Raw genomic sequence first — 57,023 nt, 5'->3', positions numbered from 1 at the left:
CCGGCCCGGACACCGCGGACAGCCTGCTCCGCTGGTCCCAAGGCCTCACCGGGCGCGGCGCCTGCGGACTCCTGGACGCCGCCGCGGGGATCGCGGGCAGCCTGCTGCGCGCCTTCCCCGGACACGTCCGCTCCCATCTCGCCGCTTCCTGCCCGGTGTGCGCGGCCGCCGCACCCGCGGACGGTCGCCACCGCCTCACGGTGGCCGTGCCGGAGGTCGCCTCCCCGCTCACCGCCGCCGCCCCGGGCAACCCCGTGCCCGTGCTGAAAGGAACATCATGAAACTCCTGCTGGACTCCACCCGCTGCCAGGGCTACGGGCTGTGCCAGGAACCCGCCCCCGAGCTGGTCGAACTCGACGAATGGGGCTACGCGAACGTCATCGCCGTCGTCGTCCCGGCCGGCACCGAGGACGCCGCCCGCGCCTGCGCCGAGAGCTGCCCCAACTCCGCCCTCCGCGTGGAGGGATGACATGGGACGTGACCTGACCGCCCTCTTCGACCCCCGCTCGGTCGCCGTCGTCGGTGCCAGCGACGACCCGGCGAAGTACGGCCACGCGGTGGCCGCCCAGGCGCTGCGCGCCCCCGACCGGCGGCCCGTGCACCTGGTCAACCGGCGCGGCGGCACCGTTCTCGGCCGTGCCGCGGCCACCTCCTTGACGGCCGTCGGCGAACCCGTCGACCTGGTGGTGATCTCCGTACCCGGCAGCGGGTTCGAGACCGCCGTCGACGAGGCCCTGGCCTGCGGGGCGAAGGCGATCGTCGCCATCACCGCGGGCTTCGCCGAGGCCGGCCGCGCAGGCCTGGCCCGGCAGCGTGCGGTCGCCGACCGGGTACGGGCCGCCGGAGCCGTCCTCGTCGGCCCCAACTGCCTGGGCATCGCGGACAACACCACCGAGCTCTACCTCGCCTCGGACCGCTTCGCCCCCGGCGGGGTCGCCCTGCTCAGCCAGAGCGGCAACCTCGCCCTCGAACTCCAGCTCCGCGGTGAGCCGCACGGCCTGGGCTTCTCCCGCTTCGTCTCCCTCGGCAACCAGGCCGACGTCACCCTCGTCGACCTCGTCGAGGACTGTGCCCGCCACGAGGCCACTTCGGCCATCGCCGTGTACGCCGAGGACTTCGGTGACGGCCGGGCCTTCGCGGCGGCCGCCGCCGCGGCGGGCAAGCCGGTGGTCCTGCTCACGGCCGGCCGGGGCACCGCCTCCGCCCGCAGCGCCCAGTCCCACACCGGGGCGCTCACCACCTCGGCCGACGTGGTGGCCGCCGCCTGCCGCGACGCGCGGGTCGAACTCGTCCGTACGCCGCGGGAGATGACGGTCGTGCTGGCCGGACTGGGCGCGGGGGTGCGTACGCGGGGCCGCCGTACCGCCGTCTTCACCGACGGCGGCGGCCACGGCGCGATCGCCGCCGACGCGACCGAGGACGCCGGGCTCGAGGTACCGGAGCTCGGCGGACCCACGCAGGACCGACTGCGGACCGTGCTGTGGGAGCAGTCCTCGGTCGCCAACCCTGTCGACCTGGCGGGGATGGGCGAACAACGGCCCCTCTCCTACGCCGACACGGTCGGGGCACTGCTGGCCGCCGACGAGGTCGACGCCGTCCTGATGACGGGCTACTTCGGCGGTTACGCCGCCGCCGAGGGCGGTCTGGGCGGCGGCCCGGCAGGTGGGTCCGTACTGGCGGAGGGCGAGGCCCGGGCCGCCAAGGAGATCGTCGCGCACCTCGCGTCCGCGGCTGCGAAGCCGCTGGTCGTGCAGTCGATGTACCCCGGATCGCCGAGCTGCCGGGTGCTGGCCGAGGCCGGGGTGCCGGTGTTCGACGCCACCGAGGACGCCGCCCGGGCGCTCGCGGCGATGACCGGGCGGCGGAATCCGGTGGACGCCGCCGGTGTGCCCCCGCTGCCGAGCGTGGCCGCTCCGCTGGCGGACCCGGGCTACCACGGGGTGCGGGCACTGCTCGACGCCGCCGGGGTGCCGTTCCCGGCGGCGCGCGAGATCACGGACGAGGCCGGGCTGCTGGCAGCGGCCGCGGAGTTCGACGGCCCGTACGTGCTCAAGGCCCTGCACGTGCTGCACAAGTCCGACGCCGGCGGGGTGGCGCTGCGCCTGGCCGACCGGGACGCGCTGCTCGCCGCGTACCGGGAGATGCGTGCCCGGCTCGGCGCGCCCGCCTACTCGGTCGAGGCGATGGCCGACCTCACGGACGGCATCGAGTTGATCGTGGGCGTGAACCAGGACCCGCGGTTCGGGCCGATCGCCCTGGTCGGGCTCGGCGGCGTCCTCACCGAGTCGCTCCGCGACGTCGCCTTCGCGCTCGCGCCCGTACCGGCGGAGCGGGCCGAGGCACTGCTGCGGGGCTTGCGCAGCGCCGCGCTGCTGGACGGCGTACGCGGCCGGCCGGCCGTCGACGTGGCCGCGGCGGCGGCCGTCGTCGAGCGCATCACCACCGTCGCCGCGGCGCACCCGGAGATCGCCGAACTGGAGGTCAACCCCCTGCTGGTGCGCCCGGACGGCGCACTCGCCCTGGACGCGCGGGCCGTCCTGCGCTGACCGCTCCACCCCCACCCCCTGTGCTCTGGAGGACTGACTTCACATGGACTTCCGCTACACACCCGAGCAGGCCGATCTCAAGGCCCGTGCCGCCGCCTACGCGCGGCTCCTGATGACCTACGAGGACCGGTCCGAGGAGGCCGGTGGCCCGCTGCCCGTCGAAACGGTCCGTGAACTGACCCGCGCCGCCGTCGACGCCGGTGTCTACGCGATCAACATGCCCGCGGAATGGGGCGGGGCCGGGCTGTCGTTGCTGGATCAGGTCATCGTCGAGGAGGAGTTCGGCAAGGTCACCAACTGCCTGTGGGACATCCCGTGGCGGCCCGCGAACGTGCTGGCCTACGGGACCGAGGCGCAGCGGGAGAAGTATCTGCTGCCGGTGATCCGGGGCGAGCGGTTCGATGCCTTCGCGGTGACCGAGCCCGGTGCCGGTTCCGATCCCGGTTCGGGGACGAGTACCGCGACCCGTACCGCCGGCGGCTGGTTGTTGAACGGCGAGAAGTGGTTCGTGACCTGTGGGGACATCGCGGACTTCCTGCTGGTGCAGGCGGATGCGGGGCCCGAGCGGGCGGCGACGCTGTTCTTCGTGGACAAGCAGGCGCCCGGGGTCGAGATGACGCGGGTCCCGCGGTTCATGCACTCCGCGGTGAACGGGCACCCCGAGTTCACCTTCACCGACGTGTTCGTCCCCGACGAGGACGTGCTCGGTGGTGTCGGCAACGGCTACGAGCTGACCAAGGAGTGGTTCACGGACGAGCGGCTGATGATCGCCGCCCGGACGGTCGGGGCCGCCGAGCGGGCCCTGGAACTCGCCCGGGACTGGGCGATCGAGCGCCGCCAGTTCGGCTCCCCCATCGCCGACTTCCAGCTGATCCAGGGCATGCTCGCCGACTGCGCCGTGGACATCGCGGTCAACCGGGCCTACACCCACCAGGTCGCCTGGGAGGCCGACCGGCCGGAGACCGACCGCAAGACGCTGCACGCGAAGGCCTCGACGGCGAAGCTCGCGGCGAGCGAGGCGGCGGGCCGGGTCATCGACCGGTGCGTGCAGATCTTCGGCGGGCGCGGCTACGACCGTACGTACCCCGTCGAGCGCATGTACCGCGAGCTGCGCGTCGACCGGATCTGGGAGGGCACCTCCGAGATCCAGCGCCTGATCATCGCCAACGAGCTGATCAAGCGCGGCACCCGGGCGCTCGCCCTGCCCACCTCCTCCTCCACCCCGACCTCCACCCCCACCTCCGCCCCCACCTCCTGACGACCGCTCCCCCACCACGACCCAGAGGACAGACACACATGGACTTCCGCCTCACCGCCCGTCAGGAAGAGCTCCGGAGCGCGGCGCGCGCGCTCACCGACTTCATCGAGAAGTACGAGCTCGACTGCGAGGAGAACAACGGGCTGCCGCCGCAGGCCCACATCGAGATCCGCGACGCCGTCCTCGACAGCGGGCTGCAGGCCGTCAACATGCCGAAGGAGTGGGGCGGCGCCGGCCTCACCATCCTGGAGCAGGTCACGGTCCAGGCGGAGCTCGGCCGGCTCACCGGGGCCTTGTGGGACATGGTGTGGCGCCCGGCCAACGCTCTGTCCTACTGCACGCCCGAGCAGCGCGAGCGCTACCTCGTCCCGGTGATCCGGGGGCAGCGCCGTGACTGCTACGCGGTGACCGAGCCCGAGGCCGGCTCCGACCCGCAGAACCTGCGGACCACGGCGACGCGGACCGCGGGCGGCTGGGTGCTGAACGGCGAGAAGTGGTTCGTGACCGTCGGCGACCACGCCGACTTCATGATCGTGCTGGCGGCCGCCGGAGAGGAGCGCGCGCCGACCCTCTTCCTCGTCGACAAGGACACCACGGGCATCGAGATGACCCGCGTGCCGCGCTGGATGCACACCTTCGTCTACGAGCACCCCGAGTTCACCTTCACCGAGGTGTTCGTGCCCGACGACGCGGTGCTCGGTGAAGTGGGCCAGGGCTACGACATCACGCGCTCCTGGTTCACCGAGGAGCGGCTGATGATCGCCGCGCGGACGATCGGGGCGGCGGAGCGGGCCCTGGAACTCGCCCGGGACTGGGCGGTCGAGCGCCGCCAGTTCGGCTCCCCCATCGCCGACTTCCAGCTGATCCAGGGCATGCTCGCCGACAGCGCCGTGGACATCGCCGTCAACCGCGCCTACACCCACCAGGTGGCCTGGGAGGTCGACGAGGGCGTCCTGGACCGCAAGACGCTGCACGCGAAGGCGGCCATCGCCAAGCTGGCGGCGAGCGAGGCGTCGGGCCGTGTCGTGGACCGGTGCCTGCAGATCTTCGGGGGGCGCGGCTACGACCGCTCGTACCCGGTGGAACGCCTCTACCGGGAGCTGCGCGTCGACCGGATCTGGGAGGGCACCTCCGAGATCCAGCGCCTGATCATCGCGGGCGAACTGGTCAAGCGCGGTACGGGCGTGCTGCGGATGCCGTCCGCGTGATGACGGTCGGGGACGGCCCGGGCCGGCGGTCCGGGCCGTCCCCCGCACCCAGCGCGGCGGTATCAGCAGGGGCCCTGTGAGCGTCAGAAGCATCAGAGGAGGGAGGACCGATCGATGACCGATGTCGAACGGGTCGGGATCGTGGGCTGCGGACTGATGGGGTCCGGTATCGCCGAGGTCTGTGCCCGGGCCGGGCGGGACGTCGTGGTGCTGGAGACGGCCCCTCCGGCCGCGGCCGGAGGCCTGGAGCGGATCACCCGCTCCCTGGACCGCGCGGCGGCGTCCGGGAAACTGACGGCCGCCGAACGGGACGCCGCCGTCGCCCGGATCGCGGTGACCACGGACGTGGCGCGCCTCGCGGACCGGGACCTCGTGGTCGAGGCGGTGGCGGAGGAAGAGCGTGCGAAGCTGGAGGTCTTCGCCCTGCTCGACCGGGTGGTGGAGCGGCGGGACGCGGTCCTCGCGACGAACACCTCCTCGATCCCCGTCATCAGGCTGGCGGCGGCCGTCTCGCGGCCGGAGCAGGTCATCGGCCTGCACTTCTTCAACCCCGTACCGGTCCTTCCGCTGGTCGAGCTGGTGCCCTCGCTGCTCACCGGTGACGAGACCGTCCGGCGGGCGCACGCCTTCGCCTCCGAGGTGCTGGGCAAAGAGGTCGTCCGCGCCCGCGACCGGGCGGGGTTCGTCGTGAACGCGCTCCTGGTGCCGTACCTGCTGGCCGCCGTGCGCATGGCCGAGTACGGGGCCGCGTCGCCCGAGGACATCGACCGGGGCATGACCTTGGGCTGCGCGCACCCGCTGGGACCGCTCGCCCTGGCCGATCTGATCGGCCTGGACACGGTGCAGGCCATCGCGCGGTCGATGTACGCGGAGTACCGGGAGCCGCTGTACGCCCCACCGCCGCTGCTGGCCCGGATGGTCGACGCGGGCCGCCTGGGCCGCAAGACGGGCCGGGGCTTCCACACGTACGGCGACCACGGGAGCGGTGCGATGCGCGAGGATGGTGGTGTGGTGGCCACGGCAACCGGGCCCACCCGCCCGGTCCACGGGCGCCGACACGGGGAGCAGCCGACGTGACCAAGGCCGAGCGCGCACTCGAGACGCGTGAGCGCATCCTTATCGCCGCGTGCGAAGTCATCGCCGACATCGGCTTCGAGAACGTCAGTATGCGCAAGGTCGCCGAGCACGCCGGTGTGTCGAAGGCCCTGTTGCACTACCACTTCGACACGCGGGAGAAGCTCTTCGCCGAGGCGATGACGCACTCCTTCGCCCAGACCGGTACGGACACCGAGGGCGTTCCCGACTCGGTGTCCTCGGCGGTGGTCCTGGCCCGCATCCTGCGGAGCATGCTGCCGACGGACGCGGAACTGCGCCAGGACTGGAAGCTCTGGCAGGAGTTGTGGGTGCGGGCCCAGCGCGACACGGCGGCCCGGCACTTGGCCGTCGACCTGTACGACCAGCTGCACGCCTGGGTCGGCGGGGCCGTGGAACGGGGCATCCGCTCGGGGGAGTTCGCCGCGTGCGACGTCGCCGCGCTCGCCACTCTTGTGCTGGCCCTGTGCGACGGCCTCGGTATCCGGCTGATGCTGGACGACCCCCGGGTGGATCTCGCGACGGCCCGGGCGACGATCTGGCGGGCCATCGCCCCCACCCTGGGCATCGATCCGCAGTTCCCGCAGGTGTGACCGGTGTGTTCGGTGTGTCCGGTTCGGGTCAGCCCGGACCGTGCACGGTCTGGACGTTGCCGAGCGGGTCGACGGTGAGGGCGACGCGCTCGATCTTGTTCGCCATGGCCAGCACGATCCAGACGACCCCCCACAGCAGGCAGGTGAAGATGGTCAGGATCGCGTGCAGGAGGTGGTTGACGTTCCCGCCGCGTACGAGCACGGCCTGGGTCGGGGAGCGTGATTCGACGCGCCAGCCGAGGACGACGTACTGGTTCACCGTCCAGTCGAGGATCGCGGTGCGCCGCGCGTCGTCGAGCGGCTCGCCCGGGGGTGCGTAGAACAGTTCCGGGGGCGGTTCCGGGACGGGCCCCCAGCCCTTCGGTTCGTCGGACTTGGCCATCGGTCCAGCCTCCCCACGCGTCGGGGCCGCCGGCGGGCGGCGCCGGGCGGGACGCCTTCGGTACCGTCCCGCACATCCAGAGTGCGCCGGACGGTCGGGTCCAGCATGGCGAGCCCACCTGACCAAGTCTTTCGCCGATGTGCGGGCGGGTTCGACCTCGACGTTCCGGGCGTTGTCAGTGGCTCGCCCTACAGTGCGAACCATCCCATTCAAGGGTTGAGGCGGGCTGCCTCGCTGCATGATCCCGCCCCACCGGACCCCCTCGGGGGACAGCGACCGGTGGGGTGGCGCGCGGCCCCGCCGACCAGGCGGGAGCCGCCCGGCCGGGCTCGGGCCCGGCAGGGGCGATGTGGAACGAGAGCGGGCGGCCGGGCGCAGCCCAGAGGTGGCTGATTCAGCGGATCTGGTCGGCTGCCCAGGCGGCCCACTCGCGGCGCATCGCGTTGAAGCGGAGGCCGTACTCGAGGGCGATCTTGCCGTTCACCGACAGCGGGTCGTCGCCCCAGTCGATGGAGTCGGTCAGCCGGCGCAGGTCCTCGTGCTCGCGCTCCGACATCTCCATGAGCTCCGTGAGGTAGCCGCGCGCCTGGTCGGGGGTGATCACGTTCAGGAAGAAGACCCGCAGGAGGATGTCGCTGCGGGTGTTGCGCTGAGGCTTGGTCTCGGTCAGCCAGTGGCGTAGTTCCGTCAGCCCTTCGCCGGTGAGGGTGTACTCCTTGCGGCCGCGCGGGCCCTGCGCCGAGACGTTGATCAACTCGGCTTCGGCGAGCTTGGACAGTTCTGTGTACATCTGGCTCTGCGTGGCGGGCCAGACGTTGGCCAGCGAGGTCTCGAAGCGCTTCAGCAGGTCGTAGCCGCTGGCCGGGCGTTCGGAGAGGAGTCCGAGAAGGGCGTGTCGAAGGCTCATACCCCCACCCTACATTCCACTCTTGACATGTCGAGAGTGGAGGTTCTAGTTTCGACATGTCAGAACTGGAATCTCACCGGGGGCCCCGATGTCATACGTCCGCACTTTTCTTCCGTGGATCGTCTTCGCGGTGCTCCCGTCCGCCCAATGGCAGTGGGGCGCGCTCGCCGCTCTGCTGGCGGCGGTGGCGGTGACCGTCCAGCAGCGCCGGGCCGGGGCCGGATTCGACGCGTTGATCATGGAAATCGGCTCGGCGGTCTTCTTCGCGGGGTTGGCGGCCATCGCCTACGCCGATCCCCACTCGGCCGTGCACGCCTACTCGGGGGCCCTCTCCTCGGCCACCCTGGCCCTCATCGCCGGGGCCTCGCTGCTCGTGCGCAAACCGTTCACGCTGGGCATCGCCAAGCGCACCACCCCGCGCGAGGTCTGGAGCCTCAAGCCTTTCGTCCGCATCAACGTGGTCATCACCGCCTCGTGGACCGCCGCCTTCGCCGTGACGGCGGGCGCACTCGCGGCCCTCGCCCACGCCGGGCACGGGCACTCGACGGGGGCGACGCTCGTCCAGGTCGCGGGGTTCGCCGTCCCGATGCTCTTCACCGTCCGCTACGTGGCCGCCGCCCGGGCCGAAGCCGAAGCCGGTACCCGGTGAGCACCCCCTGCACCTCCCCGGGCAGATCCCGGAAGGGCCCGAGCGGCCGGCCCGGCTCTTCGCCGACCGCGGCTGCGACTTCGACACTGATCCGGCCTGGGCAAGATCCACTGAGCGGTCGGGCGCACCTCGGTACGCCTGACTCCAGAGGCTTCAGTGGAGCGGGTGGACCCGTAGATGCCGATCAGGCGGGGCCATGCTCAGCCCGTTCTCGTCGAGAGCGTTGAAGACGGTCACCCGACCCGTCTCGAAGACGAAGCTGACGTCGACGTTGCCCTGAGCCAGATCCCTGCCTGTCCATTCGAGCAGTTCGACCCCTTTGAGAGACAGGCCCTTCAGATCCGGAAGCCCGGGAAGAGGCTCGGAACGCCACTGCAGGTCGAAGTCGGGCCACCGGACAGGGTCACCGGGGTCGATCGTGTTCCACGTGAGGGAAAGATCGTCGAACTTCTGATGATTGATCTCGACCTGCTCGCCCTCGAAGTCGAACAAGACCGGGCAGTCACAGAACCACTCGTCGGCCTGACGGTCCCAGACCATCCAGACTCTCGTCAGAGTCCGGCCGGCAAGACCGCGGAGGCGATGCGCATGCTCCCGCACGACGTCACTACGGCGGTTCAGCCACAACGGCTGGTAGCCCGCGATGCCAAAATCGAACATTGCGTCATCCTGTCAGGGCTGCCTCCCGGCAGCTCGACGCAGCCCAAGCGACAGGCGACGGACCACTTCTCAAAGATTCCGGCCGGTCGACGGGGTGGTCGGCCGGCCGGAATCCGGGCTACAGACCCGACCTGGTCCAGAACTGACGCGGCGCGAAACCATCGCGCCGCAGCCAGTGCTCCGTATAGACGATCCGCTCGGCCTCGACCACGACGACAGGTCCCGACGGGGGCTCGTCGAGTGAACGCGAGCGCTCGACGTGGTCGGACTGCCGGCGGAACGCCGGCCGGTAGTGCGCGAAATCGGGGTCTTCCTCCGACAGTACGCGGGCTCGCCCGAAGAGCTGCGCCCCTCGGCTACTGGCCCGGCCGACCAGCGGTGCGAAGATCCCCACCGACACCCGGGGGTCCGCGGCCAGGTTCCTCATCTTCGGCGACCCCGGGGCGGTGCTGAACGTCACCGCGAAGTCGAGGTGGAAGTACCGCACCGGCGTCGCGAGCACGCACATGTTCTTGGCCTCCACTCCCCGAGGCAGCCACGGCGTCGGCATCCGCGTCAGAACTCGTCGGCATCTGCTCAGTCGTCGAGGCTCATCGTTCGGGCTCGCGCGGGTGGGACGGAAGGGACGGTGGTGGTCAGGGATCGGCCGGGACATGCAGGAGGTGGGCGGACGGTACCGCCACCGGGGGCCCCGGGGCCGGGGAATCGGTGAATCGGGGGCGGCGCCCCGGACCGGTCGGCAGGATGGGCCCATGGACCGTGGGGACATGAGGCCGAGCGGGTCGCGGCGGGTGGTGGTGCGGGTGCCGGTGGAACCGGTGGAGGCCGCGCAGGAGGCCGACGCGGTCGACGCCGTGGCGCGTGCGAGCGATGTGGTGGTGCGCGGCCCGCTGTTCGGGGTGGCGGCGCAGTCCCCCGAAGACGGGCCGCGGTGGCGGGTGGTGCTCGAGGTGACGTCCGGCTGCCCGCAGCAGGCTCGGGACGGGCTGAACTCGCGGCTGTGGTTCCAGGCGAAGGACGAGGCGCGGGACCGGGCCGAGCGGCGCGAGCTGCTGGCGGCGGTCGCCCGGCTGGAGCGCGAGCGCGTCGACGAACTCCTGGTGTCCGGAACCCGGTACCGGGTGGTGCGCGCCGAGGAGTACGCCGCCTCGGGCCCGGGCGGCATCGAGGCGCCCCGCCCGACGGATCCGGAGCCCCCGGTCCCCGACTGGGACCGGGCCGTCCGGGAGCCGGGGATCGATGACGCTCTGGTCATGGATCCCGACGCGCCGGTCACTCCGACGCAGGCGTTCGAACAGCTGGCCCTGCGCGAGCTGTGCTACACGGGCGGACGGTTCCCCGAGGAGGTGCGCGACGACTCGCGGCGGGCCCTGGACACCCATCCGGACGTGCTGGTGATGCCGCCGACGTTCAGCGTCGTGGAGCGGACCACGGACGGCTGGCGACCGGTCAGCGGACCGCACGCGACCCCGCACGCCGCCCGCAAGTCGCTGGACTTCGCCCTGACGTGGATGTGGCCGCGGATGCGGGGGCACATCCCCGAGGACGCCGATCCGCGCACCGACGCCCGTACGGGGACGGCCGCGGGCGCCGCCGACTCCGCCGACGTGCGTGCCGCGAAGCTGGCGGCGTACGCCGGGGCCGCCGATACGCTCCGGGTCGGACGCGTCAACCGGCTGGAGTTCCAGGACACCGTGTACCAGATCGTCCGGACGCGCCGTCTGTTGCGCTGGGGGCCCGACGGCCCGGAGGGCCCGCGGCCGTCCGACGTCAACAGCCAGGAGCCCGCGCGGATCCATCTCACGCTCGACGAGGACGGGCGCGTCCTTCCCGACGACCGACCGTGACCCGGCTCGGTCCTTCCCGGGGAAGTCGGCTTCCGCCGGGCGTTTCGACGTGCGCGACCGTCCTCCATGGGAAACGGTGGACCCGCCCCGCTCGCGACCCGCTGCGCGACCCGTTGTGCGACCCGCTGATGCCCGACCGAGGGAGACACCCATGAACTGGACGCTCGAAGTCGTCCCCGTCCCTGTCACCGACATGGATCGCGCGAAGAGTTTCTACGCCGACCAGGTCGGCTTCGGCGTCGACCTCGACGACGAGGTCTCCCCGGGCGTGCGCATCATCCAGATGACCCCGCCCGGTTCCCGGTGTTCCATCGCCATGCTCCAGGGGATGCCCGAGGTGCCCGGGGGTCGGGTCATGGAGCCCGGCAGACTGCACGGCCTGCAGTTGTGCGTCACGGACATCGAGGCGGCCCGGGAGGAGCTGGTGGCTCGGGGCGTGGACGTGTCGCCCGTACGGAACGTGGGCGAATCGGGCTGGCAGGAGGGCAAGGGCGGGACCTGGAACTCCTTCATGACCTTCGACGACCCGGACGGCAACAGTTGGGTCGTCCAGGAGGCCCCCTCGGAGCTGTCCGAGCGCTGACCGGGTCGGCGCCGAAGGCGCCCGGGTACCCCGCGGGGGCGGGCAGATGTACCAAGCCGGCCCCCTGCGGGGTGGAATCCCGGCGCGTACGGCCCGGGCGCCCGCACGCAAGGCCAGTACATTCCCCATTTAATCCGGTTAATCCGGTTCGTTCGATCTTGGGGATGCGCCTTGCGTCGTACCGCTGTCGCTCTGACCCTGCTGACCGCCCTGTCCTGCGGTTCCTTCGTGGGCTCGCAGGCCGTCTCGGCCGCGAGCGCGTCCGCGGGCAGCGGCGGTGGCACCGGCCGGGGCACCAACATCCTGGTCGTCGGCATCGACAGCCGCGCCGGGCTCTCCGCGGCCGAGAAGCGGCGGCTCCATGTGGGCGGCAAGGGGTGCAACTGCACCGACGTGATGATGCTCGTCCACCTGTCCCAGAACCGGCGGCGCGCGAGCATCGTCTCCATCCCCCGCGATTCCTACGTCGAGTACGCGGGCACCACCGCCACCGCCCCGGCCCGCAGCGGCAAGATCAACGGTGCCTACGCGGCCGGCGGTGGCCCGCTCACCGTGGCCACCGTGGAGAAGGCCACCGGACTCCACATCGACCACTACCTGGAGACCGGTTTCACGGGCTTCGAGCGGACCGTCGACAACCTCGGCGGCGCCACCGTGTGCACCGACAAGCCGCTCAAGGACGAGAATTCCGGGCTCGACATCGGCGCCGGCCGCCACCTCACCGACGGGAACCGGGCGCTGCGCTACGTCCGGGCCCGGCACGTCAACCTCCGGCCCGGCGACCTGGGCCGGGTCCGCCGCCAGCAGCGGCTGGTCGACGACCTGCTGGCCCGGCTCACCGCCGAGGGCGCCCTGGCCGGCCCCATCAGCACGGCTCGGACCGTCCGCGCCCTGCTGAAGACCGTACGCACCGACGAGCGCACCGGCCTGGACGATCTGGTCCGCATCGGCTGGGCGCTCGGTCGCCTCCGCGCGGACCGGACGGAGTTCGCGACCGTCCCCATCCGGCTCTTCGACCATCGCGTCCCCGGTGTGGGTTCCACCCTGGTGTGGGACGAGGCCCGCTCCGCGGCTCTGTGGGCGGCGCTCGGCGCGGACCGCCCGATCACGGGCGACACCCGGATCCAGCCGGTCGCGAAGAATCCGGCCCCGACCGACCCGGCCCGGTTCTCCGTCCGCGTGGACGACGCCGACGTCGCCGCCGCCCTGCGCGGCAACGGGTTCGTCGTCACCGACACCTCGGCGACCGCGCCGCCGGAGCGCCCCGCCGGCCCGCCGGTCATCCGCTACGCCACCGGCCAGGAGGAGAACGCGGCAACCGTCGCCGCGGCGCTGCCCGGCGCCCGCCTGCAGGCCGACCCGGAGCTCGACGGGGTCGTCGAGGTCACCGTCGGCGCACGGCCCGTCCAGGTCCAGGCCGTCACCTTCGACCGCAACGTGGCCGACGGCGCCCCCGTGACCGGTGACCGCCTCCGCTGCGCCGAGGCTCCGGCCGCGGCCGGAGCCTCCCGGCCGGGGAGCGCCGTGGAGCCGTCCGGGCGACGATGAGAGATGCGGACCACGCACAGTCACGAGGCCGTTCCCGAGGAGCGGGTGCACGATGCATGAGGAGATGCCGCTCGACGACCTGATCAGCAGCGCCGCCCAGGACGCCGGAGGCTGGCTGGGCGCCCTGCCGGTCGCGCTCGTGGCCACCAGCGGCGACGGGATGATCGTGCGCTGGAACCACGGCGCGCAGCAGCTCCTCGGCTACGCGCCGCCCGAGGTGCTGGGGCGGCACATCTCCGACCTCCTCCATCCGGGAGCCGATCGCAGCCTGGGCCGATCCTTGTGGGAGACGGCCGCCACCGGGCGCGGGGTCATGGGTACGGTCACCGCCTGGCACAGCAAGGGGCACCCGCTGGAGCTGGAGATCTGGGCCTGCCCGGTCCCCGACCGCCGCCACGGCGCCTCGGCGGTGCTGGTGTTCGCCGCGGACGCGCACGCGGCCCGCCGTATCCGCGGTTCCTCGGCGGTCTGGGACGGGCTGTTCGCCCGCTCGCCGGTCGGGATCGGGGTCCTCGACACGCAGCTGCGGTTCCTCCAGGTCAATCCGGCACTCGAAACGATGAACGGGCTCGCGGAGTCCGCGCATGTGGGGCGTCGGCTGGCCGAGTTGCTGCCCGAGGTGAACGCCGACGAGATGGAGGAGGCGATGCGCCAGGTCCTGGACACGGGTGAGCCGGTCCTCGACCGGCGCCGTACCGGCAGGACCCCGGCCGACCCGGATCACGACCATGTGTGGTCGTGCTCGTACGTGCGCGTCGAGGACCCCGGCGGTCGGCCGATCGGTGTGATCGCCTCGCTCCTCGACATCACCAGGCAGCAGCGTGACCACACCGAGGCCGAGGCGGGCCGGCGCCGCCTGGCCCTGCTCAGCGAGGCGAGTTCGCGTATCGGCGCCAGCCTCGACCTGGAGCGCACGGCGCAGGAGCTCGCCGACCTCGCCGTCCCGCACCTGGCGAGCGCCGTCACGGTCGACGTCCTGGACTCCCTCGCCCGTGGCATCGAGCCGGGCACGGGGCTGGCCGGGGGCGTGGCCCTGCGCCGGCTGGGCAAGGCACCGCTGACCGGATCCGCCGTCACCCAGATGCTGGCGCCTTTGGGTCGGACCCTGATCTTCCCGGCGACCGCCCCCTACACCCAGGCTCTGGCGGCCCGTCAGTCGTTCCTGATCGCCCAGCTCGACGAACGGAGCGTCGCCCCCGCGGCCCGGCACTCCCCCAAGCCGGACCAACTCCTGGAGCTGGGCGTGCACTCGTTCATGATGACCCCGCTCATCGCCCGCGACATGGTGCTCGGCGTCGCCACCTTCTACCGCACCGGACGCACCGGCCCCTTCGGTTCGGACGACGTCACCCTCGCCACCGAGTTGGCGGCCCGCGCCGCCATCAGCATCGACAACGCGCGCCTGTACCACCACGAGCACGAGACCGCGGTCGTCCTCCAGCGCAGCATGCTCCCCCAGCATGTCACTCCGCCGCCGGGGATCGAGATCGCCCACCGCTACCTGCCGGCCAGCGATGTCAACGAGGTCGGTGGTGACTGGTACGACGTCCTGCCGCTCAGCGGCGGCCGGGCCGCGCTCCTCATCGGCGACGTCATGGGCCACGGCATCGCGGCCGCCGCCGTGATGGGACGGCTCTCCGCGACCGTCCGCGCCCTCGGCCGCCTCGACATGCCTCCCACCGCCCTGCTGCACCAGCTCGAAGCCACGCTCGCCGACCTGTCGGACCCGATGCTCGCGACGTTCCTCTACGTGGTCTGCGATCCCGCCACCGGGCGTTGCTCGGTCACGCGCGCCGGACATCCACCCCCGGCCGTGGTCCAGCCCGACGGCACCGTCTACCTCGTCAAGACCCCGCCGGGCGTCCCGCTCGGCGTCGGCGGCATCTCCTTCACCACCACCGACATCGCCGTGCCGCCCGGCAGTACGCTCGTCCTCTACACCGACGGCCTCATCGAGGCGCGCAGGCGCGACATCGACGAACGTCTGAGCGAGCTCACCGGATTGCTCACCGAGCCCCAGCAATCGCTCGACCACCTCTGCGACTCCCTCATCGCCCATCTGGTGCCCGCCTCCGCCGACGACGACATCGCGCTCCTGGCGGCTCGTATCGGCGTACCCGACCACCCACCGCCCGGGTGATTCGGGCCATCGATCGTCCGGCTCTGTCACCGCGCACGTCCGTCCCCGTACAGTCCGTGATGTCGCAGCGACCCTCGGGCACCGTCCCGACAGCCGGACAGGAGATGAGCCGTGTCCATCGACGCCAGGAGCGAGCCGCCCGCCGCGCGGAGGTCCGGGACGGGGCGGCCGCTCCCGGAGGCCGACGCCGGCTGCGCGGAGCGGTGGCGGGCTCACCAGGGTGACCTGGTCGACCTGTTGACGCAGGTACGGGAACGGCTCGGCGGGGTCGCCGCGTTCCGAGTCGGGCCGCGACCCACCGTGCTGGTCACCGAGCCCGAGGCCGTGCGACACGTCCTCGCCCTGCACCCCGACCGGTACGTCAAGCGCTCCCACCGCGCCCGCCTGCTCATCGGCGACGGGGTGCTCGCCGCGACCGGCGAGGCCTGGAAGACCCAACGCAAGCTGCTGCAGTCGCAGTTCACCGGGAAGGGGATGCGCCGTTACGAGGAGCGGATCGTCGGGGCGGCCCGGACCACGGCCGCCCGATGGGCCGACCACGCGCGCACCGGGCGGACCTTCGACCTCGGCGAGGAGATGCGCCGCTTCGCCCTCGACACCATCTGGCGGGCGCTCACCGGGCACCCGCTCGACGACGCCACGGCACACGAACTGACGGCCGTGGCCTCGGTGGTGGCCGCGCTGCCGAGTCTGCCCGCCGACCAGGTGGACGCCCGGGACGCCGTCGCCGACGACCTGGCCAGGATCGACGAGGTCGCCCGACGCGCGGTGGCCGCGGCCCGCGACGGCTCTCCCGGCCCCGACGGGCCGGGGCTGCTCCAAGTGCTGGTCGACGCGTCGGCGGAGCGCCCCGAGTACACGGACCGGGTGGTGCGCGACGAGCTCGTCACCTTGCTGGTCGCCGGGCACGAAACCACCGCGACCACGCTGACCTGGCTGTACCTGCTCCTCGACCGCCACCCCGAGGCCCGTGAGGAGGCGCTGGCGGCAGGTCGTGAGGGCTCACCGGAGCGACGCGAAGCCCTCCAGGCGCTGGTCGGCGAGACGCTCCGGCTCTACCCGTCGGCGTGGATCCTGCCCCGGCACGCCCCCGAGGCCGATGTCCTGGCGGGCTACCACGTCGAGGCGGGCACGGATCTGCTGGTCTGCCCCTACCTCACGCACCGGGATCCCGAACTGTGGCCGGATCCCGAGCACTTCGACCCCCGACGCTTCACCGTCGCGGGCGGCCGTCCCACCCGGCCCGGCGCCTACCTGCCGTTCGGCATCGGCCCCCGAGCCTGTCTCGGCCAGCAGTTCGCCCTGCGGGAGTCGGTCGCCCTCCTCGAACTCCTGCTGCCCGCCCACGTCCCGTTCTTCCGGTCGGTGCCCAGCCGGGCGGCGTACAGCATCACCGTGCGCCCCGACGGCCCGACGCCCGTCACACTCACCCGCTGAGGGGTCGGCGAGAGTCGCCGCCGCGGGCCGTGCGCACACCACCTCCGCGACCGCTGCCCTCACGAGCGGATCGGCCCCGAGGAGGCACGGCGGATCGCGTCCAGGGTGTGGGACACGTCCCCGTCGGTCGTCGACCAGTTGCTCACCGAGATGCGCATGACGCGGCGGCCGTGCCAGGTGGAGCCGCTGATCCAGGACGCGCCCTCGTCGAGGAGGCGGGCCAGCACCCGGTCGGTGCGTTCGTCGTCGCCGAACTCGGCGCAGACCTGGGTGAAGACCACGTCGTTGAGGACGGTCGCGCCGTCGATGGCCTCGATGCCGGTGGCGAAGGCGCGGGCGTGCCGGCACAGCCGGTCGACGAGGTCGGCCACGCCTTGACGGCCCAGGGAGCGGAGGGCGGCCCAGACGGTGAAGGCGCGTCCTCGGCGGGAGAGCTCGGGGACCTTGTCGATCGGGTCGCCGTGTTCGTGCTGGATGAGGTAGTCGCCCTGCAGACCCATCGCCGACCGGAGTGCGGCGGCGTCCCGGACGAGGGCGAGGCCGCAGTCGTAGGGGACGTTCAGGGTCTTGTGGGCGTCCGTGGCCCAGGAGTCCGCCTGGGCGCAGCCTGCGGTGAGGTGGGCGTGGGTCGGGGAGACGGCCGCCCACAGGCCGAAGGCGCCGTCCACGTGCACCCACGCGCCGGCCTCGCGGGCGGCGCGGATCGTCTCGGGGAAGGGGTCGAAGGCACCGGAGTGGATGTCACCGGCCTGCAGGACGACGATCGTGGGGACGGGGACGGGGACGGGGACGGCACCGCGTACGGGGCCGGGGGCCGCCAGGGTGCGGCGTAGCGCCTCGGGGTCCATGCGTCCTTGCGCGTCCGCCTCGACGAGTTCGGGCCGGCCGAGTCCGAGGTAGCGCAGGGCCAGGTCGATGGCCATGTGGCGGTCCTGACCCGTGATGACGCGCACGGGCGGTCCGCCGGCGAGTCCGTCGTGGGCCACGCTCCATCCGGCCCGCCGCAGCACCGTGTCGCGCCCGGCGGCGAGGCAGGTGAAGTTCGCCATGGTGGCACCGGTGGTGAAGCCGACGGCGCTGTCGGGCGGGAGGCCGAGCAGGTCGATCAGCCAGGCGCCGGCGATCTCCTCCGCCGCCGTGTACGCGGGCGTGACCGCGCGCATCACGCAGTTCTGGTCCCAGGCGCTGACGAGCCAGTCGGCCGCGAGCGCGGCCGGTTCGGTGCCGCCGACCACGAACCCGTAGAAGCGACCGCTGGGGAAGGCGGTGAGCCCCGGCTCGCAGGCCGTGGCCATCAGGTCGACGACGTCGGCGGGTGTGCTCGGCGCGTCGGGCAGCTCGGCGCCGAGCGCGCGCACGATCTCGTCGACCGTGGCGCGGGCGGGAACCGGGCGGTCGGACAGGCTGGCCAGCCAGCGGACGGCATGACCGTGCGCCTGTCGGAGCGCCGCCTCGCGCTCGTCCATACCTCGGACTATGGGACAGACCCCGCCCGCCCGCAAGCGGCGGGCAGGAGGGCAGGAGGACTCCGCGTCAGTGGATGACGCTGAAACTGCGCCAGGGCAGGCTCACGGGGGCCGTGACGTTGGAGAGGGTGGTGGCCACGTAGATCCCGTCGGCCTTGTCGGTCTTCTGGCAGTCCGGGGTCCGGTACAGCACGACATCGACGAGGGTGTTGTTCTCGACGTGCGTGGCGCCCTTCGGGATGCCGATCTTGTGGCAACCGACGACCAGCGTGTTGGAGTAGCTCAGCTCGACCGGCGAGTCGTGCCCGCGGAAGGTCAGCATGCCGACGGTGCTCCGGCCCAGGCCCGAGCAGGCGCTTGCCGTCAGCAGCAGTGCTGCGACGCCCACGATGGTGCTGATACGTCGGCTGTGGGGCATGGGCTCGGTCCTCGTCTGTGCGGTGGTGACGGTCCTTGTCCACAGCCTGACCCGGTGGGGCGCGGCCGTCCTCCGTTGCTCGGCCGACCGGATGACCGGCCGACCGGATGGCGGCGACGGCCCGCCGGCCTACAGGCTCAGTGCGTCCTCCGCGTTGTTCATCCAGGCGGTCACGGAGTTCTTGGTGGGCGAGACGTACAGCCCCGGGGTGGATGCCTTCAGCGGTGTCTGCGTCAGGTCGGACTCGGTGCTCATGGTCAGCGCGATCGAGTTGACGGTCTTGCCCTTGCCGTCATTGGCACCGCCCATGAGCCCGGCGTATGCCGACTGGCCCGGCTCCAGCCGCAGCGCGTCCTCGATGCCGGGGGCCGCGCCGCGCTCCGTGGCCTGGCCGTCCAGATCGCCGAAGGTGACGATCGGGTGCCCGAGCGCCCGGCACGCCTTGGTGCCCTTGTTGGTGATCTTCAGCAGGTAGCTGCTGGTCGTGGGCTCGGCCAGGCTCGCGGTGAACGTCACGTCGAACGTGCTGCAGGGGAAGACGTCGTAGTCGGGGTCGGTCGAGCCCGGCTTCGGCGGCTTCGTGGGGGTCGCGGTCTTCTTCGGCGCGCCGGACTTCGACGGCGTCGCGCTCGGGGCCGGGGTCGCGGTCGCGCTCCCGCCGGGGCTCGTGGTCGGGCTCGCGCTCGGTGTCCCGGGCCCGCCCGCCGCGCCGTCGTCGGTGGGTCCACAGGCCGTCAGGGCCAGTGCGGATACTGCGGCGAGAGCGACGGCTGCCTTGCGTACGGTGCTCATGATGGTGGTCCCCCCTGGGGAATGCGCGTGGAACGCGCCGGGCTGGGCCGGGCTGGCTGAGCACCAGCGTCCCGTAGAAGCTTCACAGCTTGGTGACGGTGTGTCGTCGGATCGACCACGGTTGCCGACCCGCCGGGGACCACGGGACAGCCCTTAGCATCTGGGTCCATGGGGACATCGGAAGGGAACGGCCGTGCGGGCGCGTGGCGGGTCACGGTACGGGCGCGGGGGCGCAGGCCCGGTCTGCCGCCGGACGGTCAGGACCGTCCCGGCCGACCGCTCGCCCGTCGGCAGGATCTACGGATCCACGGCACCGCCGGGAAGATCAGCTGCGTGGACGACTCGGGCCGTACCCACTGGACCTCACCCTGTTCCGGCGTTCCCAACGCCGCGCACATCTCCGGCGGGCGGGTCCTCGTCACGACGGACTCGCTCGCGTACACGCCGTGGGGCCATCTCGGCCCGGCCGTGCTTCTCGATCTGGCGGACGGCAGCCGGATCGCCGAACTGCGCGGCGCACGCGGCGCGGCGCTGGGCGGTGGCCGGTTCGTGCTCGGTCTGGAGGGCTACGACGTCTTCGACACGTGGGCCTACGACCGCGACGGCACCCTGTACGACTCCTGGCGCAGCTACGGTCATTACGTGGTCGGGACCGGCATCCGCGTCGTCGAGACCGACCGCAACATCCCCACCGGGAGCCGGGTCGTGCGGCTGCTGCCCGGTGGCAACGTCGAGCGCGGACCGGCGCTCACCGACCCGCAGGCCCCGGAGCCGCTCGTCCTCGCGGACGGCACCATCCTGGTGCTCGACGCCGGGGTGTTGCGCGCCGTGGGCCGCCGGTTGGAGGAGCAGGTCCTCGCCGAGCTGCAGGCCATCGCCCCCGAGGAGGCGTGGCGTCACCACGGCGCGCTCCACCGCTCCGGTGACGACATCACCGTGACCATCACCGAACAGCACCCCGACCGGCCCGGCAAGCACACCCACCGGACCTGGACGCTGACCCTCCACCCGGGCGGTTGAACCGGCGCGGGTCCGGTTGCCGAGATGCCGGTGGGGACAGGCCGTCAGTTCGCCACGACGGTCAGTACGGCCGAGACGACCGTGACCGCGGACGCGGCCACCATCCAGTTCCGGGCCCGGCCCGTCAGTACCGGGATCCCGTCGGGGTCGTCCTCCTCGGATTCCTCCTCCGGCTCCCGCCGGCGCGGACACGACCCGCAGGCCGGATCGTGGATCAGTGTGTCGAGCCAGACGACACCGTCGAGCGGCGCCCGAGCGAACAGCATCCCGTCAGATTCCATAACCGGACAACGCCATGATCCGCATCAGGCCACTGCCGGAGACCGGACCGAGGCCCAACCGTTGCCGACCAGCCGATCGGACAATGCGCTGAGCGCACCGGAGGGCCCCGGTGCGCGCCGGATCACCGGCCGCGGCGGTTGTCGTAGATGGTGAGGCAGAGTTCCTTCATCGCGGTCTCCGCCCGCTTGGGGTCCGCGCCGTGGTCGATGGCTTCGAGGGCGGCGGCCGCGGAGGTCTGTACCGGGTACGGCAGGCCCTCGTAGGCGGAGATCCGGTAGGCCATCGTGCGGCGGGCCGCCCGCTCGGCCTCGCTCACCCCGTCGGGGGTGAGCGGGAAGACGGCCGCCTGGTAGGTCGCGATGCAGACGAGCGCGGCATCCGCGAGGCCCTCGGCGTAGCCGTCGGCCGGGACGGTCTCGCGGTCGGGCTCGAACAGGGCGAGGACCTGCCGCCGGGAGAAGTACGACCCCAGCCCGGCGCCGAGGCCGGCCACGGCCGCGAAGACCACGGCCATCAGCCGGCCGGACACGAGCAGACCGAGGCAGGCTCCGGCGACCGTGCCGCAGGTCACCAGGACGAAGGTGATCATCAGGTGGATGCGCGAGCCGAACGGGGACTTCATGGCAGCAGTATGCACAGGGCCGTCGGCGCGGGGGGAACCCGGCGTGCCGCCCCGCACCCGGTGGTGTCAGGCACGGCGGTCGGCGGCGTCGAGGCGCGCCAGGGCCAGGGCTCCGGCGCGCAGGCACTCCTCCAGCGCGCGGTACGTCGCCCGGTCCAGGCCGCCCAGTGCCTGCGCCACCTCCTCGGTGGCGTCCCGGGCGATCTCGCCGGCCAGGTCTGCGGGCGGGGTACGGGGTCCCAGCTTGCTCACGGCGGACGCGGCCCGGGCCGGGGTGAGCAGGCCGGTGCCGTGGGCGAGCAGCCGGCCGGGGACTCCTGCCGCGCCTTCGGCCGGCGCCCGGTAGGGGCGCGAGCCGTCGAACCGCTCGTCCTCGGCGAAGGCGGGTTGCTTGAACTTGGCCATGGGTCGCCCCGTTTCGCGGGATCCGTCGGCGGGTTTGACGACGAGGCCCTCGGCGAGGTTGTCGGGCAGCGCGGGCAGGCCCAACAGTCCGGGCAGCCGGGTGGGGAAGACCGTCGGCAGCTCCTGCAGGCGTGCGAGCGGGCCCTCGGCGAGCAGCGGGACGCAGCGCAGCCCGGCCTCGGCGGCAGCCGCGCGCAGCGTCCGGTCCCCGACCCAGCGCGGGCCGCCCTCGTCGGTGACGGTGGCGTCGAAGGGCAGCCAGATGAGTTCGGGCGCGTACCAGACGCCGGTCTGTACGGGCTCGGCTCCGGGCGTGGCGGGTACGTCGGGGTGGGGGTAGCGGCCACCGGCGAGTTCGCCGTAGACGGTGACGACCGCGGAGGCCGGGGCCGCCGTCGCCTCGCGCAGGCTCTGCGCGCAGCGGGTCGCCGCCACCGCCAGCGCGGGCCAGATCCTGCCGACGCCGAAGAAGTCGTCCAGCCCGCCGTCCGCGAGCAGTTCGCGCCGCTTGGCGGGATGCGCGCCCGAGGTGTCGCACACGACGGCGAAGTTGGCGCCGTGGATCTTCTCGTGGGCGACCCAGTTCCGCCCGCGCGCCTCGCCCAGCCGGGTGTTCGAGGGGATCTTGGGATACGGGGTCCAGGGGCGAGGTTCGGGGTGCACCGGGCGATCGTAGCGAGCGCGTCCGCGCAGGACCCAGGGTTTTCCTGCCCGCGGGACGCACCCGTAGGGTGGCCGGGAAAGATCCACATTTTGATGCGGGGGGGATCCAGGCATGTTCGCTGTGATCTACCGGTGGCGGCTCCGTCCGGGCATGGAGCGGCAGTTCACCGAGGGCTGGCACCGGGTGACGGTGGCCATCCACGCACGGTGCGGCAGTTACGGGTCCCGGCTGCACCGGGCGGACGACGGTACCTGGGTGGCGTATGCGCGCTGGCCCGACGAGGAGTCGCGGGAACGCTGCGCCGTGCCCGACCCGCAGGGGATCGCGATGATGGTGGAGGCGATCGCGGAGCGTCTGCCGGAGATCCGTATGGAGCTCGTCGACGACCTGCTCGCGGAACCCGGCCGGCTCTCGGGCGCGACTCCCGGACCGTGACCGGGTCGAGCGTGAACCCTTTTGATCACTGCGGAGTTGGCCCCTAGCATCCGTCCCATGCCTACCAATGAAAAGATCATCGAACACGCTCTGGACCGGATCACCGCGGGTTACGTCTTCCCGGACAAGGCCATCGTCATCGAGGCCGGTATCCGGGACCGGCTCGCAGCGGGTGCGTATACAGGCCTGGAGGGGCCGGCGCTCTGCGAGGCGGTGACGGCCCACCTTCAGGAGGTGTGCCCGGACAAGCACCTGCGCCTGCTGTGGACGGACGAGCCGCAGTCGCTCGACCCGGTCGACGAGGACGGCGGACAGGCCGCCTTCTCGGCACTGCTCCGGGCCGAGAACCAGGGGATCCGGCGCGTCGAGCAGTTGGAAGGAAACATCGGGCTCATAGAGATCCGCCTCATCGCGGGCGCCATCGAGGGCGCGAGCGCGATCGGGGCGGCGATGCAGTTGGTCGCGAACAGCTCGGCCCTCGTGCTGGACCTGCGGGGCTGCCGCGGTGGGATGCCGGAGGGGGCCGCGATGTGGTGCAGCTACTTCTTCCCCGACGACCAGGTGCACCTGAACGACATCTACGACCGGGGCTCGGACAGCACCCGGCAGTACTGGACGATCGCGCACCTTCCCGCTCCCCGCTACCTGGACCGGCCGGTCCACATCCTCACCAGCGCGAGCACCTTCTCCGGGGGCGAGGACGTGGCGTACACCCTGCAGGCCCGGGGCCGGGCCGTGGTGGTGGGTGAGACGACGCGGGGCGGCGCCCATCCGACGGCCCGGCACGCGGTCGCCGAGCACGTTCTGGTGACCGTACCGACGGCTCGGACGATCAACACCGTCACGGGCGGCAACTGGGAGGGCGTGGGCGTCGTTCCCGACGTCGCGGTGCCGGCGGAGCAGGCACTGGAGACCGCGCTCAAGGCCGTCCAGGCGGGCGTCTGACCTCCTCGCCGCCTCAGCTCAGGCCTGCTCAGGGGCTCTCAGGAGGCCAGGCCCCTCAGATGGGGTCCACTTCGAGGAAGGCCGCGAGGGCGGCCTCCGTGCCGCCCGCGGCGCCGGGCAGGGCCAGCTCCGCCCAGATGACCTTGCCCTCGGGCGTGTAGCGGGTGCCCCAGTGCTCGCTGAGCTGCGCGACCAGGAACAGGCCGCGTCCGCCCTCGTCCGTGGTGGCGGCGTAGCGCAGGTGGGGGGCGGTGCTGCTGCCGTCCCACACCTCGCAGGTCAGGTTGTGGTCGTGGAGGAGACGCACCCGTACGGGCCCGCTGCCGTGCCGCAGGGCGTTGGTGATCAGCTCGCTGAGGATCAGTTCCGTGGCGAAGCCGAGGTCGGTCAGGCCCCACTCGTCGAGCTTCTTGGCCGCGGCGTTGCGGGTGGCTCCGACGGCGCTCGGCTGGAACGGTACGTCCCACTGGGCCACCCGGTCCGGGCCGAGCGTCCGGGTCCGTGCGATGAGCAGCGCCACGTCGTCGGTGGGTCGGGGCGGCAGCAGCATGTCGAGCACGGCCCGGCAGCTCTCGTGCGGGTCCCGGTCGGGATGGCTGAGCGCCACCCGCAGCAGTTCCAGTCCCTCGCTGATGTCCCGGGTGCGCTCCTCGATCAGTCCATCCGTGTAGAGGACGAGCTGGCTGCCTTCCGCGAGGTCCAGCTCCGCCGTCTCGAACGGCATGCCACCGAGCCCCAGCGGGGGTCCGGCCGGCAGCTCCACGATCTCCGTCGTGCCGTCGGGGGCGACCACCAGGGGTGGCAGGTGGCCGGCCCGCGCCATGGTGCAGCGCTGGGACACCGGGTCGTAGATGGCGTACAGGCAGGTCGCACCCAGCACGCCGCCGTTCGCGCCGTCGCCCTCCCCGTCGTGGTCGATGCGCTGTACGAGGTCGTCCAGGCGCGCCAGGATCTCGTCGGGCGGCAGGTCGAGGGAGGAGAAGTTGTGCACGGCCGTGCGTAGGCGCCCCATGGTGGCGGCGGCGTGCAGGCCGTGCCCGACGACGTCTCCGACGACCAGCGCGACGCGGCAGCCCGCCAGCGGGATCACGTCGAACCAGTCCCCGCCGACCCCGGACTGCGCGGGCAGGTAGAAGTGCGCCACGTCCATGGCGCTCTGCTCGGGCAGGGCGCGCGGCAGCAGGCTGCGCTGGAGGGTCACGGCGAGGGCGTGCTCCCGGGTGTAGCGGCGGGCGTTGTCCATGCTGACCGCCGCGCGGGCGACGAGCTCCTCGGCCAGGGACAGCTCGTCCTCGTCGAAGGGTTCCTGTTTCTGCGACCGCCAGAAGTTGACCACGCCGAGGACGACGCCCCGGGCCATCAGCGGGGCCGCGATGAGCGAGTGGATGCCGTAGTCCACGATGGCCTGCGCACGCGGCGGGTCCTGGGCCTGCCAGCCCGGTGCGTCGGCCAGGTGGGGCACCAGCTCGGCCCGGCCGGTGCCGTAGCCGCGCGCCTGGGGCGTGGACGGCAGGAAGTCGATCAGCCGGCCGACGGGGTAGAGGGGATGGTCGGAGCGGATGCCGCTGACGGCGGTGCGCCGCATGTCGGAGCCCGCGCGGGGCTCCTCGCCGTCGATGACCTGGTCCGCCAGGTCGACGGTGACGAAGTCCGCGAAACGGGGGACGGCCACGGCGGCGAGTTCCTCGGCCGTGCGCACCACGTCGAGGCTGGTACCGATGTCGCCACCCGCGTCGTAGAGCAGCTTGAGGCGCCTGCGGGCGGTCTCCGCCCGGGTGGTCAGGACCTGCATCTCGGTGGAGTCGCGGATGGTGATGGCGGCGCCTTCCGGCCGACCCCTGGGGTGGGTGGGCCGCTGGTTGACGACGAGCAGCCGGTCCCCGCTCTCCAGGACCTCGTCGGTGGCCTCGCGGCCGGAGAGCAGCAGGTCCGCCATCCGGCGGTCCAGGCCCGGTACGTCGGCGATCTCGCGTCCGTCGGCGTCCTCGGGCAGCCCGAGCAGGCGTTTGGCCTCGTCGTTGGCCAGCAGGAGCCGGCCTTCGCCGTCGGTGATCAGCACCCCTTCGCGGACGGCGTGGAGCACCGCGTCGTGGTGCTCGTACATGCGGGTCATCTCCTGGGTGCCGAGCCCGTGGGTCTGGCGGCGCAGGCGTCTGCTGATGAGCGCCGTACCCACGGTGGCGAGGGCCAGGCCGGTGGCGATGGCCAGGAGGATGACGGGGAGCTGGCGGTCGACGACGCCGGTGACGTTCTTGACGGTGAGGCCGGCCGAGACCAGCGCGACGACCTTGCCGTCGGCCCCGGTGACGGGGACCACCGCCTGGATCTCCTTGCCGAGCGGCCCGTCGACGCTCTCGGTGTGGACCTGGCCCTTGAGCGAGGGCTCGATGTTGCCGACGAAGCGTTTACCGATGCGGTCGGGCTGCGGGTGGCTGTACCGGATGCCGTCGGTGTCCATCACCACGATGAAGTCCACGCCGGCGGCCTTGCGCGTGGTCTCGGCGAGGGGTTGGAGCGTCGCGGACGGGTCGGACGTCTTCAGGGTGTCCTGGAGGCCCAGGGAGTGGGCGAAGGTCTGGGCGACGGACACCGAGCGGTTACGTGCCTCACGTTCGGTGTCGTGCCGCGACTGGAGGACCAGGGCCAGCAGGGCCCCGGCCGCGAGCAACACCACGATCGCCACCTGGAGGACGAATACCTGTCCGGCGACGCTCTTCTTCCGGTTGCCTAGAGGTGACCGCACCGACGTGCCCGGCACGGGTGGCGAGGAATGGTCACGAACCCAGTTGTAGCACTTCCGGGCGCCGACGGCCCCCGGCATGCACGGTACGCGCCCGGAATGTCACGCCTGGTCCCCCGATGGTGTCAGTCGGCGTGGCTGCCGGTCGCGGTGGGGACGGCGTGCGCGGCCGGGACGGACGGGGTCTGCGGGGTGCCCGAGGGCTGCGGGGTGGCGCCCGGGGTGGCCCCCGCGGAGGGCTCCTGCGCGCCTTCCGGGGTGCCTTCCGGGGTGCAGGTGACCTCGTCGCGCGGCGTGTAGTGGGTCTTGAAGTCCTCGTGGCCGACTTCCTTGCCACCCTGCACGAAGGTCCGGCCGACGGTGACGTCGAAGCCCTCCAGCGGGGTCTGGACCTCGCAGCTCTCACCACTGCCGGTCCGCTTCCCGGGCGGCGTGATGTTGGTGCGCGGCCCCTTGGTCGCCCGTATCTCGTCGTACTTCTTCGTACCGAGGAAGGAGATCGTCAGCGAGGTGTCGGTGGACCGAGCCTGGATGTAGAGCGGGTGGCCGGAGTCGTTGAGCCAGCGCAGGTCGAGGGTGCCCCAGGCGACGGTGGCCTCCCGGCCCTCGGGGTAGCGCTCGATGTAGAAGGAGTGCGCGCCGTGCTCGACGGGCTTGACGCCCGCGAAGAAAGCGGCGTTGTACATGGTGGTGGCGACCGCCGAGACACCGCCACCGGGCGATTTCACGTACTGGCCGTCATTGATCATGATGCCGTCGACGAAGCCGTTCTCGGGGGTGCGCTCGCCGACCGTGCGGTTGAAGCTCCACTCCTGGCCCGGCATGACGACGGAGCCGTTGATCAGCTCCACGGCGCGTCCGATGTTGGTGGTGCGGTACGGGGCGGCCGGGAACTCCACGGTGAAGGAGGAGACCTTCTCCTTGAGGTCGAGCCCCCGCGCCTCGTCGGCTGTGAGCTCCGGCTGGACCGCCACGGTGGCCAGCTCGCCGCTACGGGCCGCACCCGAGCGGGTCAGCAGCGGCAGGACGGCCTGACCGAGCGCCTCCTGGGTGACCTGGCGCCCCGTACGGCCCTGGTCGGCGATCACCACACGGCCGTCCGCGGCGAGGCCGGGTACGGCGTCCCGCGGCGAGCGGGTGACCGCGTGGACCGTGGGCGCCACGGCGGGGTCTGTGAGCAGGCTCTTGGAGTCGAGGGCGGGCACGAGGCGGCCCTGTCCGTCGGCCCGCATCTTCAGGTGCTCGCCGAGGACGGTGGGGGTGATGGACATCGTCTTGCCGGCGACGGTGAGCGTGACGGGCCCGGACATCGCGGGCTCGGCGAACTGCCGCATGGCCCGTCCGGTCTCCTCCGCGCCGACACGCGGCTCGGTGCGCGCGACGGGCAGGACCACGGGGCCCTTGTCCGGCCGCAGGTAGGCGTCGCGGAGGGCGTCGACGGCCCGGTCCTCGACGAGGGAGACGCCGGGGAGCGGGGCGACGGCCTTGGCCGTGCCGTGCTCGAACGTGATCGCGCCGTCGCGGACCTGCTGCTCGGCGGCCTTGCCGAGGCGGTCCACCGCGGCGCGCGCCGTCTGCTCGTTCATGCCGATCACGGGTGCCACCTCGCGGCTGCCCGAGGCGAAGAGGCTGCCGACGACGGCGACGGGGCCGGATCCGGCCCGTACGGCGCGGTCGACGGTCGCCTCGGTGTCCAGGGAGAGCCCCAGCGCGGCGGGATCGGCCTTCTCCACCCGCTCGCCGATCTTCACCGTGATCGGCGCCGCGGCGGCGGCCCCGAGCTCCCGGGTCAGCGTCCGGCGTGCCTCGGCCCGACTCATGCCACCGAGGTCCACCCCCAGGACCCGTGTGCCCTGGTCTATGTCGCCTCCGACCGCGAGGGCGGTTCCGTAGAGGCCGCCCAGCCCGAGTACGACGCCTCCTGCCACCACCACCGGCAGAGCGATCCGTCGGTTGACAGTCCAGCTGCGCACGCGTCCCATATCTCTCCCGTGGCGCCCACCGGTCACTCAGGCGGCGCGGGCCGCAAGGCAGCCATATACGACAATTACGGGAAATAATGATCCCTGCTGGACGTGCGATTTGGGGATGAATGTAATCGTTGTCACGATTCTCGCCTCGGCGGCAGCGGCTCACTCGGCGGCTCTCAGCCCTGCGCCGCGCCCACACCTCCGGTGCCGCCCACGCCGTCCGTACCTTCCGGGCCGGCGACGACGAACACGTCGGACAGCGGTGCCGTGTCCGCGCCCGCGCTGATCAGCAGGTCGTACGTGCCGGGGGGCAGCACGCCGATGTCGACCCGCTGCCGCCGCCGCGCGACCGTGAGATCGCGGGCCACCACCGGCCGGCCGGTGGTCCGGTCGGTCACCGAGAGTCGCGCCGGCACCTCGGGCAGTTCCCCCTCGCTGAGCGCGCTGATGGCACCGACCTCACAGGCGACCGGTTCGTCGACGAGGTAGAGATCGTCACCGAGGTAGCTGAACCACGAGGTCACGGCGGCGCGCAGATCGTCGATGCGTACGTCGTGCAGCGACTGGAGGATGCCCCCGAGGTGGTCGAGCATCGCGTCCTGGTTCTGCAGGCTCCCGTGCTTCTGCGGGACGAAGGTGCGGGCGTCCTCGGTGCCGGAGAGCGCCGCGGAGAGCTTGGGCACGGTGCCGTCGCCCCCCTCGTCCGCCTCCCCACGGAGCATCAGGGTCTCGACCTTGTGATCGGTGAGCCGGGCCGACTGCCGGGTGGGCTGGTCCATGCCGACGATGGGGTGGTAGACCACCTGGTTGGACTCCCAGGCGGATTGCTGCCGGTTGGCGGTGGCCGCCGTCTCCATCTCGCCGAAGAAGTCGGTGAGGTGGCTGCTCCACTGCGGTTGCCAGCCGGGCAGGCCGGCCTTGGCCGGGGTGGACGCCTCGCCCTCCGGCCCGAACACGCACTTGTAGACGGGTACGAGCTGATGCAGGCCGGTGAAGGAGCGCAGCAGGCGCGTGAGGTCCTTCTCGAACGGGCCGATCCGCTTGTGGAAGCCGTTGCACAGGAACTCGACGGCGTTGAGCGAGCCGTAGTACGGGGTCCCGAAGGTCACGATGGCCCGGGTGTCCTTCCAGCCGCCCAGCACCTCGACGAAGTAGCGGGAGACGAGCCCGCCCATCGAGTGCCCGATCAGGACGAGCTGGGCCGCCGAGTTGCCGCTCGCCGCGCGCCAGTCCCGCAGCCAGACGGCGCTCCGCTCGGCGAGCCCCCGGGCCGCGGCCCGGTTGTCGCGCCGCCAGTCGTACGGGAACGGGAAGTAGTTCTTGCCCTTCTGCAGGTCGAAGCGCGCCAACAGGAACTTCTCGATCGCCGAGTAGCCGTCGATCTTCCACAGGCCGGGCAGGGTGTGCAGATCGGGCACGAGGCGGTCGGCGGCGACGCCGTCGCCGAGATCGTCCACGAGCCAGTCGTCATCGGCGAGTTCGAGGGACTCCAGCGACCCGCCCAGGCTCGCCAGCGCGCCCAGTACCGCCGAGGCGGAGGGCGCCCAGACGTCCTTGCCGTTCCTGGTCAGCACGCTCCCGCCGATTCCGGGGAGCAGTACGACGACATCGGCCATCGGGATCCTGGCCATGAGCGGACCTCCTAGAGGGTGTCTTGTCGATCAGGGCGGATCGGCGAGCGGTGGTCGGTGCCGTGGAACGCAAGGCCGACCGAGGACAACGCGGCGAGGCGCGGCACCGACCACCGCGAGCCCGCCCTGATCGGCAAGACACCCCCTAGCTGCCCCCAGGTCGGACGAACGGGTCGGCCGCGTCCCCGTAGTGCTGGTAGGCGGCCCAGGAACTCCAGCGCTGCCCGCCGGAGGTGACGTCCCGGCCGGCGGGGCCGACGGGACCGGCGGCGCCGTTCGGGCCGCTCGGAGTGCTCGGAGCGCTCGGATCGGCCGTGCTGTCGGCGCCCTGCTCCTGCCCGTCCGCGGCGCGCAGCCCGTAGAGGCGCCGGCGCGCCGCGCGGACGGCGCCGCCCACGGTCGGGGTCGCCTCGCCGGGCCCGCCCTGGAACAGGTGCGTGTAGAACTGATCGGCGAAGGAGATCCCCTGGTCGTCGGGGATCCGCCAGGCCGCCCCGATGTAGTGCCCCACCCCCATGCGCAGGAACTCGTCGGCGAGACTCGGCACGAGCGCGGCCTGTGGGTTCCCCCAGGGACTGCGGCCCGCGAGTGCGGGCTCGGTGGCCGGGGTGCCGGGGCCGGCGGCGTCACCGAGCCGGGCCGTGTAGCAGGCGTTGGCGACGACGATCAGCGGCGGGCGTTCGAGCAGGGCCAGTTCCTGGGCGGTCAGCAGGCCGTCCGCGAAGACCCAGCCCGAGCGCCGCCCCGTGCCGGAGAGGTCGAAGTCGCTGTGTCCGCAGTAGTGGACGATGTGGTTGCCTCCGCACAGCAGGACCCGCAGGACGTCCAGGCGCCGGGCGGGATCGACGCCCGGCTGACGCAGCGAGTTCGCCGCGCCGACGAAGAGACTGACCTTGGCCCCGAGCTCCTTGAGCCGGGAGGCCACCGCCAAGGCCTCCTGGCGGGCTCCCGGCAGGTGGAAGCCCTTCTCCGGGTCTCCCGGGTCGCCGATCACCAGGGCGCGCAGCGGTCCGTCCGCCAGGCTCTCGGTCATCACCCGCGAGTAGGTCGTGCGCAGTTGTCTGGAGAGCTGGGTGCGGATCGCCAGAGGATCGCGCTTGTCCGCCCCCGCCTGCTGGATCTCGGCCAGGAACTCCCAGGGGACGGAGGCCGTGTCCCGGTCCAGTTCCAGCAGCACGGTCGAATCGTCGGTCAGCAGCCGCTGGAAGTCCTGCGGCACCACGAACCGGGACAGCAGGTCGGGCAGTTCGCACGCGTCCTTGACGCTCGGTTCCGTCAGCCGGTCGACGAGTTCCCGCAGCAGGTCCATGTCCACCGGCACGAGCCGTTCCGGTACGGTGGCCCGCCCGGTCAGCGCCGCCCAGCGCAGGCCGCCGACCCCCGACTGGACGGACATCCGGACGGGCACCGCGTCGTCCTGGGCCTCCGCGGGTCTACGGACCGCCAGGGAGAGCTCAGTACGTTCCACCGAGGCCAGGTCCGCCAGTTGCTCACGGATCATCCCCTGGATGTCGGCGTCGAAGCCGGCTAGCACGGTCTGCAGGACGTCCGCCCCGGCCGGCGGGTCCGGGCCGGCTCCGGAGCTGCCCGGGGTGCCGTCACCTGCGGCCGCGCCCACCGTACCGGCGAGGCGGGTGAGCGCCGACAGGGCGTACACCGCGGCGGAGGGCCCGAACAACTCGCCGCCGCTCTCCTCCCGCAGCCAGGGGACGATCCGCAGCTGCGGAAGCTTCGAGGCGGAGTCCGTGAGGGCGAGGTGGAGCTGCTCCGCACGCAGCCGGTCGACCTCCATGACGAGTACGTCGGTGAGCCCGGGCGGCGGTGCGGGCGGCCCGAGCGGCGCGAGGGCGTCGGCGAAGCCCCGGACGAGGGCGCGGGCCGCCTGTTTGACGGTCAGATTGCCGGTGCCGGAGCCGATGAGCACGGTGGTCATGGTCCCGACATGGCCGAGCCCGAGCGCTTCCCCGAGCAGGGAGGCGTACATCTGGACGGCACGGCGTTCCGTCAAGGTGCCCATCGGTCCCATGCCGACGACGGCGGCGCACCGCACGGGGCCCTCCTTGCAGGGGAAGTAGGTGACCTCGCCCAACTGGGCGTCGATCCAGCCGAGCTTGGTGTGCTCCGTGATGACCCGGCGGGGGTCTACGGAGATGGCCCGGTCGAGTGCGAGTTCCGCCGCGGCGGGCACTACCGATTGGTAATGGCCCGTGACGTGCAGATCGGCCGCGATCTGCGCGATGTCACCCCAGATCACCGTGATGTTGAGCGTTGGACCATCGGTGCGAGGCGGCCGGTCGGGGGCGGGAGCGGGGAACCGCGCGGGCGGGTTGGAGGCCGTCGGCACGTCCTCCAGCAGGTCAGCGATGCGAGCGGCGGCGGGGGTGCTCACCACGCTCCTCCCTTCGAGTCGCCCGAGCTTCTCGATCCGAGTGCGTCACATCTGTCTCCCCAACTGGATTATCCCACTACTGACGGGGGCGGCCAGTGGGGCCTGCGCCCGGTCCGAGCCGGGTCCGAGCCGGGTCCGAACCGGGGCGGGCCCGGCGAGCAGGACACGTCGGCCCTGCCCGGCGATTCCTCGTCCCACGGCGAAATCGGGATCAACTCGGCGTTCGGCGACCCGCGTTGCCGTCCCGGGATCTTCAGGGTTAGATTCCTGGAAACTTCTCCAATTCGAGCGGGGCTGACGTGTTAGAGCTGACGGGGAGCGGCGCCGAACCGCTGGCGGCGGAGGATCCACGCCGGATCGGGTCGATCCCGCTCGCGGGCCGGCTCGGGGCCGGCGGCATGGGGCGCGTCTACCTGGGGGTCCGTGACGGGCGGTACGTCGCTGTCAAACAGCTGCTGACCTCGGTCGTCGGTGAGGACCAGGACTTCCTGCGCAGATTCGGGCACGAGTTGGACAACCTCGCCCGGCTCCCCGCGGGCGCCACCGCGCCGCTGCTCGACAGCGATCGCACCGCCACTCCCCCGTGGTTCGCCACCGCCTACATCCCCGGGCTCACCCTGCGGGAGGCCATCGCACTGCACGGCGGTCCGCTGCCCGCCCGCGCACTGTGGCTGTTGCTGCGCGAAGCCGCGGCGGGACTGGCCGCGGTGCACGCGCTGGACATGGTGCACCGGGACCTCAAGCCCTCCAACGTCATGCTGACCCTCGGCGGTCTCACGCTCATCGACTTCGGCGTGGCCCGGGCCGCCGAGCAGAGCCAACTGACCCGGACCGGCATGGTCGTGGGTACACCCGCCTACATGGCACCCGAACAGGCCTCGGGTCGCAAGCGGTTGAGCGGCGCCACCGATGTGTTCGCGCTGGGCTCCGTACTGGCGTACGCGGCCTGCGGTCAGCCGCCGTTCGGCGACGAGTCGGGGCACGGGGTGCTGTACCGCATCGTCCACGAGGAGCCCGACCTGGAGCCGTTGCGGGATCTGGAGCCGGACCTAGCCGAGCTCGTCGCGGCCTGCCTCGACAAAGACCCCGAGGGTCGGCCCACCGCCACCGAACTCCTGGCACAGGCCTCCGCGCACGGCCCGTTCACCGACCCGCTGTGGCCTGCGGCCGTCACCGAGCGCCTGACCGAGCGGGCCGCCTTCGCCGCGCACGTGCAGGAGCCCGACGTACCGACGATCCCGCTCACCGGGGAGAAGACGGAAGCCGAGCCGGAGCCCGGGAGGTCACCGGCCCCCGTCGCGCCCGCGGCCCCCGCTCCCCCGGCCACGGTCCGGCCGGAACGGGCCGAGCGCCGGCGCCGGACCCGTGTCCTGCTCGCCGTCCTGCCCGTCGTCGTGGTCGCGGGCGGTACGACCCTCGCCATCCAGCACCTGCCGTACACCTCCGCGCCGCAGGCCGGGGCCGCGAACTCCCCGTCCACCCCGGTCACGGCGCCGGCCGACCCGACGGCCTCGGCGGCCGGCGGCAGCCCTTCCGGGACGGCGGCGCCCACGCAGCCACCGGGCCAGGACCCGGCACAGGGCGGGACGGGCGCTCCCCCGGCCGAGGCCGCAGGAGGCGTGGGCGGCGCCCCCGGGACCGACCCCGGCAACCGTCCCGGCTCCGGCGGCGCACAGCCCGGCTCGGGCAGCGCCGGAAACCCCGGAAACTCCGGCAACGCAGGCAACCCCGCGAACGCGGGCGGCTCCGGCGGTACGCGCCCCTCCAACGGCGGGACCTCCACCGCACCCACCACCGCGGCGCCCCCGGCGCCTCCCGCATCCGGCACCTACCGCTTCCGCAACGGCAACAACGGCAAGTGCATCACCCAGGTCTTCGGCGCCTCGGACTACGGCGACTGCGCGGACGCCAGCACCCGATGGACCGTCCGGAGCAGGCCGGACGGCAGCTTCAAGCTGGAGAACCAGCAGGGCGGCGGCTGCCTGTACGCCAACATGCTCGGCCAGGCGGTCTTCGTCGGGGACTGCTCGGGCGGCACCGCGCAGCTGTGGCGTACGGGCTCGGGAGGCAGCCTCCGCAACGACTTCAGCGGGGGCTGTCTCGACCTGGGCATGAGCAGCGGCCTGGTGACCAAGACGTGCGGCGGGGAGGCGTCGCAGCGCTGGACGAAGCAGAGCTAGGGCGCGTCCTTCGGATCAGGGCGGATCTTGCCGGGCGGTCCGGAGCTCGGGCAGGCTGTGCGCCATGGTTTCAGTGGTGCAGAACGTGGCGATCGACTGTTCGGATGCGTATGAGTTGGCTCGGTTCTGGAGCGAAGTGACGGGTTCTCCGCTGCATCCCGAGGTCCGACCGGGCGACCAGGAGACCGTGGTGATGCTCGCGGAGGGCCCGCTGCTCTACTTCAACCAGGTCCCGGAGCCGAAGACCGTCAAGAACCGGATCCACCTCTGTCTGCGTCCGACGGCCTCGCGCGAGGAGGAGGTCGAGCGGCTGTTGAAGCTCGGAGCCACCCTGGTCGTCGATCGCCGGCAGCCCGACGGCACGGGTTGGGCGGTGCTCGCCGATCCTGAAGGCAATGAATTCTGCGTCCTGCGCGGCGAGTCCGATCACGCCGCGACGACCTGAGAGGTCGGTACCGACCGGTCGTGACGGCGGGCCCAGGGCCCGGCGGAGGGGGGCTTCGATCACTCCCCGCGAGCGTCCGGAAGCGTAGCGCGCGAACCGCGGATCCCGGTCCGTACGACTACGACTTTTGGCGGAGGGACCGGGCCTGCCGATGATCTAATCTGCGCGCTATGTGGTCTCCTCTCCTCCGCTTCCTCGCCGCTTCCGGCAAGGCGGCGGTCCTGCTGCGGTCCCTCGCAGCCTGTGTGCTCGCGGCCGCGGCCTGGGCGGATGTACGGGCCGGGGTGTACACCGGACCGGCCTCGCAGGGCCTGCTCGCGCTGTCGGCCGCCGTCGTGGGCGCCGCTCTGCTCCCGCTGCCCCTGCTCGAACGGGCTCGGTCGTTCGTCTACGTCGGGGGCGCCGCCGCCACGGCCTCGCTGGTCTGCTCGGCGGCCCTGCACCTGGGCCACGACGCCGCCGGCGCCGCGTCCGCCCACGAGGCGTTCGAGCCGGTCGCCCTCCTGGTGGTGCTGGCCTTCGTCATCAGGCGGGGCCCAGTCACCTCCGGCCCGCCGGTCGCCCTGCTGCTGGCGGCGGCCGTCGTTCTGCGTCCCCTGTCCACCGGCGTGCGCGAGGACGGTCTGCTCGCGGCGTTCGGCCTCACCCTGGCCACCGTCGTGGTGGCGGGGGCGAGTGTGACGGCGCGCATGGTGGTGGCGGTCCGGCGGCAGCGCGCACACCGTACCCGGCTCGAACAACGGATCGAGCTGGCCAGGGATCTGCACGACTACGTCGCCCACCACGTGACCGGCATCGTGGTGCAGGCCCAAGGCGCCCGGGCGGTCGCCGCGAGGCGGCCCGACCTGGTCCCGCCGGCTCTGCAGCGCATCGAGGAGACGGGCGCCGAGACCCTGGCGTCCATGCGGCGGATGGTCGCCGGGCTCGGGGCCGGCGAGAGCGACGTACCGCCGGCCGCGCCCGCCGGTATGGACGACCTACGGGCCCTGGTGCGGGGGTTCGCCCTGAACGGGGTCCCGGCGTACCTCACCGAGGAAGGACCGACGGACACCGTGCCGCCCGAGGTGGCCGCGACCCTGCACCGGGTGACGGTGGAGTCCCTGACCAACACCCGCAAGCCCGCCCGCCACTGCCGCCACGTCAGCGTCCATGTGCGCGTCCGGCCCCACGAGGCAGCCGTACGGATAACCAACGACGGGACGGCCCACCGGACCGCCCTCTCGGGCTACGACCTGAAGGGCATCGGCGAACGCGTCACCCTGGCCGGCGGCACCTTCCGGGCGGAGGCCACCGCCGAGGGCGACTGGCAGGTACGGGCCCGGATGCCTCTCACCACACCCCGCCCGGCCTAGGCCGAGCCGAGACTAGGCCGAGGTCTTGCCCCGGCCGCCCTTGGAGCCGCCGTTCGTCGGCGGATAGCCGGGCCTCGCCGGTATCGGCGGCCGGGGCGGCGCCGGCAGGGGTGGCAGGGCCGGCGTGTGCAGCCAGGCGGCGAACAGGTCGTCGAGCGGCTCGACCGTGTAGCGGGCGACGTGCTGGGTGAGGGCCAGGGTGGACACCACCCCGTGGCGGTGCACGGTGGCCCAGTCGCGCAGCATGCGGAAGAACGCGCTGTCGCCGAGCGCGCAGCGGATCGCGTGCACGGTGAGGCCGCCGCGCTGGTACAGGCGGTCGTCGAACATCAGCTTGCGGCCGGGGTCGGCCAGCCGCAGGTCCTGCGGCTGTGTGGCCAACAGACGGTGCGCCGCCGCCGCCTTTTCGTGCGCGGTGCGGCCGCCGGAGCGTTCCGACCAGAGCCATTCGGCGTACTTCGCGAAGCCCTCGTTCAGCCAGATGTGCCGCCAGTCGGCGATGGTCACGCTGTTGCCGAACCACTGGTGCGCGAGCTCGTGGGCGACGAGGCGTTCCGAGCCGCGGACGCCGTCCACGTGGTTGGCGCCGAAGGTGGACAGGCCCTGCGCCTCCACCGGGACGTCCAGTTCCTCGTCGGCGACGACCACCACGTACTCGCCGAAGGGGTAGGGCCCGAAGAGTTCCTCGAACAACGCCATCATGGCGGGCTGCCGGGCGAAGTCCCGGGAGAACCGCGGCAGCAGGTGCGCCGGGACATGCGCGCTCTGCGGCACACCGCCGAGGCCTGGATCGCCGAGGAGCACCGTCTGGTACATGCCGATGGACAGGCCGACCAGGTAGCTGGAGGTCGGCGCGGACTGCTCGTAGACCCAGGTGGTCGTGCTGGCCTTCGTCGTGCGCGTGAGGAGCCGGCCACCGGCCACGACCGTGTAGGGGGACGGCGTGTTGACCGAGATGTGGTACGAGGCCTTGTCGGCGGGCCGGTCGTTGCACGGGTACCAGGAGGGCGCGCCGACGGGCTGGCTGGCCACCAGCGCGCCGTCGGTCAGTTCCTCCCAGCCGAGTCCGCCCCACGGGCTGCGCACCGGCTTGGGGTTGCCCGCCCAGTGCACCTCGACGGTGAAAGCGGAGCCGGCGGGCAGCGGCTTGGCCGGGCGGATCCGGAGTTTGCCGCCGCGGTGGGTGTACTGCGGCGCCCGGCCGTTCACCAGGACCCGGCCTATTCTGAATTCGGCCAGGTTCAGGTGGAATTCGGTGAGCGGCGCCCGACCGGCGATCGCGCTGAGCCGGGCCGTGCCCGCGAGCCGGTTGGGCCCGGGCCGGTACTCCAGAGCGAGTTCGTACCGGTGCACTCGGTAACGGGAGTCGCCGTTGGCCGGGAAGTACGGGTCCGATGGCTCTGTTCTCTGGCCGCTCACTGCCGCTTCCGCTCCCTGCGCTGTGCTCGTACGACGTGCTGGTGTACCGGTGTGCCGGTGCCGCCCTGCTGCCTATCGCGGCGGGAACGGCCCGGTCAGGACCGCCACGCCTCGATCGGATTGCCCAGCCAGCGGGTGTCGGCGGGGACGGATTCCCCGGCCATCACGAGGGATGCGGGGCCCAGTGTGCTGCGGGCCCCTACCGTGCTCCCGGGCAGGACGATTCCGCCCGGGCCCAGGGTGGCGCCCTCACGGAGCACCACAGTATCCGTCCTCAAGATCCGGTCGTGGAAGAGGTGTGTCTGCAACACACAGCCGCGGTTCACGCTGACCCCGTCGCCCAGCACGACCAGGTCCGTTTCGGGCAGCCAGTAGCTCTCGCACCAGACGCCCCGGCCGATCCGGCCGCCGAGCGCGCGCAGCCACAGGGCCAGCACCGGGGTACCGGGGACCGAGCCGGCCAGCCACGGCACGGCCAGGACCTCGACGAAGGTGTCGGCCAGTTCGTTGCGCCACACGAAGCCGCTCCACAGCGGGTGCTCCCCCGTCCGGTGCCGACCCACCAGCAGCCATTTGGCGGTCACCGCGACCGCGCAGGCGGCCGTGCCGGCGGCGAGCAGGACCGCTCCGGACAGCAGCGCGGCTCCCCAGATCCCCGTACCGCTCCGCATGATCAGGGCGCAGAGGCCCGCCCCGGTCAGCACGGCCAGGGCCGCCGAGCAGAAGACCGGGACGAGCCGGCACAGTTCGACGAGGCCGCGCGCCCACAGCAGCCGCGCGGGCGGCTCGTAGGTACGGCTCTGGTCGGCGTCCGCGGTGGACCGGGGCAGCCGGACCGGCGGGAGACCCAGGTAGGAGCTGCCCTTCTTGGCCTTCTTCGGGGTGGCGGACAGGACGCCGACCAGTCCGTCGTCCGGCACGGTGCGGCCCGGGGCGGTCATGCCGGAGTTCCCGAGGAAGGCGCGGCGGCCGATCTCGGAGTGTCCGATGCGCATCCAGCCGCCGCCGAGCTCGTAGGGGGCGGTCAGGGTGTCGTCGGCGAGGAAGGCGCCTTCGCCGACGGTGGTGAGGCTGGGCAGGGCGAGCACGGTGGACACCTCGGCGCCCCGGCCGATCTTCATGCCGAGCAGCCGTAGCCAGACCGGGGTGATCAGTCCGGCGTACAGCGGGAAGAGCGTCTCGCGGGACAGGTCCATCAGCTGGGTGACCGTCCAGGCCTGCCAGCCGATCCTGCTGTGCGTCGGATGGGTGCCGGTCCGCAGGCCCAGGCTGAGCAGGCGTACGGAGACCAGCAGCAGGCCCGCGTACGCGAACCCGTAGGCGAGCGCCGCGGGCACCACGGCGAGCAGCGCTCCGCGCAGTGCTTCGGTGAGCCCGGCGTCGGCGGGGACGAAGCGGCTGACGACGAGCAGGGCGGGCAGTGCGGCGAGCACGGGCAGGGCCGTGAGGCCGAAGCCGGCCGCTCCGTAAGCGGCCCGCCAGGGGAGCCCGCGCGGCGGGCGTTCCGTGGGCCAGTTGTGCTTGGCCTTGCCGAGTTTCCCGGCGGGTGCGCCGGCCCAGCGCTGGCCGGTCGGGATCTGTCCGACGACGGCGGAGCCGGGGGCCACCTCGGCGCGCTTTCCGACCCGCGCGCCGGGGAAGAGGATGCTGCGGGTGCCGACCACCGCGCCCGCGCCGACCTTGATCGCGCCGATCTCCAGGTGGTCCCCGTCCAGCCAGTGGCCGCAGAGGTCCACCTCGGATTCCACGGCGCAGCCTCGGCCGAGTTTGAGCATGCCCGTGACCGGGGGCAGGGAGTGCAGGTCCACCTCGGGGCCGATCTTGGCACCGAGGGCCCGGCCGTAGCGTTCCAGCCAGGAACCGGTGAGGGAGGTGGCGCCGGCGCATTCGGCGAGCCGTTCGGCGGTCCAGAGCCGCAGGTGGACGCTTCCGCCTCGCGGGTGGCGTCCGGCGTGCACGCCGCGCAGCAGGAGGCGGGCTCCGCCGGCGGCGATCGCGAGCCGGCCGGGCGGGCTGTGGAGCAGCAGCGCTCCGGCGGCGACGAGCCACCACGAGGCGGTCGGCGCCCACGGGAAGGGCCCGAAGTGGTGCAGTACGTTGCCCAGGGCGAGCAGGGCGACCGTCCAACGCAGTCCCACCAGGGTGAAGAGCGGGATCAGCAGCAGCGACTGGGCCACCTGGGAACGCAGCGGCACCGGTGCGACGGTGCGGGCCGCGCCGTCGCCCTGGGCGGACTTCTCCAGGTGCCGGGCCAGCTTGCGCAGGGTGGGCTGCTGGTAGATGTCGAGGACGGCCGCGCTCGGGTAGCGGGTGCGCAGCCGGGTGGTGAGCTGGGCGGCGGCGAGGCTGCCGCCGCCGATGGCGAAGAAGTCGTCGGTGGCGCCGGCGACGGTGACGCCGAGGGTTTCGCTCCACTGCTCGGCGAGCCAGGCCTCGGTCCCGTAGAGCTGCTCGGTGGGGCCGGAGGTCTCCAGGTCGGGCAGCGGCCACGGCAGTGCGGCCCGGTCGACCTTGCCGGAGGTGCGGGTGGGCAGCTCGGCGACGGGTGCGAGCAGCGGTACGAGCGCGGCGGGCAGCTCGGCGCGCAGCCGGGTCACGGCAGCCGCGTGGTCCCAGCCGTCCTGGGTGACGAGGTAGCCGACGAGCAGCTGGTTGCCGCTGCGCGCGGTGCGGACGGCGGCGGCCGCGCCCGCGACGCCGGGCAGCGCCTGGAGCGCGGCGTCCACCTCACCGAGCTCGATCCGGCGGCCGCCGAGCTTGATCTGCTCGTCGGCGCGGCCGAGGAAGACGAGGCCTTCCGGTTCGGCGCGTACGAGGTCGCCGCTGCGGTAGGCGCGCTGCCAGCCGAGGGTCTCGAGCGGGGCGTACTTCTCGGCGTCCTTGTCGGGGTCCAGATAGCGGGCGAGGCCCACCCCGCCGATCACGAGCTGGCCGCTGCCGCCCATGGCCACCGGTTCGCCGGACTCGTCGACGACGGCCAGTTCCCAGCCGTTCAACGGGAGGCCGATCCGGATCGGCTCCTCGCCGGTCAGCAGGGCGGCGCAGGCGACGACGGTGGCCTCGGTGGGGCCGTAGGTGTTCCAGACCTCGCGGCCTTCGGTGACCAGGCGCTGGGTGAGCTCGGGCGGGCAGGCCTCACCGCCGAAGATCAGGAGTCGGACCTCGTTGAGCGCCTCGGGCTCCCAGAGCGCGGCCAGGGTCGGCACGGTGGAGACCACGGTGATCTCCTGCTCCACGAGCCAGGGGCCGAGGTCGGCGCCGCTGCGGACCTGGGAGCGGGGCACGGGCACGAGGCAGGCGCCGTAGCGCCAGGCCAGCCACATCTCCTCGCAGGAGGCGTCGAAGGCGACGGACAGTCCGGCCATGACGCGGTCGCCGGGGCCGATGGGCTCCTCGGTGAGGAACAGCGCGGCTTCGGCGTCCACGAAGGCGGCGGCGCTGCGGTGGCTGACGGCGACGCCCTTGGGCTTGCCGGTGGAGCCGGAGGTGAAGATGATCCACGCGTCGTGCTCGGGGCCGGGGCGGGAGGCGGCCGCGCGGGCGCCGGGCTCCGGGGTGCGGCCGGGGTGGATGCGCTGCCCGCCGCCGAGGACGGCGCGGACCCCGGCCTCGCCGAAGACCAGGTCGGCCCGCTCGTCCGGGTCCTCGGCGTCGACGGGTACGTAGGCGGCGCCGGCGGCGAGGACCGCGAGGACGGCCACGTACAGCTCGTTGGTCCCGGACGGCACGCGGACGCCGACCCGGTCGCCGAGTCCTACCCCGGCGGCCGCGAGGGCCCGGCGCCGGCGTTCGACCTCGACGGCGAGTGCCCGGTAGGTCAATCGGGTGGTTCCGTCGTCGAGGGCGAGCTCGTCGGGGTAGGTCCGTACGGTGGCCTCGAAGATGTCGACGAGGGTGCGGGTGGGGGCGGCGGGCCCCGAGGTGAACCGGGCGGACTTGCCGGACTCCTCCAGCGTCTCCCCGTCGTCGAGCAGAGTGAGTTCACCGTGCTCAGGTGTGACTGCCATCGGCCCTCGCGTCTCGTTCCCGGCAGCATCCGGGTCGCCGGCGGAGCCCGGGTCTGCCCAGGTTGTTCCGGCCCAGCGCCAAACAACCCACCAGTCTAGTGCGCCATCAAGGATTTTCTTGTTGAAGCCTTGCGCATGGCCGGTAAGAGACGGTATTAGCGCCACGCTGCAAGGGGGAATTCAGACCGTCGGGCCGTTGCCGGGGCGGCACGGACCGTGATCGGCGGCTCGCCTATCGTCGGCCGATATGAAGGATCACTTTGCGCCCACGCAGCGCTTTCTCGTGCTCCACGACTACGGCATGGGCGGCCTGTGGTGGTGGGTCCACGCGCGATCGGTACGGGAGGTGCGCGAGACGTTCGCGGAGGTGGAGGTCGTCGAGACCCAGGAGACGGTCGCGGAGGCCGAGGGCTGGGATCTGGAGGAGGTCCGGGTCGACGGGGCGAGCACGCCCGCCGGGTTGGCGGACCTGCGGGCCCTGCGGGAGGCCCAGCGCGGCCTGGACGGCTTCGGGGCGCTCGCCGACCGGGAGATCGTGTGGCTGCGGCGCTCCTGGGACGAGGAGGACGGCGAGGGCCGGACCCTGTACCTGCTGGAGGTCGGGTCCGACGGTCGCAGGCTGCGTCAGGTCGAACGGGGCCCGGACGGCCGCGGTGTGCGCAGCGATCCGGACGACTGGGCCTTCAACCCGCCGCTCTTCGACCTCTTCGACCCCGAACTGGTGGGCATGGAGATCGGCGAGGAGGAGTTCGAGGCGGCCTGGCGCGGCGCCCGGCACGTGGACGAGGTGGAGCAGGAAGGACAGGGATAGGGCACGGGCAGGGGCGCGGGCGGGCGTCGGGCGTCGGGCGGGAAGTATCCGGCGGGTGCGCTACGCGCAGTCCGGGCACAGGCCCCGGTAGGTGACCTCGACCCCGGACACGGCGAATCCGAAGCGCTCGTCCGCCGGGAGGCCGGCCAGCGGGTCGTCCGTCGGGTGGACGTCACGGATGAGTCCGCAGGCGGAGCACACCAGGTGCTGGTGCGGGTGATGCGCGTTGGGGTCGTAGCGCTTGGCCCGGCCGTCGGTGTTCACCTCGACGACCTCGCCGAGGGCGACCAGTTCGCCCAGCGCGTTGTAGACGGTCGCCCGGGAGATCTCCGGCAACCGCCGCGCCGCACGGGCGTGCACCTCGTCCGCCGTGAGGTGCACGTGGTCACCGTCCAGGACCTCCGCGACCACGCGCCGCTGCGAGGTCATCCGCCAGCCACGCCCGCGCAAACGCCCCAGCAGGTCACTCATATGGGCCCACCTCTTCAGCTTCGACGGGTGCTCCGAAGGTTGTCGGCCGACATCCGGGATCCGAACGAATGTGGACCTGGTGTCCTTCTTGACTTGGATTCCGTCCATCGTAGGATCGGTTTCGTAGATAGCCAAGAGACAGGAAGACTCCGGAGCGGCAGGTGACGAAGACGCGACGGATCACCGCCGGGGCGCTGCTCGGCGCCGACCCGCGCACACCCGCCGCCGGCGTCCCACTTCTCGCAACCGTCCGGGACGGTGACACCTCGGCTTCGTGGCGATCGACGACGCCGAGTCCATGCGCTCGGGGCCCCGCGCCCCGGCTGTTCCATCGCAATCGGTCGCAATCAGTCGCATTCAGTTCCTGAACACCGTGATCCGCCTGGTACGGAAGGATTCCCATGTCTGAGAACCATGATGCAATCGTCACAGACGCCAAGTCGGAGGGTGGGGACGGCTGTCCGGTAGCCCACGGACGAGCCCCGCACCCGACTCAAGGCGGCGGAAACCGCCAGTGGTGGCCTGAACGGCTCAACCTGAAGATCCTCGCCAAGAACCCCGCCGTCGCGAACCCCCTCGGTGAGGAGTTCGACTACGCCGCGGCGTTCGAGACCCTCGATCTTCCCGCCGTCAAGCGGGACATCGCGGACGTGCTGACCACCTCCCAGGACTGGTGGCCCGCCGACTTCGGCCACTACGGCCCGTTCATGATCCGTATGGCCTGGCACAGTGCGGGCACCTATCGGATCAGCGACGGCCGCGGCGGCGCCGGCGCCGGCCAGCAACGTTTCGCCCCCCTCAACAGCTGGCCGGACAACGGCAACCTCGACAAGGCCCGCCGTCTGCTGTGGCCGGTCAAGAAGAAGTACGGCCAGAGCCTCTCGTGGGCCGACCTCATGATCCTCACCGGCAACGTGGCCCTGGAGTCGATGGGCTTCGAGACCTTCGGCTTCGGCGGCGGCCGCGCCGACGTGTGGGAGCCCGACGAGGACGTCTACTGGGGCCCCGAGACCACCTGGCTCGACGACGAGCGCTACACCGGCGACCGCGAGCTGGAGAACCCGCTCGGCGCGGTCCAGATGGGCCTCATCTACGTCAACCCCGAGGGCCCGAACGGCAACCCGGACCCGATCGCCGCGGCCCGCGACATCCGCGAGACGTTCCGCCGGATGGCGATGAACGACGAGGAGACGGTGGCCCTGATCGCGGGCGGCCACACCTTCGGCAAGACCCACGGCGCGGGCCCGGCGGAGAGCGTCGGCGCCGACCCCGAGGCCGCCCCGATGGAGGCGCAGGGGCTGGGCTGGAGCAATTCCTTCGGCACCGGCAAGGGTGGCGACGCGATCACCAGCGGTCTCGAAGGCATCTGGACCAACACCCCCATCACCTGGGACAACACCTTCTTCGAGATCCTGTTCGGCTACGAGTGGGAGCTGTTCAAGAGCCCCGCCGGGGCGCACCAGTGGCGGCCGAAGGAGGGCGCCGGCGCGGGTACCGTGCCCGACGCCCACGACCCGTCCAAGACGCACGCCCCGACGATGCTGACGACCGACCTCTCCCTGCGGTTCGACCCCGCCTACGAGCAGATCTCCCGGCGCTTCCTCGCGAATCCCGCCGAGTTCGCCGACGCGTTCGCGCGCGCCTGGTTCAAGCTGACCCACCGTGACATGGGCCCGGTCGTGCGCTACCTCGGCCCGGAGGTCCCGACCGAGACGCTGCTGTGGCAGGACCCGCTCCCCGCGGTGACGCACGAGCTCGTCGACGCCGCCGATGTCGCCGCGCTCAAGGAGCGGGTCCTCGCCTCGGACCTGTCGGTGTCCCAGCTCATCTCGGTCGCGTGGGCCTCGGCTTCGTCGTTCCGCGGCAGCGACAAGCGGGGCGGCGCCAACGGCGCCCGGATCCGCCTCCAGCCGCAGAGCGGATGGGAGGTCAACGACCCGGACCAGCTGGCCACGGTGCTGCGCACCCTGACCGGGATCCAGGAGTCCTTCAACTCCGCCCAGAGCGGCGGCAAGCGGATCTCGCTCGCGGACCTGATCGTGCTGGCCGGCGCGGCCGCCGTCGAACAGGCCGCGAAGGACGGCGGGTTCGCCGTCCAGGTCCCCTTCGCCCCGGGCCGCGTGGACGCGACGCAGGAGCAGACGGACGTGGAGTCGTTCGCCGCGCTGGAGCCGGTCGCCGACGGGTTCCGCAACTACCTCGGGAAGGGCAACCGGCTGCCGGCCGAGTACCTGCTGCTCGACCGGGCGAACCTGCTGACCCTGAGCGCCCCCGAGATGACGGCCCTGGTCGGTGGCCTGCGTGTGCTGGGGGCGAACCACCAGCAGACCCCGCTCGGTGCCTTCACCGCGACCCCCGGGTCCCTCACCAACGACTTCTTCGTCAACCTGCTCGACCTGGGTACGACGTGGTCGGCGACGTCCGAGGACGCGAACGCGTTCGAGGGCCGCGACGCCGCCACCGGCCGGGTCAAGTGGACAGGCACCCGTGCCGACCTCGTCTTCGGGTCGAACTCGGAGCTGCGCGCACTCGCGGAGGTCTACGCGAGCGACGACGCGAAGGAGAAGTTCGTGAAGGACTTCGTCGCTGCGTGGGACAAGGTGATGAACCTCGACCGGTTCGACCTCGCCTGATCCTGAGCTCCGGGCCGGCCGCGCGCGGCCGGCCCGGACGTCCCGCACCGGGAGCCCGGTCTACTGCTTCGCGTGGACGCGGCCCACGACGAGCCGGACGGCGTCGATCGTCAGGTCGGGGTCGTGCACCTGTACGTAGTGGTCGCTCCCGGTGGCCAGGAACTGCGGGGTCTGGTTCCCCAGCTCGACCAGCTTCTGCTGGACCTGGGGCCAGGCCCGCTCCAGGGTGTCAAGGAGGTCCTTCGGGGTTCCGGGCGCGGCGGCGAACGGTTCCGTCTTGCTGAGCACGGCCATGGGTACCGCCGGCAGGGGCGGCGCGGTGGTGACGGAGTCGATCGCGCCGTCGATGTCCACCCTCTCGAACGCGGGTCGCGTGTCGAAGGGGGTGCCGGGCCTGTTCAACAGCGCGCGGTACGCGGCCCAGCGCGTGCCGAAGAGGGCGCGGATGTCCGTACCGAACGCGTCGACGAAGACCAGCCCCGCGGTCTTGCGGGGGTGCCGCTGGGCGTAGAGCCGGGTGATCATCCCGCCGAAGGAGTGGCCGACCAGCACGTAGGGGCCCGGCACCCGTGCGGATGTCAGCAGCTTGTCGAGGTCGTCGGCCATCGCGGTGAGGGTGCGGATGCCGTCGAGGGGAGTGCTGCGGGTGGTGAGCGCCGGCGGCTCGGTGTACCGGACGGTCCCGGGCCGGTCGTAGACGCAGACCCGGGTGAAGGCCGCGACGCCGGGGAACACCGCCGGGGCCTTCGGTACGGGCGGCCGGGTGTCCGTGATGGTCCAGGTGTCGGAGGAGTCGTGCAGCCCGGATTCCAGGATGACGGTGGGGCTGCCGCTGCCCTTGCAGCTCAGGTAGATCTTCCGGCCGCCGCCCACCTCGACCTGGCCGGAGAAGTCGCCGGTGGCCGGTACGGATGAGGGCGCGGGCGGTGTGCCGTGCAGGGCGGAAGGACCTCCGCACCCGGGAACGGCCGCCGGCAGAGCCGCCGTCAGAAGGACGCACAGCAGCGCACTCCGGTGTCGCATCGGCTCTCCGGGTCCCTCGTCGGCGCCCCTCCCCCGATCATCCGGCACGAGGGCCCGCGGGCCCGGCATTGCCGGACCGGGAGTCGCAGCCCCTCGGCCCCGGGCGCTGGTGGCGGATACGCCATCAGGCCAACAGGGTCAGCAGCCGAGGAACGTCAAGCGGACCTGACGTCGGGGGTTGTCGCGGTTGGTGTCCACGAGGGTGACGGACTGCCAGGTTCCGAGCTCCAGCAGTCCGTCGATCACGGGCAGTGTCGCGTGGGGCGGGACGATCGCGGGAAGTACGTGGTCCCGGCCGTGGCCGGGAGAGCCGTGCCGGTGCCGCCAGCGGTCGTCGGCCGGCAGCAGGGACGCAAGGGCCTTCAGGAGATCGTCGTCGCTGCCCGCGCCCGTCTCGATGACGGCGAGCCCGGCGGTCGCGTGCGGCGTGAAGATGTTGAGCAGTCCGCTCCGGCCCCGCGCCACCTCCCCGAGGAACGACGCGCAGGCGTCGGTGAGGTCATGGACGGTCTCCCGGTCCCCGGTCGTCACGTCGATGGTGCGTGAAACGAAGGTGTCGGCCATGACCGCATCCTCGCGCCCGGGCTCCCCCAGGGCACGCACCCTCGGCCGGTGTCGGCCGACCCGGCCGGCTCACCCGCCCGGTGGTGCGGCCTCAGGCCTCGGTCAGGCCCGTGACCTCCCGTACGTGGCGCAGGCTGGGCGGGGCGAGCACCTCGTTCAACTGCTGGAAGATCTGTCGGGCGGCGACCGCGTTCCAGTCCGCCGGGAGCAGTTCGGCGGGCAGTCCGGGGTCGAGGTAGGGCAGGCGGCGCCACTGGGTGAGCATCGGGACGTAGTGGCGGAAGGCCTCGGCGCCGTCGATGGTGGGCCGTTCGGCGAGGCGTGCGGCGACGGGGGCGTAGGCCTCGGTGAAGCCGGCGTACTGCTCCTCGATCGCCGGGAAGTCCCACCAGGAGCTGACCGTGCCGGGCAGGTCGCTGAAGGCCGCGTACTCGGCGGCGAACAGGTGCACGTACTCGCTGAGCCCGAGCCGGACGAGCATGTCGCGGGCGTCCGCGAGGAGGCGGCCGGGCGCCAGCCAGACGCCCGGGGCGATGTTCCCGAAGCCCAGCCAGGTCAGCCGGGTGCGCAGCTGGTAGCGGTGGGAACGCTCCGACTCCGGTACGGAGAAGACGGCCATGGCCCAGCCGTCGCTCAGCTTCGCCGGTTCCAGGCTGCCGAAGATGCGCCGGTCGCCCTCGTCGAAGACGGGCTGCGCGCCCGGGCTGAGCCGGTACCCGGTGGCGCCCCGACGTTCCGGTTCGAGGACGCCCTTCTTCTTGAGCCGGGAGATCGCCGAACGCGCCGCCGGGGCGTCCACGTCCAGCTCGGACATCAGGGTGATCAGGTCGGCGACCGAGATCCAGCCTCCGAGGCGTCGCAGGAACGCCCCGTAGACCGTGTTGATCAACGAGCTGGGCCTGAGGGGACTGTCCGCCATGATCGCCTTCCGTCGTATGCGGTGGCGATCCTATCGACCTGGGCGAATGCGGTTCCGCCCAGGTCACGGTCCCCGGTGGCGGGTTCAGAGGTGGGCGGCCCGCTTCAGGAGGCCGAGGTCGACGAACTTGAAGTCGGTGTCGGTGCGGGCTTCGCCGTCGGCTCCGGTGGTCGCGGGGGTGTTGTGGCCGTCCTGGACGACCAGCAGGCCGTCGGGGAACCTCTTGCCCAGCGGGGCGGTCGTGACGGCGGCGCCGTCGCACTCCTGCGAGCCGTCCGGCGACCCGGGCTTCGCGGCGTCACCGATGCGGAACCCGCTGACGTAGGCGTTGCCGTGCTCGCGGTCGAAGACGGCGAAGGTGTCGTCACCCTGGCTGGAGGCGAGCAGGTAGCCGCGGCGGCCGGGCTGCTTCGGGTCGCGCCAGATGGTCAGGCCCTCGACGTCGGCGGAGACGTGCCGGCCGCCGAAGCCGGGGTCGACGCCCGCGTCGCACTCCTCGGTCCCGGGGTTCCAGGTGCCGGGCACGCCGAAGGAGCGGACCTTCTCGACGAGGCGGGCGGGGGAACGCAGGTCGGCGTCGAGCTTCCAGATGCCGACGTCCTCCTGACCCGCGTAGAGGTCTCCGGTGTCGGGGTCGACGACCATGCCCTCGACCTGGGGCCGCTCGCCCGGTTCGCCGCACGGGGTCCAGGTCTTGCCGTTCGGCAGGGTGAAGGTGGCGGGCAGGGAGGTGGTGCGGACGGTGCGGTAGCCGACCTTGCCCTGGGCGTTCGGCCGCAGTTCGGCCAGCGCGAGGTCGGTGGCGTGGCGCCGGCTGGTGACCGCGTACGAGCGGCCGCTGCGGCGGTCGGTGTACGCGGCCAGGCCGTAGGCGGTCCGCTGGTCGTTGACCTCGTCCTGGCCGCTGGAGAAGACCTGTGGGGCGGCCGTCTCGTCGGTGACGTCGACCAGCGGGGCGGTGGGCCGCTTCGGGTCGATCCGGTAGACGCGCAGCTGGTCACGGCCGCGGTCGGAGACGACGGCGACGTCGTGACGGCCGTCCGGGAAGCGCAGTCCGCTGATCAGGTCGACGTTGTTGAAGCGTCCGGGCTTGTCGCCGTCCCTCGGCGGCGCGGGCGCGGGCAGGGACTGCACCTGGCGTCCGTCCAGGTCGTAGACGCGCAGGCCGCCTTCCTTGGCGGTGGCGATGACCAGGCTGGCGTCGGGGTTAGCGGCGTTGCGCCAGATCGCCGGGTCGTCGGCGTTCGCGTTGCCGCCGGCCTCGTCGTCGAAGAGGGAGGGCGTCTCGACGGAGGCCGTCACCCGCGGCAGCGAGGGTGCGGTGCCGCCGTGGTCCGCGTGGGCGTGCGCCGGTCCGGCGACGGCCCCCAGGGCCACCATGGCCGCGACGGCCACGATCGGGGTCCGCCTGCTCGGGATCACGCGCATCTTGCCTCCTGTTGGGGTACTGGGTGGGGCCGGCCGGGTGGTGCGCCGGGGTCCTCCAAGGGGCCCGGGGAACCCCGGGATCTGCCGGCGTCCCGCGACGGGCCGCCCCCACCGTGGGCCACGTTCGGGTGACGGCCATGGAGCAGGCATGACGTGCGCATGACTGAATGGTGAAATCCGGCGGCCCCGAGGCCTCCCCAGGAGCTTCCTTAGCGGAACGTTAGATCTGCGTGGCGGACCTTGTCCGGGTACAACGGCCGCCGCATGCTCTGGACACTCCCCCATCGCCGGGGCAGTTCTGCCGTCCCTCATCAGGGACTTCTCTCTGGAGCCGCCATGTCCTCGTCCGTCGTCATGCCCGCGTCGCCGCCCGGGGACAAGCGCAGGAAGCGCCGTCTGGCCCTGGTCGGCGGCTCGCTCGGCAATCTCGTCGAGTGGTACGACTGGTTCGTCTACGCCAGCTTCGCGATCTACTTCGCCGATTCCTTCTTCCCCGGCGACAACCCCACCACCCAGCTGATGAACACGGCCGGTATCTTCGCCGTCGGCTTCCTGATGCGTCCCGTCGGCGGGTGGATCCTGGGGCGCGCAGCCGACCGGCACGGGCGCAAGAGCGCGCTCACCCTCACCGTCACCATGATGTCGGTGGCCGCCCTGCTGATCGCCGTCGCCCCGACCTACGGGCAGGCCGGGTACTTCGGCGCCTTGGTTCTGCTGCTCGCGCGGCTGCTCCAGGGGATGAGCATCGGCGGCGAGTACGCGGCCAGCGCCACCTACCTGACCGAGGCGTCGGCCCGAAACCGGCGCGGCCTGGGCTCGTCCTTCCAGTACGTCTCGATGACCTGCGGCCAGCTGCTCGGCCTGGGCATCCTGATCACCCTTCAGCACACCCTGACGACGGCTCAGTTGGAGAGCTGGGGCTGGCGGATCCCGTTCCTCGTCGGGGCGTTGTTCGCGGTGGTCGTCTTCTGGCTGCGGCGCCGGCTCCAGGAGACGGACGCCTTCAAGGAGGAGACGGCATCGGCGCCGGGCGAGGAGGCCCACGACGACAGCACGCGCGGCACGCTGAAGGCCCTGTGGCACTACCGGCGGCAGGCGGGGCTGGTCATGGCACTCACCCTCGGCGGCACCGTCGCGTACTACACCTACACCACGTACCTCACCAAGTACCTGGTCGGCAGCGCGGGCATGGAGAAGACCACCGCCACGCTCGTCAGCTTCACCGCGCTGACCCTCTTCGCCGTACTGCAGCCCTTCGCCGGCATGCTGTCGGACCGGATCGGCCGCCGGCCGCTGCTGATCACCTTCGCGGTGGGCTGCACCGTCGGCACGTACCCGATCATGACCGCCCTCGGATCGGCGTCCTCCTACTGGTCCGCGCTCGGGCTGTCCCTGCTGGCCCTGGTCATCGTCACCGGCTACACGTCCATCAACGCGGCCGTCAAGGCCGAGCTGTTCCCGACCCGGGTGCGCGCGCTGGGCGTGGCTCTGCCGTACGCGATCGCCAACGCGCTCTTCGGCGGCACGGCGGAGTACGTGGCGCTGTGGTTCAAGAACAGCGGGCACGAGAAGATGTTCTTCTGGTACGTCTCCGGGTGCGCGCTGATCTCCCTCGTCACCTACGTGCTGATGCCGGACACCCGCAATGCCGCCCTGAGCCGTGCCGAGGCCGAGGCCGACGGCGAGCGCGAGGGGGAGCCCGAGCGGGACCGGCCGGCGGCGGCTCCCGCCGAGACCGCACGCTGATCGTCCGACGCGGTGGCCCGGTGGGCGGCTCCCGTAAGCTGCTGCGCCGGGCCACGGGGATCCGGACCCGATGGCTCCGCCAGAGCGGCTCCGGCACGTCGGGGCCGCGGTCACAGGTCGCGAGGGACTGTCTATGCACGCGCTTCTCGTCGAGGACGACGACCGCATGGCCCAGGCCCTCGGCACGGCGCTCGCCCAGCGGGGGCACACCGTCCGCCGGGTCGGACGCGCCTTGGACGCCCTGCGGCACGTGCGCGAGGCCGAGTTCGTCCTGCTCGACCTGGGCCTCCCCGATCTCGACGGGTTGGAGCTGCTGCGGCGGCTGCGTACCGTCTGCGACGCGCCGCTGATCGTGGTGACGGCACGCTGCGAGGAGCGCGACATCGTCCAGGGGTTGCGGGCGGGGGCCGACGACTACGTGGTCAAGCCGTTCCGGATGGCCGAGCTGATGGCCCGGATCGACTCCGTACGACGCCGGACCGATCCGCACCCCGGCCGTCCGGACCCGGGGGACCCCGCCGCGGCCGGGTCCCGGCCCGTGCGCGCGGGCGATGTCGAGGTGGATCTCGCCGGTCGCACCGTCACGGTGGCGGGAGCCGAAGTACGGCTCACCCGACGTGAGTTCGATGTACTGGCCTTCCTGGCGGCCCGCCCGGACGAGGTGCATTCCCGCGCGGTGATCCTGGACCGGATCTGGGGCGACGTCTTCCTCGCGGCCTCCCGCTCCTTGGACGTCCATGTGGCGGGCATCCGCGCCAAGACCGGCCGCTCCGGGCTGGTACGCACCGTCCGCGGGTTCGGCTACCAGCTCGGCCTCCCGGGACCGGACGCGGGGAGCGGCGAACGGTGAGGCGCCGGCTGCTGGCGGTGCTGATGGTGCTCATGGGGGCGGCGGCGTTGCTGCTCTGCGTTCCGCTGGCCGATGCCTACGCGCGGGGGCGCACCGAGCACCTGCTCCTGCAACGGCGTTCGGAGGCCGTACGGTTCGCCGACCTCGCCGACCGGATGCGTACGCCCGCCGACCGGGCGGAGCTGGCGGCCGAGATCGGCCGCTACGCGCAGCTGTACGGAGCCGGGGTGGTGGTGGTCGACTCCGCGGGGGCGATGGTGGCACGGGCCGGGACCGGTCCGGCGGCGCAGGCCGCCACGAACGCGGCCACCGACGCCGATTCCGCCCGGGGCGGCTCCTCCGACGGGGCGGACGCGCGCCGCCGCGCACTCACCGGCCGCTCGACCGACCGGCTGCCCACCTTGCGCCCTTGGGGGCCCCGCACCGTCGTGCTGGCCGAACCGGTGGGCCGGGACGAGCGGGTGAGCGGGGCGGTCCTGCTGGCCGTGCCCACCGAGGCCGCCCGCCGGGACGTGACGGTCCGCTGGTCGCTCATCACCGCCGGGGCGTTCGGCGCCTTCGCGGCAGCCGCTCTGGTCGCGGCCGGGATCGCGCGCTGGCTGATGCGCCCGGTCCTGGACCTGGACCGGGCGGTGGAGCGGCTGACCGCCGGCAGCCTGCAGGCCCGGGCCGTGTCCGACACCGGTCCGCCGGAACTGCGCCATCTGCGGCAGCACTTCAACACGATGGCGGAGGCGATGGCCGACTCCATCGGTCGCCAGCGTGACTTCGTCGCCGATGCCTCCCACCAGCTACGCAACCCGCTGGCCACGCTGGTGCTGCAACTGGAGAACGTCGAGCCGCACATCGCACCCGGGCCGGGCCTGGCCGAGCACAGCCGCGCCCTGGACGAGGCGGAGCGCCTGGAGGAGTTGCTGGACGGCCTGCTGGCACTGGCCCGTGTGGAGTCGGCGACGGCGGAGCTGGGCGAGGAGGACGTGTCGCGGGCGGTGCGCGAGCGGGTGGCGGCCTGGACGCCGGTGTTCCACGCCGCGGGGGTGGAACTGCTGATCACCGAACTCACCGAGGGCCTTTCGGCCCGCGCCCTGCCCGACGCGGCGGGCCGGATCCTCGACGCGCTCCTCGACAACGCCGTCAAGTTCGTCCCGCGCGGTGGCCGTGTCGAGGTGCGCGCCACGCGGGCGGCGGACGCGAGCACCGTCGGGGCCGTCGTCGTACGGGTCACGGACGACGGCCCGGGCGTGCCGGAGGAGCAACTGCCTTTGCTGCTGCGCCGTTTCGCACGTTCTCCGGAACACCAGAACGTCCCCGGCAGCGGCCTGGGGCTGGCCATCGCCGACGAGATCGCCCGGATCAGCGGCGGCCGGCTCGACGTCGGCGGCCATGAGCCCCACGGCCTGGCGGTGGAACTCCGACTCCCGGCCCCTGGTCCTGTGCCTGCTCCTGCTCCTGCTCCCGGGTGACGACCTAGCCGTACACGGACCGGTAGTGGGCGACCGCGCCGGGGTGCAGCGGCACCTGACCGGTGGAGATGGCGAACCGCGGCTCCAGTCGGGCCCCTGCCGTCACCTCCCGCAACAGGTCGCGCCACCGGTCGAACACCACCTGGAGCAGGTCCCGTGCGACGCCCTGCGGTACATCGGCCCGTGCCAGCAGGTAGTTGCCGACCCCGATGGTTCCCACCGGCTCCGTCAGCCCGTACACCCCGGCCGGCAGTGTGACCGCCGTGTAGACGGGGCCGTAGCGCTCGCGGAGCGCGCCGACGTGGGCGTCGAGCGGCAGGAACCGCAGCGGCAGCTCGCGGGCCAGGTCCGCCAGGGCCGGTGTCGGCACCCCTCCGGACCAGAACAGCGCGTCGACCGAGCCCTCGCGCAGGGCGCTCACCGAGGGGGCCAGGCCCAGTTGCCGCTCGTCCGCCGCGGCTTCCGACGCGGGGGCGCCGCTCAGCCCGGTCGCCCGTAGAACCCGTTCCGCCACGACCTGTACCCCTGAGCCCGCCGCGCCTGCCGCGACCGGGCGCCCGGCGAGATCCCGCACGGAGCGCACCGGCCCGTCCGCCCGGACCAGCAGGTGCGTGTAGTTGACGTAGACCCTGGCCAGGGCCGTCGCGACGGTGGGCCGGGGGAACGGCTCCCGTCCGAGCACCGCGTCCTCGGCGGCGTCCGCCATGGCCAGGGCCAGCTCGACGGAGCCGTCGTCCAGCTTTCGCAGGTTGTCCACGCTGGCGGCGGTGCTCACCGGAACGATCTCGATCCCGCGACCGCTCGCCGCGACGGCCCGTGCGAGGGCCTGCCCGAACGCGTTGTACGGCCCGCCCTCGGGCCCCGTCGCGAGCCGTAGCCGCCGTACGGGTCCGGAACTCCCCGAGCAGCCGGCCGGCGCCCCCGCCAGGACACCGAGGCCGACACCCATCAGCCGCCGCCGGGTCACTTGTGTGCTGGTCACGGCGGAAGCCTAGGCCCTCCTGCCCGCCCCGGACGGCGGATGCCGGCAGGCCCGGGAAATTGCCGATGTCAAGCCACGAATATTCGGATCATGACGCAATTCCTACCGACGGGTTCCCTGAAGAGGGGAAATCCTTCGCACGGGAAAGCAGACTCCGATGAAGATCGTGATAATTATTGCCGCCCTGACCATCGCCACGTCTTCCAGCATCATGTACATTCAGCACCTTTCGAGGGGCGACGGAAATCGATTCATGCCCCCGATATTCCTGAACCGTGGAATCGTTCCGTCCGGGATCGACGCACTCTACGGGCTCACATTGGGTGCGAGCGTGGTTCTGCTCCACAGCGCGCTGCCACTGTGGGCGAGTCTTGCCGCCTTCTGGGCGGTGACGGTACCCGCCGTGGAATTGCTTCGCCGCCGCCACAACCACCGGATCGGAAAGATCGCCGCCTCACCCGGAGATTCCGATTCCCCCTAGGACCGGCCCGGCGCCGACACCCCACGAGCACGGAGGCGGTCGGGGCGCTGTGATCGATCCATTGACCTCGGGACCGTTCCGGGGAGGGAGGACCTGTGACGACGATGACAGCGTTCGACACCTTTGAGCGTCGAGCGTGGGCCGCACAGGCCGATGCCTACGCGGGCAGTTTCGGCAAGCTCTGCGCGTACCCGGTGCCCGGCTGCTCGACGCCGCCGGGCACCGGGCACGCGCGTGCTCGACATGGGGTCGGGTACCGGGACCGCCGCCGAAGGCGCGGGCGAGCGGGGAGCGAAGGTGACGGCGGTGGACGCCGAACCGAGATGGTCGCCGTGGCCGCCCGGACCGCACCGGCGGCCGAGGCACACCTTGCTACCCGCCCACCCTGCCGTACGCCGACGGCGCGTTCGACACGGTGATCGGCAACTTCGTCGTGAACCATGTCGCACGACCTCGGGCAGCCCTGGAGGATTTGCGCCGGGTGACCCGGCCGGGCGGGCGATCGGCCGTCACGCTCTGGGCGGCCCCGGCGGCCTCCGGGCAGACGTTGCTCGGACGAGCGGTCCAGGCGGCGGCTGTCGGCCGAGGCACACCTCACGCATCGGCTCCCGACGACGAGTTCTCTCGCCGTGCGCAGGACTTCGCCGCGCTGCCGACCAGGGCAGGTGTGCGGGACGCCGGCTGCGAGACCCTGCTGTGGGACCACCGGACGACTTCCGAGGAGTGGCGGAGCGGTCGGCCGCCGCCATCGCCACCGTCGCGCAGATCGTGCGGAGCCGATCGACCGAGGTCGTCGAGTCCGCCAAGGTTCATCTCGACACGCTGTGCCTGGAGTTCACCGACCAGGCGGGCGGGCTCGTGCTGCCCCATGCCGCGCTCCCGGCGCACGGCCGCGCCTAGGACTGGAGACGCTCGCGTGATCCGAGGACGAGGCGAGGTGCCGTGCCGGGCGTCGCGACCCGGTCAACCCAGCCGGTCACAGCACCAGGCCGACGCCTGACCCGGCACCTAGGCTCTCTCTTTCGAATTGCCGGGGCCTGCGTCGCCCGGCACCGCACCTCGCGGCGTTCTCGGAGCACCCCGGTACGTCCGGTACACGGGCGTGCCTCGGCCCCGCGGCCCCGCCCAGCGGTAGCCGGCGGAGATGCAGGGCCCCGGACAACGCGGGCCCGGCCGACAGGATCCGAAAGAGACGGCCTGGCCACGCTCCGCGCCGGAGCCGCCCCGCGTGCGGCGCCGGAACCGCCCCGCCGCGGACGCCCCCCTCCCCCGCCCCCGGTAGCGTCGCCGCCATGCGCTACCACCACGTCGACGTGTTCACCGACCGTCCCTACAGCGGCAACAGCCTCGCGGTCTTCCCCGAAGCCGATCCGCTGACCGGCGGGCAGATGCAGGCGATCACGCAGGAAATGCGGCACTTCGAGTCCGTGTTCCTGGTGCGCGACAGCTCGCCCGGGCGGCCACGCACGTGGCGGGCGCGGGTGTTCGACCTCGCGGGGGAGCTGGAGTTCGCCGGGCACCCTCTCATCGGCGCCGCCGCGGTACTGCACGCCCTCCACGGCGACGGCGACCACGAGGCCTGGACCCTGCGCCTGCCCGGCCGTCCGGTGCAGGTCTCCA

General features: G+C 72.4%; 49 protein-coding genes (2 of these 49 cut by a window edge). 27 read left to right on the top strand and 22 right to left on the bottom strand.

Annotated elements, in window-relative coordinates; genetic code table 11:
• From BCL76_RS33955 to BCL76_RS33925, 7 genes are all read left to right on the top strand, one after another.
• Window positions 1–281: the 3' portion of an NADH-ubiquinone oxidoreductase-F iron-sulfur binding region domain-containing protein gene (locus tag BCL76_RS33955; protein WP_109783213.1), read on the top strand. It extends 1,024 nt beyond the left edge of the window; 281 of the gene's 1,305 nt are visible here — the last part of the coding sequence; its start codon lies off the left edge, out of view; the stop codon is at window positions 279–281.
• Entirely contained in the window at window positions 278–469 is a 192-nt protein-coding gene (locus BCL76_RS33950; protein ID WP_030385056.1) for a ferredoxin, read from the top strand. The genes BCL76_RS33955 and BCL76_RS33950 overlap by 4 nt, the downstream gene beginning before the upstream one ends.
• A 1-nt stretch (window position 470) precedes the next feature.
• A complete protein-coding gene (locus tag BCL76_RS33945; RefSeq protein WP_109783212.1) occupies window positions 471–2,546 on the top strand; it encodes an acetate--CoA ligase family protein in 2,076 nt (691 codons plus the stop codon).
• A 43-nt stretch (window positions 2,547–2,589) separates the two neighbouring features.
• Window positions 2,590–3,804, top strand: coding sequence for an acyl-CoA dehydrogenase family protein (locus tag BCL76_RS33940; RefSeq protein WP_109783211.1), 1,215 nt, complete (start codon window positions 2,590–2,592; stop codon window positions 3,802–3,804).
• Window positions 3,805–3,842: 38 nt separating this feature from the next.
• Window positions 3,843–5,012 carry an acyl-CoA dehydrogenase family protein gene (locus BCL76_RS33935; RefSeq protein ID WP_109783210.1) on the top strand — a complete coding sequence of 390 codons (1,170 nt, stop codon included), beginning with the start codon at window positions 3,843–3,845 and terminating at the stop codon, window positions 5,010–5,012.
• A 114-nt stretch (window positions 5,013–5,126) separates the two neighbouring features.
• Window positions 5,127–6,089 (top strand): 3-hydroxybutyryl-CoA dehydrogenase, encoded by a 963-nt coding sequence (locus BCL76_RS33930; RefSeq protein ID WP_109783209.1) that lies wholly within the window; start codon window positions 5,127–5,129, stop codon window positions 6,087–6,089.
• Window positions 6,086–6,697, top strand: coding sequence for a TetR/AcrR family transcriptional regulator (locus BCL76_RS33925; protein ID WP_109783208.1), 612 nt, complete (start codon window positions 6,086–6,088; stop codon window positions 6,695–6,697). The genes BCL76_RS33930 and BCL76_RS33925 overlap by 4 nt, the downstream gene beginning before the upstream one ends.
• Before the next feature lie 28 nt (window positions 6,698–6,725).
• Here BCL76_RS33925 and BCL76_RS33920 read toward each other — a convergent pair whose 3' ends face one another.
• Together BCL76_RS33920 and BCL76_RS33915 are read right to left on the bottom strand one after the other, a co-directional pair.
• Window positions 6,726–7,079 carry a hypothetical protein gene (locus tag BCL76_RS33920; RefSeq protein WP_109783207.1) on the bottom strand — a complete coding sequence of 118 codons (354 nt, stop codon included), beginning with the start codon at window positions 7,077–7,079 and terminating at the stop codon, window positions 6,726–6,728.
• A gap of 394 nt (window positions 7,080–7,473) precedes the next feature.
• Complete coding sequence (locus tag BCL76_RS33915; protein ID WP_109783206.1) at window positions 7,474–7,986, bottom strand: PadR family transcriptional regulator; 513 nt, start codon at window positions 7,984–7,986, stop codon at window positions 7,474–7,476.
• 88 nt (window positions 7,987–8,074) lie between these two features.
• Between BCL76_RS33915 and BCL76_RS33910 the strand changes: the two genes are divergently transcribed.
• Window positions 8,075–8,635, top strand: a complete 561-nt coding sequence (locus BCL76_RS33910; protein WP_109783205.1) for a hypothetical protein — start codon at window positions 8,075–8,077, stop codon at window positions 8,633–8,635.
• A gap of 153 nt (window positions 8,636–8,788) precedes the next feature.
• On the opposite strand, the gene BCL76_RS33905 is transcribed toward BCL76_RS33910, so the two are convergent.
• Window positions 8,789–9,295 (bottom strand): hypothetical protein, encoded by a 507-nt coding sequence (locus BCL76_RS33905; protein ID WP_109783204.1) that lies wholly within the window; start codon window positions 9,293–9,295, stop codon window positions 8,789–8,791.
• A gap of 118 nt (window positions 9,296–9,413) precedes the next feature.
• A complete protein-coding gene (locus tag BCL76_RS33900; RefSeq protein ID WP_258310063.1) occupies window positions 9,414–9,845 on the bottom strand; it encodes a pyridoxamine 5'-phosphate oxidase family protein in 432 nt (143 codons plus the stop codon).
• Between the two features lie 217 nt (window positions 9,846–10,062).
• On the opposite strand from BCL76_RS33900, the gene BCL76_RS33895 reads away from it, so the two are divergent.
• The 5 genes from BCL76_RS33895 to BCL76_RS33875 all read left to right on the top strand — a co-directional run bounded on the left by BCL76_RS33895 (window position 10,063) and on the right by BCL76_RS33875 (window position 16,850).
• Window positions 10,063–11,142 (top strand): DUF5954 family protein, encoded by a 1,080-nt coding sequence (locus tag BCL76_RS33895; RefSeq protein WP_181382853.1) that lies wholly within the window; start codon window positions 10,063–10,065, stop codon window positions 11,140–11,142.
• A gap of 151 nt (window positions 11,143–11,293) precedes the next feature.
• A complete protein-coding gene (locus BCL76_RS33890) occupies window positions 11,294–11,725 on the top strand; it encodes a VOC family protein (RefSeq protein WP_109783202.1) in 432 nt (143 codons plus the stop codon).
• 171 nt (window positions 11,726–11,896) lie between these two features.
• Entirely contained in the window at window positions 11,897–13,273 is a 1,377-nt protein-coding gene (locus BCL76_RS33885; RefSeq protein ID WP_258310062.1) for an LCP family protein, read from the top strand.
• A gap of 52 nt (window positions 13,274–13,325) precedes the next feature.
• On the top strand, window positions 13,326–15,413 hold the full coding sequence (locus BCL76_RS33880; RefSeq protein ID WP_109783200.1) for a SpoIIE family protein phosphatase: 2,088 nt from the start codon (window positions 13,326–13,328) through the stop codon (window positions 15,411–15,413).
• Between the two features lie 117 nt (window positions 15,414–15,530).
• Window positions 15,531–16,850, top strand: coding sequence for a cytochrome P450 (locus tag BCL76_RS33875; protein ID WP_375137998.1), 1,320 nt, complete (start codon window positions 15,531–15,533; stop codon window positions 16,848–16,850).
• 59 nt (window positions 16,851–16,909) lie between these two features.
• On the opposite strand, the gene BCL76_RS33870 is transcribed toward BCL76_RS33875, so the two are convergent.
• From BCL76_RS33870 to BCL76_RS33860, 3 genes are all read right to left on the bottom strand, one after another.
• Window positions 16,910–18,316 (bottom strand): pyridoxal phosphate-dependent decarboxylase family protein, encoded by a 1,407-nt coding sequence (locus BCL76_RS33870; protein WP_109783199.1) that lies wholly within the window; start codon window positions 18,314–18,316, stop codon window positions 16,910–16,912.
• A 67-nt stretch (window positions 18,317–18,383) separates the two neighbouring features.
• Window positions 18,384–18,734, bottom strand: a complete 351-nt coding sequence (locus BCL76_RS33865; RefSeq protein WP_109783198.1) for a hypothetical protein — start codon at window positions 18,732–18,734, stop codon at window positions 18,384–18,386.
• A 129-nt stretch (window positions 18,735–18,863) separates the two neighbouring features.
• The gene (locus BCL76_RS33860; protein WP_109783197.1) at window positions 18,864–19,526 is read right to left on the bottom strand and encodes a DUF4232 domain-containing protein; all 663 of its coding nucleotides are present in this window, start codon (window positions 19,524–19,526) and stop codon (window positions 18,864–18,866) included.
• A 168-nt stretch (window positions 19,527–19,694) separates the two neighbouring features.
• Between BCL76_RS33860 and BCL76_RS33855 the strand changes: the two genes are divergently transcribed.
• Complete coding sequence (locus BCL76_RS33855; protein WP_109783196.1) at window positions 19,695–20,546, top strand: hypothetical protein; 852 nt, start codon at window positions 19,695–19,697, stop codon at window positions 20,544–20,546.
• A 44-nt stretch (window positions 20,547–20,590) separates the two neighbouring features.
• On the opposite strand, the gene BCL76_RS33850 is transcribed toward BCL76_RS33855, so the two are convergent.
• From BCL76_RS33850 to BCL76_RS33840, 3 genes are all read right to left on the bottom strand, one after another.
• Window positions 20,591–20,812 carry a hypothetical protein gene (locus BCL76_RS33850; protein WP_109783195.1) on the bottom strand — a complete coding sequence of 74 codons (222 nt, stop codon included), beginning with the start codon at window positions 20,810–20,812 and terminating at the stop codon, window positions 20,591–20,593.
• Window positions 20,813–20,949: 137 nt separating this feature from the next.
• Window positions 20,950–21,450 (bottom strand): hypothetical protein, encoded by a 501-nt coding sequence (locus tag BCL76_RS33845; RefSeq protein ID WP_109783194.1) that lies wholly within the window; start codon window positions 21,448–21,450, stop codon window positions 20,950–20,952.
• 66 nt (window positions 21,451–21,516) lie between these two features.
• On the bottom strand, window positions 21,517–22,518 hold the full coding sequence (locus tag BCL76_RS33840) for an RNA ligase family protein (RefSeq protein WP_181382852.1): 1,002 nt from the start codon (window positions 22,516–22,518) through the stop codon (window positions 21,517–21,519).
• A gap of 112 nt (window positions 22,519–22,630) precedes the next feature.
• On the opposite strand from BCL76_RS33840, the gene BCL76_RS33835 reads away from it, so the two are divergent.
• Window positions 22,631–22,954: an antibiotic biosynthesis monooxygenase family protein gene (locus BCL76_RS33835; protein ID WP_109783192.1), complete on the top strand. Its 324-nt coding sequence runs from the start codon at window positions 22,631–22,633 to the stop codon at window positions 22,952–22,954.
• 57 nt (window positions 22,955–23,011) lie between these two features.
• Window positions 23,012–23,899 carry a S41 family peptidase gene (locus BCL76_RS33830; protein ID WP_109783191.1) on the top strand — a complete coding sequence of 296 codons (888 nt, stop codon included), beginning with the start codon at window positions 23,012–23,014 and terminating at the stop codon, window positions 23,897–23,899.
• 55 nt (window positions 23,900–23,954) lie between these two features.
• Here BCL76_RS33830 and BCL76_RS33825 read toward each other — a convergent pair whose 3' ends face one another.
• The 4 genes from BCL76_RS33825 to BCL76_RS33810 all read right to left on the bottom strand — a co-directional run bounded on the left by BCL76_RS33825 (window position 23,955) and on the right by BCL76_RS33810 (window position 32,629).
• Window positions 23,955–26,582 (bottom strand): SpoIIE family protein phosphatase/ATP-binding protein, encoded by a 2,628-nt coding sequence (locus BCL76_RS33825; protein ID WP_258310070.1) that lies wholly within the window; start codon window positions 26,580–26,582, stop codon window positions 23,955–23,957.
• A 182-nt stretch (window positions 26,583–26,764) separates the two neighbouring features.
• The gene (locus BCL76_RS33820; RefSeq protein ID WP_109783189.1) at window positions 26,765–28,621 is read right to left on the bottom strand and encodes a VanW family protein; all 1,857 of its coding nucleotides are present in this window, start codon (window positions 28,619–28,621) and stop codon (window positions 26,765–26,767) included.
• A gap of 164 nt (window positions 28,622–28,785) precedes the next feature.
• The gene (locus tag BCL76_RS33815; RefSeq protein ID WP_258310059.1) at window positions 28,786–30,240 is read right to left on the bottom strand and encodes a lipase/acyltransferase domain-containing protein; all 1,455 of its coding nucleotides are present in this window, start codon (window positions 30,238–30,240) and stop codon (window positions 28,786–28,788) included.
• Window positions 30,241–30,385: 145 nt separating this feature from the next.
• On the bottom strand, window positions 30,386–32,629 hold the full coding sequence (locus tag BCL76_RS33810; protein ID WP_109783188.1) for a CHAT domain-containing protein: 2,244 nt from the start codon (window positions 32,627–32,629) through the stop codon (window positions 30,386–30,388).
• Window positions 32,630–32,928: 299 nt separating this feature from the next.
• Here BCL76_RS33810 and BCL76_RS33805 point away from each other — a divergent pair, with 299 nt between their 5' ends.
• The 3 genes from BCL76_RS33805 to BCL76_RS33795 all read left to right on the top strand — a co-directional run bounded on the left by BCL76_RS33805 (window position 32,929) and on the right by BCL76_RS33795 (window position 36,606).
• Window positions 32,929–34,809 carry a serine/threonine protein kinase gene (locus BCL76_RS33805; protein ID WP_109783187.1) on the top strand — a complete coding sequence of 627 codons (1,881 nt, stop codon included), beginning with the start codon at window positions 32,929–32,931 and terminating at the stop codon, window positions 34,807–34,809.
• Window positions 34,810–34,873: 64 nt separating this feature from the next.
• The gene (locus BCL76_RS33800) at window positions 34,874–35,254 is read left to right on the top strand and encodes a VOC family protein (RefSeq protein ID WP_109783186.1); all 381 of its coding nucleotides are present in this window, start codon (window positions 34,874–34,876) and stop codon (window positions 35,252–35,254) included.
• Between the two features lie 170 nt (window positions 35,255–35,424).
• Window positions 35,425–36,606 carry a sensor histidine kinase gene (locus BCL76_RS33795; protein ID WP_109783185.1) on the top strand — a complete coding sequence of 394 codons (1,182 nt, stop codon included), beginning with the start codon at window positions 35,425–35,427 and terminating at the stop codon, window positions 36,604–36,606.
• 12 nt (window positions 36,607–36,618) lie between these two features.
• Here the strand turns inward: BCL76_RS33795 and BCL76_RS33790 are convergent, their stop codons facing one another.
• Both BCL76_RS33790 and BCL76_RS33785 read right to left on the bottom strand, forming a co-directional pair.
• Window positions 36,619–38,025: a M1 family metallopeptidase gene (locus tag BCL76_RS33790; protein WP_109783184.1), complete on the bottom strand. Its 1,407-nt coding sequence runs from the start codon at window positions 38,023–38,025 to the stop codon at window positions 36,619–36,621.
• 95 nt (window positions 38,026–38,120) lie between these two features.
• A complete protein-coding gene (locus tag BCL76_RS33785) occupies window positions 38,121–42,032 on the bottom strand; it encodes a Pls/PosA family non-ribosomal peptide synthetase (RefSeq protein WP_109783183.1) in 3,912 nt (1,303 codons plus the stop codon).
• A 247-nt stretch (window positions 42,033–42,279) separates the two neighbouring features.
• Between BCL76_RS33785 and BCL76_RS33780 the strand changes: the two genes are divergently transcribed.
• A complete protein-coding gene (locus BCL76_RS33780; RefSeq protein ID WP_219934008.1) occupies window positions 42,280–42,843 on the top strand; it encodes a hypothetical protein in 564 nt (187 codons plus the stop codon).
• Window positions 42,844–42,903: 60 nt separating this feature from the next.
• On the opposite strand, the gene BCL76_RS33775 is transcribed toward BCL76_RS33780, so the two are convergent.
• The gene (locus BCL76_RS33775) at window positions 42,904–43,314 is read right to left on the bottom strand and encodes a Fur family transcriptional regulator (RefSeq protein WP_030762932.1); all 411 of its coding nucleotides are present in this window, start codon (window positions 43,312–43,314) and stop codon (window positions 42,904–42,906) included.
• Between the two features lie 401 nt (window positions 43,315–43,715).
• Between BCL76_RS33775 and katG the strand changes: the two genes are divergently transcribed.
• Window positions 43,716–45,947, top strand: a complete 2,232-nt coding sequence (katG, locus tag BCL76_RS33770) for a catalase/peroxidase HPI (protein ID WP_109783182.1) — start codon at window positions 43,716–43,718, stop codon at window positions 45,945–45,947.
• Window positions 45,948–46,007: 60 nt separating this feature from the next.
• On the opposite strand, the gene BCL76_RS33765 is transcribed toward katG, so the two are convergent.
• The 4 genes from BCL76_RS33765 to BCL76_RS33750 form a co-directional block, all read right to left on the bottom strand.
• Window positions 46,008–46,970, bottom strand: coding sequence for an alpha/beta fold hydrolase (locus tag BCL76_RS33765; protein ID WP_181382851.1), 963 nt, complete (start codon window positions 46,968–46,970; stop codon window positions 46,008–46,010).
• Between the two features lie 138 nt (window positions 46,971–47,108).
• A complete protein-coding gene (locus BCL76_RS33760; RefSeq protein ID WP_109783180.1) occupies window positions 47,109–47,534 on the bottom strand; it encodes a secondary thiamine-phosphate synthase enzyme YjbQ in 426 nt (141 codons plus the stop codon).
• A gap of 91 nt (window positions 47,535–47,625) precedes the next feature.
• On the bottom strand, window positions 47,626–48,453 hold the full coding sequence (locus BCL76_RS33755; RefSeq protein ID WP_109783179.1) for a PaaX family transcriptional regulator: 828 nt from the start codon (window positions 48,451–48,453) through the stop codon (window positions 47,626–47,628).
• An 84-nt stretch (window positions 48,454–48,537) separates the two neighbouring features.
• A complete protein-coding gene (locus BCL76_RS33750) occupies window positions 48,538–49,881 on the bottom strand; it encodes a phytase (RefSeq protein WP_109783178.1) in 1,344 nt (447 codons plus the stop codon).
• A gap of 354 nt (window positions 49,882–50,235) precedes the next feature.
• On the opposite strand from BCL76_RS33750, the gene BCL76_RS33745 reads away from it, so the two are divergent.
• The 3 genes from BCL76_RS33745 (at window position 50,236) to BCL76_RS33735 (ending at window position 53,940) form a co-directional block, all read left to right on the top strand.
• Window positions 50,236–51,627, top strand: a complete 1,392-nt coding sequence (locus BCL76_RS33745) for an MFS transporter (RefSeq protein ID WP_258310069.1) — start codon at window positions 50,236–50,238, stop codon at window positions 51,625–51,627.
• Window positions 51,628–51,760: 133 nt separating this feature from the next.
• The gene (locus tag BCL76_RS33740) at window positions 51,761–52,477 is read left to right on the top strand and encodes a response regulator transcription factor (protein ID WP_109783176.1); all 717 of its coding nucleotides are present in this window, start codon (window positions 51,761–51,763) and stop codon (window positions 52,475–52,477) included.
• Window positions 52,474–53,940, top strand: coding sequence for a sensor histidine kinase (locus tag BCL76_RS33735; protein WP_219934007.1), 1,467 nt, complete (start codon window positions 52,474–52,476; stop codon window positions 53,938–53,940). The genes BCL76_RS33740 and BCL76_RS33735 overlap by 4 nt, the downstream gene beginning before the upstream one ends.
• Window positions 53,941–53,944: 4 nt before the next feature.
• Here BCL76_RS33735 and BCL76_RS33730 read toward each other — a convergent pair whose 3' ends face one another.
• On the bottom strand, window positions 53,945–54,922 hold the full coding sequence (locus BCL76_RS33730; protein WP_258310058.1) for a TAXI family TRAP transporter solute-binding subunit: 978 nt from the start codon (window positions 54,920–54,922) through the stop codon (window positions 53,945–53,947).
• 157 nt (window positions 54,923–55,079) lie between these two features.
• On the opposite strand from BCL76_RS33730, the gene BCL76_RS33725 reads away from it, so the two are divergent.
• The 3 genes from BCL76_RS33725 to BCL76_RS33715 all read left to right on the top strand — a co-directional run.
• A complete protein-coding gene (locus BCL76_RS33725; protein ID WP_109783175.1) occupies window positions 55,080–55,403 on the top strand; it encodes a hypothetical protein in 324 nt (107 codons plus the stop codon).
• A gap of 696 nt (window positions 55,404–56,099) precedes the next feature.
• The gene (locus BCL76_RS40165; RefSeq protein WP_258310072.1) at window positions 56,100–56,303 is read left to right on the top strand and encodes a hypothetical protein; all 204 of its coding nucleotides are present in this window, start codon (window positions 56,100–56,102) and stop codon (window positions 56,301–56,303) included.
• A gap of 392 nt (window positions 56,304–56,695) precedes the next feature.
• Window positions 56,696–57,023, top strand: the 5' portion of a protein-coding gene (locus BCL76_RS33715) for a PhzF family phenazine biosynthesis protein (RefSeq protein WP_109783174.1). Its footprint extends 545 nt past the window's final position; the window shows 328 of its 873 coding nt (coding positions 1–328); it begins with the start codon at window positions 56,696–56,698; its stop codon lies off the right edge, out of view.

It is taken from the genome of Streptomyces sp. CG 926 (genome assembly GCF_003148825.1).
Classification (GTDB): Bacteria; Actinomycetota; Actinomycetes; order Streptomycetales; family Streptomycetaceae; genus Streptomyces.
This window is presented reverse-complemented; position numbering and strand designations above follow the sequence as displayed.

Coding starts and splice junctions, on each gene's coding strand:
- BCL76_RS33950 (WP_030385056.1), top strand. CDS start 278: ATGAAACTCCTGCTGGACTCCACCCGCTGCCAGGGCTACGGGCTGTGC.
- BCL76_RS33945 (WP_109783212.1), top strand. CDS start 471: ATGGGACGTGACCTGACCGCCCTCTTCGACCCCCGCTCGGTCGCCGTC.
- BCL76_RS33940 (WP_109783211.1), top strand. CDS start 2,590: ATGGACTTCCGCTACACACCCGAGCAGGCCGATCTCAAGGCCCGTGCC.
- BCL76_RS33935 (WP_109783210.1), top strand. CDS start 3,843: ATGGACTTCCGCCTCACCGCCCGTCAGGAAGAGCTCCGGAGCGCGGCG.
- BCL76_RS33930 (WP_109783209.1), top strand. CDS start 5,127: ATGACCGATGTCGAACGGGTCGGGATCGTGGGCTGCGGACTGATGGGG.
- BCL76_RS33920 (WP_109783207.1), bottom strand. CDS start 7,079: ATGGCCAAGTCCGACGAACCGAAGGGCTGGGGGCCCGTCCCGGAACCG.
- BCL76_RS33915 (WP_109783206.1), bottom strand. CDS start 7,986: ATGAGCCTTCGACACGCCCTTCTCGGACTCCTCTCCGAACGCCCGGCC.
- BCL76_RS33910 (WP_109783205.1), top strand. CDS start 8,075: ATGTCATACGTCCGCACTTTTCTTCCGTGGATCGTCTTCGCGGTGCTC.
- BCL76_RS33905 (WP_109783204.1), bottom strand. CDS start 9,295: ATGTTCGATTTTGGCATCGCGGGCTACCAGCCGTTGTGGCTGAACCGC.
- BCL76_RS33900 (WP_258310063.1), bottom strand. CDS start 9,845: ATGCCGACGCCGTGGCTGCCTCGGGGAGTGGAGGCCAAGAACATGTGC.
- BCL76_RS33895 (WP_181382853.1), top strand. CDS start 10,063: ATGAGGCCGAGCGGGTCGCGGCGGGTGGTGGTGCGGGTGCCGGTGGAA.
- BCL76_RS33890 (WP_109783202.1), top strand. CDS start 11,294: ATGAACTGGACGCTCGAAGTCGTCCCCGTCCCTGTCACCGACATGGAT.
- BCL76_RS33880 (WP_109783200.1), top strand. CDS start 13,326: ATGCATGAGGAGATGCCGCTCGACGACCTGATCAGCAGCGCCGCCCAG.
- BCL76_RS33870 (WP_109783199.1), bottom strand. CDS start 18,316: ATGGACGAGCGCGAGGCGGCGCTCCGACAGGCGCACGGTCATGCCGTC.
- BCL76_RS33865 (WP_109783198.1), bottom strand. CDS start 18,734: ATGCCCCACAGCCGACGTATCAGCACCATCGTGGGCGTCGCAGCACTG.
- BCL76_RS33860 (WP_109783197.1), bottom strand. CDS start 19,526: ATGAGCACCGTACGCAAGGCAGCCGTCGCTCTCGCCGCAGTATCCGCA.
- BCL76_RS33855 (WP_109783196.1), top strand. CDS start 19,695: ATGGGGACATCGGAAGGGAACGGCCGTGCGGGCGCGTGGCGGGTCACG.
- BCL76_RS33850 (WP_109783195.1), bottom strand. CDS start 20,812: ATGCTGTTCGCTCGGGCGCCGCTCGACGGTGTCGTCTGGCTCGACACA.
- BCL76_RS33845 (WP_109783194.1), bottom strand. CDS start 21,450: ATGAAGTCCCCGTTCGGCTCGCGCATCCACCTGATGATCACCTTCGTC.
- BCL76_RS33835 (WP_109783192.1), top strand. CDS start 22,631: ATGTTCGCTGTGATCTACCGGTGGCGGCTCCGTCCGGGCATGGAGCGG.
- BCL76_RS33830 (WP_109783191.1), top strand. CDS start 23,012: ATGCCTACCAATGAAAAGATCATCGAACACGCTCTGGACCGGATCACC.
- BCL76_RS33820 (WP_109783189.1), bottom strand. CDS start 28,621: ATGGGACGCGTGCGCAGCTGGACTGTCAACCGACGGATCGCTCTGCCG.
- BCL76_RS33815 (WP_258310059.1), bottom strand. CDS start 30,240: ATGGCCAGGATCCCGATGGCCGATGTCGTCGTACTGCTCCCCGGAATC.
- BCL76_RS33800 (WP_109783186.1), top strand. CDS start 34,874: ATGGTTTCAGTGGTGCAGAACGTGGCGATCGACTGTTCGGATGCGTAT.
- BCL76_RS33795 (WP_109783185.1), top strand. CDS start 35,425: ATGTGGTCTCCTCTCCTCCGCTTCCTCGCCGCTTCCGGCAAGGCGGCG.
- BCL76_RS33785 (WP_109783183.1), bottom strand. CDS start 42,032: ATGGCAGTCACACCTGAGCACGGTGAACTCACTCTGCTCGACGACGGG.
- BCL76_RS33780 (WP_219934008.1), top strand. CDS start 42,280: ATGAAGGATCACTTTGCGCCCACGCAGCGCTTTCTCGTGCTCCACGAC.
- BCL76_RS33775 (WP_030762932.1), bottom strand. CDS start 43,314: ATGAGTGACCTGCTGGGGCGTTTGCGCGGGCGTGGCTGGCGGATGACC.
- katG (WP_109783182.1), top strand. CDS start 43,716: ATGTCTGAGAACCATGATGCAATCGTCACAGACGCCAAGTCGGAGGGT.
- BCL76_RS33765 (WP_181382851.1), bottom strand. CDS start 46,970: ATGCGACACCGGAGTGCGCTGCTGTGCGTCCTTCTGACGGCGGCTCTG.
- BCL76_RS33760 (WP_109783180.1), bottom strand. CDS start 47,534: ATGGCCGACACCTTCGTTTCACGCACCATCGACGTGACGACCGGGGAC.
- BCL76_RS33755 (WP_109783179.1), bottom strand. CDS start 48,453: ATGGCGGACAGTCCCCTCAGGCCCAGCTCGTTGATCAACACGGTCTAC.
- BCL76_RS33750 (WP_109783178.1), bottom strand. CDS start 49,881: ATGCGCGTGATCCCGAGCAGGCGGACCCCGATCGTGGCCGTCGCGGCC.
- BCL76_RS33745 (WP_258310069.1), top strand. CDS start 50,236: ATGCCCGCGTCGCCGCCCGGGGACAAGCGCAGGAAGCGCCGTCTGGCC.
- BCL76_RS33740 (WP_109783176.1), top strand. CDS start 51,761: ATGCACGCGCTTCTCGTCGAGGACGACGACCGCATGGCCCAGGCCCTC.
- BCL76_RS33725 (WP_109783175.1), top strand. CDS start 55,080: ATGAAGATCGTGATAATTATTGCCGCCCTGACCATCGCCACGTCTTCC.